26 protein-coding genes (1 of these 26 running past the window's edge) are annotated in these 42,760 nt (G+C 34.4%); 10 read left to right on the top strand and 16 right to left on the bottom strand.

Annotated elements, in window-relative coordinates:
- The 8 genes from IW20_RS07100 to IW20_RS07135 all read right to left on the bottom strand — a co-directional run.
- Positions 1-538 carry the 5' end (the start) of a TonB-dependent receptor gene (locus IW20_RS07100; protein WP_205625902.1) on the bottom strand. 1,919 nt of this gene lie to the left of the window's left edge, so 538 of the gene's 2,457 nt are visible here — the first part of the coding sequence; it begins with the start codon at positions 536-538; the stop codon falls past the left edge of the window.
- 7 nt (positions 539-545) lie between these two features.
- Entirely contained in the window at positions 546-1,889 is a 1,344-nt protein-coding gene (locus tag IW20_RS07105; RefSeq protein WP_035620341.1) for a PKD domain-containing protein, read from the bottom strand.
- A gap of 73 nt (positions 1,890-1,962) precedes the next feature.
- Complete coding sequence (locus IW20_RS07110) at positions 1,963-3,267, bottom strand: IPT/TIG domain-containing protein (RefSeq protein WP_035620344.1); 1,305 nt, start codon at positions 3,265-3,267, stop codon at positions 1,963-1,965.
- Positions 3,268-3,292: 25 nt separating this feature from the next.
- Complete coding sequence (locus IW20_RS07115; protein WP_035620346.1) at positions 3,293-4,129, bottom strand: hypothetical protein; 837 nt, start codon at positions 4,127-4,129, stop codon at positions 3,293-3,295.
- Between the two features lie 16 nt (positions 4,130-4,145).
- Positions 4,146-5,222 carry a hypothetical protein gene (locus IW20_RS07120; protein ID WP_035620349.1) on the bottom strand — a complete coding sequence of 359 codons (1,077 nt, stop codon included), beginning with the start codon at positions 5,220-5,222 and terminating at the stop codon, positions 4,146-4,148.
- 2 nt (positions 5,223-5,224) lie between these two features.
- Positions 5,225-10,591 carry a fibronectin type III domain-containing protein gene (locus tag IW20_RS07125; protein ID WP_035620352.1) on the bottom strand — a complete coding sequence of 1,789 codons (5,367 nt, stop codon included), beginning with the start codon at positions 10,589-10,591 and terminating at the stop codon, positions 5,225-5,227.
- 162 nt (positions 10,592-10,753) lie between these two features.
- Entirely contained in the window at positions 10,754-16,018 is a 5,265-nt protein-coding gene (locus IW20_RS07130) for a T9SS type A sorting domain-containing protein (protein WP_081912445.1), read from the bottom strand.
- Between the two features lie 4 nt (positions 16,019-16,022).
- Positions 16,023-18,089: a fibronectin type III domain-containing protein gene (locus IW20_RS07135; RefSeq protein ID WP_035620359.1), complete on the bottom strand. Its 2,067-nt coding sequence runs from the start codon at positions 18,087-18,089 to the stop codon at positions 16,023-16,025.
- Between the two features lie 532 nt (positions 18,090-18,621).
- Between IW20_RS07135 and IW20_RS07140 the strand changes: the two genes are divergently transcribed.
- Positions 18,622-18,798 carry a histone H1 gene (locus tag IW20_RS07140; RefSeq protein WP_035620362.1) on the top strand — a complete coding sequence of 59 codons (177 nt, stop codon included), beginning with the start codon at positions 18,622-18,624 and terminating at the stop codon, positions 18,796-18,798.
- Between the two features lie 76 nt (positions 18,799-18,874).
- Here the strand turns inward: IW20_RS07140 and IW20_RS07145 are convergent, their stop codons facing one another.
- From IW20_RS07145 to IW20_RS07155, 3 genes are all read right to left on the bottom strand, one after another.
- Positions 18,875-19,144 carry a DUF3781 domain-containing protein gene (locus tag IW20_RS07145; protein WP_051885618.1) on the bottom strand — a complete coding sequence of 90 codons (270 nt, stop codon included), beginning with the start codon at positions 19,142-19,144 and terminating at the stop codon, positions 18,875-18,877.
- A 71-nt stretch (positions 19,145-19,215) separates the two neighbouring features.
- On the bottom strand, positions 19,216-19,800 hold the full coding sequence (locus IW20_RS07150; RefSeq protein ID WP_035620365.1) for a hypothetical protein: 585 nt from the start codon (positions 19,798-19,800) through the stop codon (positions 19,216-19,218).
- Between the two features lie 111 nt (positions 19,801-19,911).
- A complete protein-coding gene (locus IW20_RS07155) occupies positions 19,912-20,325 on the bottom strand; it encodes a helix-turn-helix domain-containing protein (protein WP_165571410.1) in 414 nt (137 codons plus the stop codon).
- A 505-nt stretch (positions 20,326-20,830) separates the two neighbouring features.
- Between IW20_RS07155 and IW20_RS07160 the strand changes: the two genes are divergently transcribed.
- From IW20_RS07160 to IW20_RS07170, 3 genes are all read left to right on the top strand, one after another.
- Positions 20,831-23,761, top strand: coding sequence for a SusC/RagA family TonB-linked outer membrane protein (locus tag IW20_RS07160; protein WP_316930620.1), 2,931 nt, complete (start codon positions 20,831-20,833; stop codon positions 23,759-23,761).
- A gap of 88 nt (positions 23,762-23,849) precedes the next feature.
- Positions 23,850-25,175, top strand: coding sequence for a RagB/SusD family nutrient uptake outer membrane protein (locus tag IW20_RS07165; protein WP_240478465.1), 1,326 nt, complete (start codon positions 23,850-23,852; stop codon positions 25,173-25,175).
- A 201-nt stretch (positions 25,176-25,376) separates the two neighbouring features.
- The gene (locus IW20_RS07170) at positions 25,377-27,866 is read left to right on the top strand and encodes a S9 family peptidase (protein ID WP_165571411.1); all 2,490 of its coding nucleotides are present in this window, start codon (positions 25,377-25,379) and stop codon (positions 27,864-27,866) included.
- Between the two features lie 70 nt (positions 27,867-27,936).
- Here IW20_RS07170 and IW20_RS07175 read toward each other — a convergent pair whose 3' ends face one another.
- The 3 genes from IW20_RS07175 to IW20_RS07185 form a co-directional block, all read right to left on the bottom strand.
- Complete coding sequence (locus tag IW20_RS07175) at positions 27,937-28,221, bottom strand: DUF6520 family protein (RefSeq protein WP_035620374.1); 285 nt, start codon at positions 28,219-28,221, stop codon at positions 27,937-27,939.
- Between the two features lie 93 nt (positions 28,222-28,314).
- Positions 28,315-29,844: a MauE/DoxX family redox-associated membrane protein gene (locus IW20_RS07180; RefSeq protein WP_035620376.1), complete on the bottom strand. Its 1,530-nt coding sequence runs from the start codon at positions 29,842-29,844 to the stop codon at positions 28,315-28,317.
- Positions 29,845-30,130: 286 nt separating this feature from the next.
- Complete coding sequence (locus tag IW20_RS07185; RefSeq protein WP_316930621.1) at positions 30,131-30,421, bottom strand: hypothetical protein; 291 nt, start codon at positions 30,419-30,421, stop codon at positions 30,131-30,133.
- Positions 30,422-31,260: 839 nt separating this feature from the next.
- Between IW20_RS07185 and IW20_RS07190 the strand changes: the two genes are divergently transcribed.
- The 4 genes from IW20_RS07190 to IW20_RS07205 are packed head-to-tail and all read left to right on the top strand — an operon-like array spanning position 31,261 to position 35,940.
- On the top strand, positions 31,261-31,653 hold the full coding sequence (locus IW20_RS07190; protein WP_035620377.1) for a plasmid mobilization protein: 393 nt from the start codon (positions 31,261-31,263) through the stop codon (positions 31,651-31,653).
- Positions 31,638-32,942, top strand: a complete 1,305-nt coding sequence (locus IW20_RS07195) for a relaxase/mobilization nuclease domain-containing protein (RefSeq protein WP_035620378.1) — start codon at positions 31,638-31,640, stop codon at positions 32,940-32,942. The genes IW20_RS07190 and IW20_RS07195 overlap by 16 nt, the downstream gene beginning before the upstream one ends.
- A 17-nt stretch (positions 32,943-32,959) precedes the next feature.
- A complete protein-coding gene (gene mobC / locus IW20_RS07200) occupies positions 32,960-34,942 on the top strand; it encodes a conjugal transfer protein MobC (RefSeq protein WP_035620387.1) in 1,983 nt (660 codons plus the stop codon).
- A 29-nt stretch (positions 34,943-34,971) separates the two neighbouring features.
- Positions 34,972-35,940 (top strand): PDDEXK nuclease domain-containing protein, encoded by a 969-nt coding sequence (locus tag IW20_RS07205; protein ID WP_394363651.1) that lies wholly within the window; start codon positions 34,972-34,974, stop codon positions 35,938-35,940.
- A 39-nt stretch (positions 35,941-35,979) separates the two neighbouring features.
- On the opposite strand, the gene IW20_RS07210 is transcribed toward IW20_RS07205, so the two are convergent.
- Positions 35,980-36,738 (bottom strand): XRE family transcriptional regulator, encoded by a 759-nt coding sequence (locus IW20_RS07210; protein ID WP_035620379.1) that lies wholly within the window; start codon positions 36,736-36,738, stop codon positions 35,980-35,982.
- 89 nt (positions 36,739-36,827) lie between these two features.
- Here IW20_RS07210 and dinB point away from each other — a divergent pair, with 89 nt between their 5' ends.
- Together dinB and IW20_RS07220 are read left to right on the top strand one after the other, a co-directional pair.
- The gene (dinB, locus tag IW20_RS07215) at positions 36,828-38,006 is read left to right on the top strand and encodes a DNA polymerase IV (protein WP_205625903.1); all 1,179 of its coding nucleotides are present in this window, start codon (positions 36,828-36,830) and stop codon (positions 38,004-38,006) included.
- 9 nt (positions 38,007-38,015) lie between these two features.
- On the top strand, positions 38,016-41,069 hold the full coding sequence (locus tag IW20_RS07220) for a DNA polymerase III subunit alpha (protein ID WP_035620380.1): 3,054 nt from the start codon (positions 38,016-38,018) through the stop codon (positions 41,067-41,069).
- A gap of 410 nt (positions 41,070-41,479) precedes the next feature.
- Here IW20_RS07220 and IW20_RS07225 read toward each other — a convergent pair whose 3' ends face one another.
- Positions 41,480-42,238, bottom strand: a complete 759-nt coding sequence (locus IW20_RS07225) for a hypothetical protein (RefSeq protein ID WP_035620381.1) — start codon at positions 42,236-42,238, stop codon at positions 41,480-41,482.
- Positions 42,239-42,760 lie beyond the last annotated feature (522 nt).

The following is a 42,760-nucleotide window of genomic DNA, read 5'->3' on the forward strand; positions in this document are numbered from 1 at the left end:
TTGCACCGTAACCAAAACGCTGATACACTGGAATTCCTCCCATTGCATCTTCTTCTGAAACGGCTTTAAGTAATTGTCCTCCCATTAAAGTGACTTTAAAAGGACTTCTAGGAGTAAGTTCCAGACCAACTCCTTTAAATGGAAAGCCACTTAAGGTATAAGGAGAAAAGGTCATACTTACATTACCTATATAGGCTTTTACCCATTTGTATTTGGGCATAATACTTAATCGGTTAAAATCAAACGGGGCTGTATAGCCCAAATTATTTCCCTGATTGGTAATACTATAAAATAACGGAACACTAAAATTAAAAGCACTAATATTTAAACTCCCTGAAAGCAGATAAGTAAAAGGCTCACGTGCATTTGGCATATTAGAATTATAATACATCATATTGGCATTAATATTACCTGTAACATTAAAATTGGGTTTATAAAAACTCTCTAAATCCACATCCTGGGTATATCCTTTGCCACAAATACAACAGACAAAAACGATACATAACCAAAACAAGATCTTCTTATTCTCTCTCTTCATTTATTGGTTATTGTTTTTGTACTTTGATATCGCATAAAATATAAGAACCTGTTCCGTTCTTTACCATATCTTTAATTTTGATGACTCCTTTTCGTCCGTCTTGTGTTTTAAACAAAATGATTTTTGGATAAGTAAAGCCAAATTGCTGTTCGCCAGCTGCGTTATAATTTATATTTAAAGATTTTATCGGGGTATCATTTACCATAGCGTCAAATTGAGTTTCGGTAAAATTTAAGCCACAATTACACAAATTTTGAGAATTTATAAAAATGGTGCTTTGTGCATTTTTTAATGCTAGAAAACCATAATTATTAACCTGATCCGGCGATATAAATCTGTTATAGGTAAAATTGTTGTTCAAACCCTGAAAAACAATATCAATTAAGCTGCTATTCTCATCGTTGATCTCATTTGCTTTGTATACCTGTCTGGTTATTGTTGAGAACATTGCCCCAATAGTATTGTTGTTATGTGCTGAATTTATTCCCAATTTAACGTTAGTCAAAATACGCAGATTCGTATCTGGCAAAACTGTTATAGTAGATTTAAAGATCTGACTTGTCTTATCATTAATAGCTTCTAGGGTAACTTCATGACTGCCTGCACTTGCGAAGACAACTGTAGGATTCTCTTCAGTTGATGTCGCTGGATTGCCACCTGCAAAAGTCCATTTGTAGTTTGTCGCACTAGTAGATTTATTGGCAAAATGTATCGTAACCGGAGCTTGATAATCATCATCATCAAACTTTGGTTCGTAGGTGAACAAACTCACTAAATACGGAGCAACAGTGATAGTTTTAGTTTGTTTTTGTGACTCAAAACCATTAGAAACGGTTAGAGTAATGATGTGTTCACCAGGAGTTGTAAACACAGCATTTGGAGGTGTTTTCCCTGTGAAACTTGCGGGGATTCCGTCTTGAAAATCCCACTGAAAAGTTAATCCCTCTCCAGGGGTAGTATTCTTTAGAACAACTTCAACCGGAGAATAATTGCTCTTAATAATTTCATGGGTAAACTGAATGTTGATTCCGTCTCTTATAATAACGGTTTTACTAAATTCTTTACGCTCTCCATCTACATTTGATGCTTTGAGTTTTATGGTATACGTTCCTTGTTTATCGTACAATATCTCTCCTGGATTTTTTAAAGATGAAGTACTTGGATTTCCTCCTTCAAAAGTCCATTCGTACGTATCTGCTCCAGTGACTTTATTGTCTATTTTGATAATAACAGGAATTGATTCATCCTCATTTACATACGAAGTCGTAAAATCGCCTTCTACAGTTATAGAAGTTTCCTGATAACACGAAGTAATAACAATAAATAATAGTAAGAGTAAAGTTTTTTTCATTCCATTTATTTTAAAACAGTACAGCTTTTTAGGGCTGTAATGTTTTTATTATACAGTATTCTACAGCTAAATATTACAAATAGCGTTTGATAATCTTATCTGTAGAAAAAGCCCAAACAACATTGTTCTTATATGAAATATTGCGGATAGGTTGGTCGTGTGTGTAGTCAAGAGTCCAAACACTACCACCATTAATTGTTTTATAAATTTTATTATCTAGAATTGCCCAACCTGTGTTTGCATCTTTAAAAGTAAATTTGGTAAATTTTTCTCCGTTATAGACTTGCGACCAAGAATCACCTCCATTAATGGTTTTAAACAACTTAACATCTAATAATGTATTTAGATATTTATTGATTAAAAGAAAACCATTTTCAGAATCAACAAAACAAATTTCTCTAGCGTAATAACCTGCTGGTTCTTTTACAAAAGGATACTCTTTCCAACCGTCTGTTGTGTTGTTTTTGAATAAGATAAAAGGCTGTTTGATATTACCTTGTTCCTTATATCCAATTGCCCAAATATGGTTATTATCAATTTCTGTTGCTTGATAAAGATTGGCTCCATTACCTTCTATTTCGTAAGCTTTAGTAAAATCAACTCCATTTGCTGTTGTAAAAACAACACCACTTTGTGTAATTATTGTTCCATCTTTCATATTATCATCTACATAGATAGAATAAGCAGTTCCTACTTTGTTATCTCCAAAATTGGCAAATTCATCTATACCAAGATATCCACCAACTGCTATTTTAGAAATTCCAAAACCAGTATGACACCATCCTTCATCATTTATAGTTGCATGAAATCCAGCACCAAAACCATTATTTGCCCAATCTGTCCAAGTAATACCTCCATCTAAAGTTCTAGAGAGACGTGCACCACTTTGAGTGTAATATAAAATCTTATCACTTAACATTTGTATACGAGGAATTGCAGAGTCACTTTTTCTATCTATTGGAATAGTAAACCAGCCTGTAGTTGATGGAATTGGTAAAATACCAATGTTGCCATTATAAGTATTTTTTACATCATTAGTTACTATTCTGTTTACAATTGTTAGAACTAATGATGGTAATAGTTTTTCCGTAGCTGGTAGTGTAAATGATATTTCGCTGGCAGTAGCCGAAAGAATTGTTGCGGGTACCCCATCAAATGTTATTTTTATATCACTTACTTTATCCGAAAAATTTTCACCGTAGATACTAACCGTTTCTCCAGTTTCTCCAGCATTTTTAGAATAGGATGTTATTTTTGCTGTTTTTATCACTACAACTGGTGGCTCTTGAGTTGGCGAATCATTTCCTGAATCTGAACTACAACTATTTAGCGTTAAAAAAAGTTGTAATGCAACTACGATTAAAATTCTCTTTTTCATTTTTATTTAATTTCTGTTAACTTAATTATTTGTTATTCTCTAAATATTGACTTCCCAAAGTATATCCATTACCAACAAGGACTCTTACAATATTCATAGCGGTAATATCCTTACTCATTCTATATCCAATTGGATTACCTCTATTGTCAAAAGTGGCTTTAAAAACCTTATTATCAAACGTAATAAGTTCTTGATTTAAAAATTTATCATAGCCTGAAACCATAGCTGATTTAGCAAACCAAGTAGCAATTTTATAATTATCTAAATCCATAACTTCATACATTAACTCTCCATTAGTTGCTGGGGATGTCATTCTTATATAACCAATTCTTTTATCTAAAGGATCAGGGTTTTGCGCTTTTATGCTGTAAATAGTTCCTCCGTCATCAATTGTTAATTGATACTCGTTTACAGCTTTATTTATTTGATCTTTTTCATTTTGAATTCCTAAAAGCTTTTCAGAAACACCTGTTGCTTCTCCATTTATAAATTTTTCCACTGCTTCTGTATTTAAACCATCAATACTTAAATAGTTATGTTCCAGTAAGGCATTAACAACGCTCTTCTCATTATTAAAAGGATTAAACTTGCCATCTGTAAAAGCAATTTCATTGAATTTTCCTGTGGCTTCATTTTTTAGTTGCATGATAGGAATAGCAGGTACTGGTTCTACTTGCTTTAACTCAACAGTAACTGTGTAGCTTTTATCTAAATTTGATATTTTAAAAAGTGGTTTTTTGCCCTCTATATTTCCAATTGTTTTTTCATCCAGCTTTATTTCTCCTTTGGCAATCTTGATTTTTTGTGAGAAACCGCAAATGCTTATTAGCACAATTATTAGGGTCAAAATGTTTTTTTTCATGTGTGATTTTTTATTTCTATTCTCTTTGATAAATCCTTAAATTATTTTCACTATCTAACACTCCCAATTGTTTATTATTGGCCTGTGGTACATCAGTAAAAAACAGATACTTTTTTTCTTCTAATGGAGCATCATACCATATGACTTCAAGTTTTTCTGTATCAAAAATACCAACCGCTCTATTGACGACTTCCCCTTTATTTGAGCCAATAAAATAGAGTTTTTTATCTTCTGAATAGAATGCACTACGATTTATACGCCAGGATTGCTTTGGATTTTCTCCAAAATCTTTTTTTATTTCAATTTTAAAAGTGTCTAAATTCAACTCCCAGTAATATCTATACGATAAACTTTTAATAATTCCATTTTCATTATCTAAGTGAACATCCTTAACTAAAAAATTAAAATTTTCGATAGAATCAGGAACTAAACCCAATTCTTTACAAAGATCAATTTCATGTAACAAATTTCCTTTTTCAATATCAATTCCTATAATTTTTCGATTTGTAACCAGTATCCAAACTATTTTTTTATTAATTCCAATAAACGATATTAATTCTGTTTGCAATTCATCTCCTTCATCATTTATGAAAACCTTTAAACTTGATATTGAGAAGTTCCATAGTTGTCTATTGTCAAGATTACTAAAACCTGAAATATCTTTATCCTTATTAAATCCTATTATTATTCTTTCATCTTGTAATAAAAAATTACAATTATCAAATTTTTCGATCGCTTGTAAAATTTCACCATTATAGATATTAAAGACACCTATTTTCCAATCAAAGCTGTTAGAATTAATATTGTAAGAGTAATCATAACTAGCAAGTACCTTGTCATTGTCAAGAGTAAAAAGATAAGGTGAACAATTTAAGGTATGAATTATTCTATTTTCTAAATTAAGCAATTGATATTCGCCTTGATTATTATGAAAAAATATAATATTATTCTTTTGCCAAAAAGATTGACATTCGATATCATTTATTAAAATTTGACTTTCGTTATTATACAATTTAGAACTTTTACAGTAGTAAAATTTTTTATCATATACTTTAACACTTTTCACAGAGTCAACAATGTTTATTATCTTCATGATTATTGTACACTTATAAATTTGAAAAGAGAATCATCTCCTTTATCAATCCAATTCTTAAATATTAATTTAGCATTCTGCTTTGTTAAATTTGGAAATTCTGACGATTTCCACAATTTATCTTTCCAAGTTGAACTATTCCAGAATTCTTCAAACAGAGCATAATCATCTTTTTTAAAGACTCTCTGAAATTGCTCTTTTACAAATTTTTCGGGGTCAGCTACACCATCATTTAAAAGTTTTGTCTTATTTCCAATATATTGAAAAAGTTCTCCACTTTTTATATATCCTTTTAATTGATTCAAACTGCTTGTCCCTCCAAAAGATTCCCAACTACTTTTTGCGAAACTTTTAAATTCTATTAATTTTGTAACACCATCAAACAATTTTATATCAGCTTCAAATCGTTCTCCACTCAAATAGAAGCTTTCAAACTCTTGTACTTTGTTAGCAAAGGTTGCACCTTTATCTTTTAAATATTGCAACATAAATGCACCTCCATCTGCTTTATTGCTATGTGCGGCCATTTCGGTAAGTAATTTACTGAAACCATTTTTATCTTTATAATTTGTTATAGCAAAATCCAAATCATCAATAATTTCATCAAGATGTTTTATTCCTTTATTTGTTCCTTTTGTAGCACAAGTTCTGCATCTGGCTCCAGCAGCAGCTAATTTGTCATAAATTGTTTGAATTTTACTTAAATTATCCTCTACATATTTAGAATTATTTTTAAGCATTTTTGCTGTTGCTTCAAGAATACTCTCATCTATGCGCATTTGAGGTCTATTTACTATAAATTTCCACGCTTGTACAAGCTTAGTATTATCAATAAAATTCTTAAATAGTAGTGGTGCTTTTTCTAAGTCATCAATAAATAACCTTAGTTGATATACGTCACTAAAAGTATTGCTTTCTAGTAGCTTAACTAATTTTTCTCCATTTTGAGCTGTTTTTCCTAAAGCTGTTAATACTTTCTCCAGTCTTGAAGCATCAACGCCTAAATCAGTAAAACGTTTTAATAATTGCTCGTTTGCTGCTCCAAAAATTTGAGCAGAAATAGTAGCTGGATTTGCAGAACCTACGGATCCTGCTGAACCCATCAGTGTTATACGTTGATTCACTCCATTTACGGGATAGTCAATTCCGTCTGCTCCTGATGCTACTAAACGGTTCACATCTTCGAATGACATTTCTATATTAGGTAATTCAGTATTGTTAACAATTACCTTAACTCTAAAGAGTCCATTTTCTAATTGGGTTACGATATCACTGGTTGCGTTTTTTATCACAACACCAACTTTTCCTGACATTCCTTTTACAAATCTAAACGACATCCCTACATATCTAAATGGGTCTGTAAGTTTATCACACAGCTGTAGCGCTTTAAAAGTTGTTGAAGCTACTTTACTCATTATTCCGGCACCTGCCTCAACATCTCCAACACACATCACAATTATTGGTCCTACAATAGAACCTACAAATTCTGCTCCGACACATGGCTTTTTAGCATCAAATTGTCCAGCGACACCTTCTTTTAGTAAATACCAAACCTTACCAAAACTCAAGCCCTTACCATAAATAAGTATTTCCTTTCCAGTAGCATCTTTTTCAAACATTTCCATTTCTTCTATTTGAGTCAGGAACTTGCTGTTTGCTTCTCTACCTTTACTAGATAATGGTGATACTAATAATTTTGCTAAATCAGGAATTGATTTTACAACATCAATCAACCCATTATACATTCCGCAGAACAAAGCAAATTGTATTTGACTTGGGGTTCCATTTTCAAATACTTTATTAAATTCAGGATAAGCATCTGATAATTTATCTGCAATAACATCCTGAACTACTCCTGACAAAGAAATATAGCTAAATACTGTTGCATAAATGTCATTGTATTCTTTATCATTACAATCATATACAGAAGGCTTTATTTTTAGTTTGCCAACGCCACTACTCAGCATGTCAAACATGTCGTAATAAGCCGTAAAATATCCATCTACAGATTGATAGCCAAGGGCAATCATTTTTTCAAACAACGTTTTTTGCTTCCAATCTAAACTTGACTCCCATGATTTTAAAGCAACTGAAATATTTTCATCAAAACTACTTCCCGAGATGATTTGTTTAACTCTAATTTTGCCTTCATTGCTATATTCTAACCAAAATACTATCTCATCAGCCTTTATTTCTTCCTTTACATTATCTACATAGAAACTATTATCCTTATATACAACTCTGTTTGTTTTTTCTGATTCTGAAGTTAAAAGTATATGACCTTTTATCTTATGTGCTTGTCCAGTTATCCAGTTTTTAGAATTTCCAGACATTAGTGCTTCTAACTTATCTAAAACTTCTTTTTTAACTTCTCCTTTAATTAAGTTCTTAACAAATAACCCTTGACTATTTCCTGATCCTCCTTTTACCTCAGTCCAATTCTCTGTACTGGCGGCATCACTACACCCAACTAATTGCTTAGTCTTGGAGTTTATATATAGGCTTATAAATTCTTTAAGTGATTTTTTACTTGCTATGTAATCAGAAATTTTGATTGTTACATAGGTTGTTTTTCCACACTCTTGATCTCTATCAAAAAACAAATACAGCCATTTATCTTTAATAGAATTTAAATTTTTAGAAACATCTGTCAAGTCATAATTACTTTCATCATTTACATATTTACCACCTTTCCACCAATATTGTTTTCCTGCTAATATAAATCCAGGAAGTGTCCCCTCATTTGCTGTAGGATCATTATTTGAATATGTATTTTTATCAACTATTGTGCGATCTGTTCCAATAGTAAATATTTTGTAATCAGGACTTACCACATAACCACCAGCAAACTGCCCACTAGCTTGACTCTGAAAAGCATACAACTTAAATGCAGGATCATTAATTTGTTTCCAATCCTGATGATTTAAGATAGTTCCTGAACTATAATCCATTAAGAAATCGGTACCAGATTCTGAAGTCTTGTACTGCTCAAAAGGGTGTTCTAATTTAAAGATTCCATGACCTAATTCATGTGCAGGTGTTTTATCATTTGCTGAATTAAACACATATCCAAATTGTCCATTGAGTCTCATGTAACCTTGAATATTAGCACTTGAAGCTTTATCGGTTATAAACAACACATAACTATTAGCTGTACCTTGATACAACGCATTAATTTTTTGTTGCTCTGAGCTATAGGTCGATGTAAGTGTATTCTTTTCAGTCTGAATTTTATCGACAGTATCCGGAACTACACTATCAATTTTTAATCGGTCTTCTTTAGTGAAATTAATTTTCACCCCAACTTTATTATAAATTGCCTGCGTATTGGAAATAATTGCATCGAGCTTACTTTGCGAAATCGCGTAAGTAGGCACCAGCGCCACATTTACTTCTTTAGGAGAAATATGTACGAGCATAAAAGCCCCAATAACCTTCCATTTATTACCTTGTTTGATGGTGGCTAGTATTTCTTCTTCGGCATAACTCAGGTTTCCTTTTACCGTTAGTACAAAGACATTATCATTTCTTGTAAAGTTGATTTTGGCACCATTTTGGGTTTTAAAAACAATACTATCTGCTTTTACATTTGCATCAGTAATATTAACTGTAGCCAATAGAGTATCCGTATCACCATTTAAAACTGCTTTATAAGGCAAAGCAACGTCACCTACTTTTTTGTATAACTTTTGTAAAGCGGTAGCTGCGTTATTTGGCATTACATCAAAAGCATATTTACTTCCGTTTCCTGAAAAAGCAATCGAAATTCCTTTGGCAGTAAATGCTGTGGCCTGACCACTTTTATCTACACCATCGGTATTCTCGGGAGTTGGTTTTCCTCCCGCTGCGGGCTCTGTAGGTTGGTTACTTCCATTACCATCTTTGTCTACAGTATAAGTATTTCCTTTACTATCCGTAATTACAGTATCTTTCCCTCCTGGAATGGTTACTTGTTGTCCATCGTTACCATTTACAACAATATCTCCATTGGGATTAATAATAATGTCTTTGATCTCAAACGGAACAGTTTCTTCTATCTGCCCACCCTGACCTTCACCTGTGAAATCTTCTACATCGGTAACGTTTTTCCATTCGGGATTATAACTCGTTTCAACGATACCACTAATTAACTGATAATCGGTATTAACTACGATATTGTTAAATTCAACAGCAATTTTAGTATCTTTTAGATAAGGCACAATAATATAACCTCTCCCGGAGTAAGGACTATTCTCTCCTTTGAGTTCAAGAATAGTTACCGGAAAATCTCCAGCTTTAAATGTTTCGCTTTGGATTAAATTGGTAAGCGGTTTTTGATTCTGAATATTAATTTGGGGTATGATACCACAATTATAAGCAGGAACACCACTAGTTTCTGTTGGTGTTGTAAATGTACTGATTCCGGAATAGGTAAACGACTGAACACCATCAGTTGCAGGATCACAACTTGAACCAACTCTAAACTGATAGGTTAAACCTGGTTCTAAATTGGTGATTAAACTTTGCGTGTTTAAACTATTTGTCGAAAACCATTGCGCATTACGAACATTTTGTTTTTTATATTGTACCTGATAACGGGTGTGTTCAGGTACTCCTTCCCATGTGATTTTTACACTTTTAGAACTTTGAGATTCGCTTAACAAAAAGGTGGGAGCAGCACAGGAAGCAGTATATTTAAAAGAATAAATTTCACTATATCCATCATTTTTAAACACGGCGTTCTCTGAAAGTCCTGTCGTCGAAATTGCTCTTACGCGCCATGCATAACGCATTCCCGGTGTAAGAATAGGCATGCTTAAATTGTACAACAAAGCAGTTCCAAAAAGAGTTTCCTCATATAAAAGGGGAGACATCTGAAATGCAAACTGTGGATCTAGTGTAGGATCAATAAGCCTTTTTAATTCGAACTTATAGGAGATGTTAGTCGCATTCATCTGGCGCGGAGTCCAGGTAAACATAATATTCGGGAAATCGCTTGAAGCTATTTGCTCATTTTTCTGAGGCGTATTTAAAAGTGGTGGATCATTTAAAATCAAATATAGACTCGCACAGCTTTTTTGCGAAATTCTTTGATTAGTCATATAATCAAACATTTCAAAACAAAAACTATACATACCTTCTGGTAATCCGTTGGCATATTGTAAAGCTGTAATTCCTTGCAGGTTTTCTAACCTAAATAAGGCTCCAATATCAGTATTGGTTAAGGTCTGCAATTCGCCTCCATTGATAAAAATGGGGCGTTGTCCTACCATATAATCGTTGGTTTGTATATTGAGTCCGTTACCTTGTATGTACAATTTTAGACGCACCTGTCGTTGCGATATAGAGATATCGGTAGGGTTGATTAACAGACGCATTTTAGTATCCATACTGGTAGCGTAATCCGATAGTTTGATACTGTACGGGCTATTAAAAACAGGTGTTAACTGGACAGGGAAAAGTTGAGCGTATACATCCCCCCACCCCCCGAAGGGGGAGCACTGGATGAGTAAAATAAGTAAAAATATGTTTTTGAAAAAGTTCTTCATTTTCTAATAGATGATAATTTTTTTAACAAGTGTTTGTTGTTCTGTTTCAAGCACCAAAATATACATTCCAGACGGCAATGAAGTATTAAAATCGACTTCGTACTTTTTCTTTCCTGAATCTTTTTTCTGCGTGGTAAATTCTCCCGTAGTTGAAAACAGCCTTAAATTTATAGTACTATTATTCTCTAAAGTCACAATTGCTTTAAAGTTTCCGTTACTCGGATTAGGTGTTACAATAAAATCAATGATAAACTTAGAACCAGTAGCTGCATTAGGAAGCGTACTTCTTTTTTCTACTGTAATGTTTTTATTGTATGTGGCAAAGCAGTCTCCCTGTGTTTGTTGTAAACCTATTGTATAAATACCAGTAGCATCAAATTTAAGTGTAATATATTTTTCTTTTTGCTCTACAATGCTAACACCCTTAGGTAGTATCCAGTGGGTACTTTCTCCAAAAGGATTACTAGTATTTACCAAAATAACTTCTTCATCTGAGTATGCCTGAGAGCTGAGTAAAAACTCAGAACTGATTACCACCTGATTTGTTTTTATTATAATTTCGTCCTCTCCAATACAACCTAAAGCTGAAGTTACTTTTACAGTATAAGTTCCAGCTTTGGTTAAACTTACTTTTGCCTGATTTGATGTAAATCCATTTGTAGAACTCCAACTGTATTGTGCTTTATCATCTAATATTGTAGCATCTAGATCTAATACCTGATCGTTGCATAAAGTTCTGTCTTTTCCTAAATCAACCACAATTGGGTTTGGATCTTTTAAAATAAACTTCTTTTTGTAAACACAACAATCAGTGCAGGAAATAGTTACTTCATAATTTCCAGCTACCAGATTGTTTAGATCTTTGGTAGTAGCTCCTGTGTTCCATAAAAAACTATACGGTAAATTTCCACCTGTAACATTTAGTTCGATTGAACCATCATTACCACTATAACAAGTTGGATTTTTTACTGTTTCGGTAGTGAATATCCCTTTCGGATCACCTACAAAAATGCTCCCCTGAACAACACAGCCTTTTGCGTCGGTTGCAATTACAAAGTAGTTGTTTGTTGTGATATTTTCAATTCTTGCCGTCGTTTCACCATTTGTCCACTCATAGGTATAAGGCGGAGTTCCACCGGAAACGTGTGCTTCTGCCCAACCATCATCTCCATTGTTACAACTAGCATTCCCTTTCGTAAAAGCCAGATTTAGTTTTGCTGGTTCCGGCATATATTGAGTAACATCTACTTCTTTTACTAAAACATTATTGACATACGTTCCGAGTTTTATTCCGTTGGCATCTTCAATATTTAATGCATATGTTCCATCAGATAAGTTTTCGGCAGTTTCATCCTGATCGTTCCAAATGGTCCATGAACCATCCTTTTGCTGTTTCTTCCAGGTATAAAAATAGGGTAGTGCGTTATTTTTATCCGCCTTTAACTGAATTCCTCCCTTAACATGAGCCACTAAAATTCCATCCTGCGATTCATCTCTTTGGTTATCTTGTGGATTCGCATCGGTCTCGTTTCCAAATTCATTACTTACATTACACGAAATAGTACGAACTACTTCAAAAGTAACTTCAAGCGGATCCGGATCATCTAAAGCTGTAATTGAATTTGCCACCGTACAACTTATTTTATTTGTTGCAGCGTTATAATTAGCATCACGAACTGTTAGACTATAGGTTTCCTCAGGAAGCCCGTTTAGAGAGATCGTATAAACGCCATTACTAAAGCTCGTTGAGGTTGTAGTTTGTGTTATTCCTTTACTGTTTTTCCATTCAAACCAATAAGAGTTGTCTGAGGAAATTGTTCCACCTGTAACTTCCACTACAATTTTTCCATTGGTCGCTTTATAAAAAGTAGGATTAAAAACTTCTGTATATTTTATGGACAAGGGAGCTGCAGGTTGCAAGACAGTGACACTTTCCTGTGTTGTACATCCTTTAGCATCTGTAATAAACACCCAGTATTCGCCAGCTTTTAGAATAGTATTTTTATCAATATCTACTTCATTAGACCATTTATAATCATATGGAGGCGTTCCTCCCACGACATTTGCTGTAGCCCAACCGTCATTTCCGTCATTGCAAAAAACATTTCCATGCGTTATAGTCACAGATAATTTTGGAGGCTCCTGCATTAATTGTGTTACATCAATTTCCTGTGTGAGCACATTGTTGACATAAGTCCCTAACATGATTCCGTTTCTGTCTTTTATATTTAAAGCATAATTTCCATGAGAAAGGTTTGTAGCAGTTTCATCTGTAATGTTAGGCAAAGCTACCCAGGAACCATCTGCCTGTTGTTTTTTCCAATAAAAATAATACGGTAATCCATTGTTTGCAGAGGACGCCAGTGGAGTTCCTCCAGTTACATGAGCGACTAAAATACCATCTTGCGACTCATCACGCTGACCATCTTTAGGTGTCGTATCTTTATCATTGCCAAACTCATTACTTGTATTACAAGAAATAGTACGAACAATTTCAAAAAGAACTTTTAAAGGATCGGGTTCCGTCAATGCTACTTTTGACTCTAATATGGAACAATTAATAATTTGATTTGTACTCTCGCTATAATTTTTATCCTTAATCGTTAAAAAATAATTATCGGCAGGAACACCATTTAGAGTAATAGTATAAAATCCATCTTTTAATTCGGCAGTTGTAGTTTGTAGTACTCCTGTGGAGTTTTTCCATTGATAATAATATGATTTATCATCATTTGGTGTTCCTCCTGTTATCTTAGCTACAATTCTTCCGTTGGTGGCTCCTGAAAAAGTAGGAGTAAAAATTTCTATATACTCAATTGCGACAGGGAATTCAGGTTCACTTATTGCAATACTCCCTTTAGTAAAACAACCTTTTGCATCAATAACTTCAACAGTATAGGTACCTGCAGTTAAATGAGATATTTTATTAACGTCAATAATTCCTTCATCTGTATTGTACCAGGTATAGGTATAAGGACTGGATCCTCCTGTAACATTCGCTTGAGCCCAGCCATTATTGCCTACGTGACAAGAAACATTTCCAGAATTAAATGATAATTCCAATTTGGTAGGTTCTACCATTTCTTTTGTTGTTGGAATTGCTGTTACTAAATCGGTAGTATTATAAATTCCTTGTACTATGCCGTTAGCATCAATAATATTTAATGAATAGTTTCCTTGCGAAAGATTCTCAGCTGTTGCTGTTTTATGTTCTGACAATTCCTCCCATAACCCAGTTATAGTATTATATTTTGACCAAATAAAGGTATAGGGTAAACCATTATTTGCTGTTCCCGTAAATTGAATACCGCCGCTTACTGTTGCTTTTAAAATTCCGTCTGAGAATTTATTTACATCTGATTCTGAATTTTCAGTGTTACAAGAAATAGGTTGTGTTTCTTGTAAAGTAATTTTAATTTTTTCGGGCTGCGTTAATATTTGAGAGGACTCGATAATAGAACAGCCTTCTTTATTTATGGCGTTATTGTAATTTTTATCTTTTACAGTTAGTTTGTATTCTCCTTCAGGAGCATTTTCCAATGTAATATTGTATGTATTATCGGCAGAATTATATTGAGCTGTTGCAGGCATAACAACACCAATACTATTTTTCCATTCAAAACTATAGGATTTGTCATCATTAATAGTCCCACCAGATATGGCAGCAACTAATTTTCCGTTGGCCGCTCCGTAAAAAGTTGGATTATTTTTGAGGGTGTAGTTTATGTATACAGCATTCGCAGGTTGCTCGATTGTGACTGACTTTGATAATTCGGCTCCTAATTCAATTTTCCCATCAACCACTTTCTGAATTTTGGCAACACAGCCATTCATGTCTTTCACATTTATAGCATAACCAATAGATAGACCAGAAATGGGATATAAACCATTTATAGTATGAGTATTACTATTGGTATTGCTAAAAGGAATCCATGTGGTCCCATTGTCAACGGAATATTGATATCCTTTTCCTGTTCCACCTGATGCATTTATGGTTATTGTTCCGTCTTTACCGCCGTTGCATTTAACATTTGTTTTTGATAAATTAAAATCGACGGGACTAGGTGAACCAATTGTAAAATAAGTTTTGATTTCTGTCGGTACTCTTGTATTATAGCCATCATAAAATCCAATCAACTGAAACTCATAGTTACCTCGGGGCAAATTGTTTCTAGTCATAAATTTATCTCCATCCATAACGACAGTTCCATTTACGTCTACAGGTGTACCAGTATCTGCATTAATTAAAGTGTAATTTAATTTCTCCTGTGGTAATAGTGATTTATCAAATTGTATTTTCACACTACCATCCTTGCTTTCTAAATCATAGCAGCTTACATTAGCAGGAAGCGCAGATATTACTACAGGTGAGGTCTTTAAATATGTAAAAGGAATCTCGTTTGAATTCCAACTTTGGTGTGTTTTTTCTAATTCATCAGTATATGCTTCATTATAATGTGTAGTATAATTAGTAGCACAATTTTGAATACATTTAATCCAATTAGTAATTGGAAAACTTGGGCGACACTTACTGGTACATTCATTAACTTTGTAATACGCTTCTCTACGAGCATATCCTTTAGCCAGTTCACTTCCTGCATTACAATTCATATTTACCCAAACGTAAATAATTTTACCAAAATCCTCAGCTTTTAAAAAATCTTCACCCTTTATGTTTAGAACAGGCTTATTATTAAAAGCTGCCGGAATGTCTTTTTCAGGTCCGCTACCTACTCTAAACTTCCAATTGTAATAATTTGGAGTCAAATTATCGGGAAGTTCAATTTTCAAAACTCCAGTATCCCCCAAATATTGAGGCTCCGCTGGTTTATTAATAACAACAACAGGTTTAACGGTGACTGTTAATTCACGCAAATCACTTCCTGCATCAGCTTGATAAGATGAGAAACAAGTATTGGTAATCCTCACATTATCATAATTTCGGTTTGGTCCGCCATTACAACCAAAAGTAGTTTCCCAACGAACTATTTTATGGAACTCTAAATTAACAATAGGATTATTTTTAGTAAAAGTTTCTTCATGATCTACTGGTTGATAAATTTTTCTTCCTTGAAACAGATTAGAATGATTCCCATCCTGATAAGTTGCTCTGATATAAATTAATCCATCAATATCTCCGCATCCGTCACTATCTCTACTTTGATAACCTACAACATTTAACTTATATTTGGTGTCCCCAACTAAATTAATCTGTCCATATCCAAATACAGAAACCAATAAAATTAACAATAAGTAAAACTTCTTCATAGGCTTAATATATAACTGTTAGGGTTTCGACTTTTGAAGGGCTATCATTTTCTAAATTAGGAATTAAATGATATTCATATTCCGAGTTTATATTTAAATTTTTATCTTCTATAGTAAAAACAGTACCATTTAATTCTTTCCATAATGTTGGCGGCGTACCTTTTACATTTTTATAAATACTCAAACTGATTACTTTGTCCTTACTTTTATTATAATTCCATGTCAGGACTATTTTTTTACTCTCTCGATCAGGCAGTCCTTGCAAAAATGTAATTATTTTTACAGGTGTAAAATCCAAAATTTGTACCGTTATTATAGAATGATCTAATGATGACCACAGATTGCTTTTGTCCCTCGCGAGAATAGCGTATTGATATGTTTTTTTGTTCTCTATCCTGTCATCTGTATATTCCTGAATGGTATCATTTATTTGTTTAATCTCCAGCCACTTTTCCTGTCCTTTTTCTCTCCTTCTTAGACTATATCCTACTACATCTTCACTATAACTGCGTATCCATTTTAGATGTACTTTACCATCTTTATTGTCGTAATCTTTAAAAATAGGTGCAGCAGGTGGAATTTTATCAGGTTTATCTAAAATTAAAATATCGGATGGTTCTGAAATATTAAATCTCATATCCTCCGCAGCAATTCTATAATACACTTTATTATTTGTCATTTTCAGACTCACACTATCTTTGTAATCATTGCCTACATAGGACTTATGATAAATGTCTACAAATTCTTCACCAGTAGTATTGGCTTTTAAAATTCGGTATCCACGTAAATCTTTTTCCTGATTTGGTTTCCATTTCAATCGAACTACTCCAAGACTATCAATTACACCTTCAAGTCCTATCGGCTTTGCCGGTGGTATAGAATCTACAGGCTGAACCAACATACTCTGAGATGTTAAGCGCTGATTATTCTTACCCACAACAGATATGGTAAAATAATTAGATGGAAATAAATTATCTTTATAATTGAGTTTTCTTTCCGATGTAGGAATCATTTTAGAAACTACTTTATAGGGACCTTTATCATTATCCGCTAGGTTAATTTCATAGCCCTGAATGAAACCTTCTGAGGCTGCAGGAAACTCCCATTCCAAATTAACTTCATTGGAGTTTACAATATTATAATCCACAAGTCTTGCAGCGGTAACGATAGCATCCACTCCAGTTGCAGTAATTGGTTTCGTTAATTCTCCTTTTTCTCCAAATGAAGTTATACCGTATAATCTATATTGATATGTTTTATCGTTTATACTAAGCGTATCAATATAATACATGGTTTTAGATGGATGCTCGTCTTTATCATTCAGGTTAACTAAAGGTGTAGTGGCTATTGGAGTATAATTAATTCCATCAGAAGATTTTTCGACCATATAAGACGTATAGATTCTCTTGAAGGTTTCGTAATCCCAGGAAAGCAGTACTTTTTTATCATCTGGAATCGCAATAAAATCTGTTGGAGGGGGTAAAACAGTAAAGTCTTTTAAACCTATCATATAAGAAGATTTTTTAACCTTTGGGCTTTCAAAAACACTTACCTGATAAGCATAGACTTCATCCTTTTTTACGTTGTTGTCTACAAATCCCCAACCCGCTTTTACAGCACCAGTAAAACTCATATCGGCTGCATATAAAGCAAAAGTATACCGTTGGTCCAGTTCATCAGCCATACTTACTATTTTAGCAAGTTCGCCTTCTTTGGCACCAGTTATTTCAAAACTTTCTCCATATATCGATTGCGCTATAATCGCCGCATTATTATCTTTTTGTGCTAAGTCAAGCCATGAATCCAAAGGTTCAGGAAGAAGTGGTTTTGGCGTAAGTACTATTTTTTCGGGTTTAGGCAAAACATTCCCGTCTCGTAGTACTGTAGTTCTGGTAATTACAAATCCTTTTTTATTTGCTTTTTGCCATTCTATTGGAGAATTAATAGCCCAACGGATCAAAATCTTATCTTTTTGAGCTCTGGCATTGACCATGACAGTAGCCTCTTTACTTTGACTATAACCTAATGAACACGTAATAATTAATAAGAAAAGTAATTTTATCTTCAACATTCTATGGGTTTATTTAAAAAGCTACAAAACTAACTTTTTAATATTTAATTAATAATATTTTACGCCAAAAATTGCCCGAAATAGAAAGGTTTTGAAGCCTTTGGATAGAGAAAAATTTCTGTTTAGCAAAGTCGATTATTGAATTTACTTTTCTATTCTAAAATTTCAATAAATTGGATTTTTGTTGATGTAAAAAAAATCAGACAAATGTATATGGCTTTTTAGCCCTTTGCAATACCCACTTTTAGTGATTTTTGCGAATTTGATATTTTAACGTGGTAAATTTGGATAACTTTCTTTTATTCAGTATTATATAATATACAAACCCAATAATTATATATTTTAAAAATTACACGAAGATAGCTTTGAATTTTAAAGTAAATCCCCATAATAAGCCATATTAATGCCATAATAAGGTTTTGTGATAGATGATTGAGTTAATTAGTATAAATAGCATATAATTTAAACTTAAATTATTTCAATATATTAAACAAACCATTAGTTTTGCTGCCTTAATTTAATATAAAATATAATGAAAGATTTAGTATCAAAAATCAATGCAGAATTTGAAATATTCAAAACAGAATCTGAGTCACTAATTGAGAAAGGTGTTAAAGCAGCTGGTACTAGAGCTCGTAAATCAAGTTTAGAACTTGAGAAACTATTCAAAGAATTTAGAAAAGTTTCCGTAGAAGCTGCAAAAAAATAATTTGATTAAAATAAATAAACCCTACTTAGATTATTTAAGTGGGGTTGCTTTTTTTGGTTTCCCTTTTTTTAGGTAATTATTTTTTAACTTTAGTAAGTTGGTCAACTGTTATAATTCTGTATGTGTATGAGTTTACCGTAATTCTAATGTCATTTTCAGTATTTGAAACGTAGTAGTTTTTGCCATTTTTATGAAAGTAATCTTCTTGAGTTTCTTTTATGATATCAAAAAGCATTGTTTCAATTTCAGATTTTGAAAAATTACTATTTAGTTTTTTGTTTATTCTGTCATAAACTAGCTCAGTGTAACAAAGGTTATTCAAAATTGCAGTTTTACTTATAATCATTTTGTTATTTGATTTTTAGTTATAGATTTAGTATAATTAATTTTACTAAATCGTACTATTGTGTTGCACCCTTAAAGCTTGTATTTTTCATTAACTTTTTCTGAGTATTTTTTCAAGTGGACTAATATCAAGTCTATTTCTTTTCTAGTTTTATTCTGGGTTTCAAATAGCAGCTCTGTTGTTAACCTGTATCCTTCTGTGTTTTCCTTGATATTAATTCCTAAAAGTGTTCTTTGATTTCCCCAAAAGATATTATGCAAAGCTGCAATATTTAAGATGTTATCATAGTAATCTGGAAATCTTGAAAGTACAATGCTTTTTAAACGAATTAATTTTTCTAATTCGTTTTCATATATAGTATCAGATTCTTCAGGTGTTAATTTTTTTGTGGATTCAATTAAACTTTTTGTTAATGATATATTGTGTTCAAAGTAGCTTAACAATTGATGAATCTCTTCAACAGTTTTCATTAAATATTCTCTGTAGTTTTTAGCTTCTTCAAACTCTCTATTTTCTATTGCAGTTTTCAGATCGTTTTTATATTTCAAAGTATCCCTCTTGGTTTGAGATTTATTATTAAAAAATGTTGTTATGATGGGAATTGCTGCCCCAGTCACTAATAGCAGTATAAAGTGATTTATATCGGACAAATCCATATTAATAGTTTTTTTGTAGAAATAATTTGAAGGTAAATTGTACTAGCCTACAGTATATTGAATAAGAAGAAAATACTTACATATTTTTCCTGCTAAAATTCAAATTAGTTATTATACTAAACCGCGTTTGAATGCCAGAATATCCGAATCTTTTAAAGAATCAAATATTTTCTCAAAATCACTAAGTGAAGACCCCATAGCTTTTAAAATGAGAATTAGCGTTGAAGAACTTGGGATTGATTTTGCATTGAAAGTATCTGAAACGGTAGCTTTACGAATATCAGCAGCCGTAGCTATATCATTATAGCTTTGTGGAACAGCGTCTTTACCTTTGCTTTGCAAAAGCTTGCGTAGACTAATTGTAATCCTGAATTTTATATTTTCTTCTAAAGCTTTTTTCACAAATGCAATTAACGATAACTTAAATAAAATATCGGTACGGTTTGTAGTACCGATATTTTTTATTATATTTGACTTGATTACTAACAAATTAGTATTCATTTTATTAAATTTGCGATTCTTCATATAAAATATTTGAAGCATTCGCTTTGAATCTTGCATTAAAAAACTGGAAATTTTTAAGCGCGCAGGGTGATAAGTGTAAATGCTCACGCCATATTATATTGGCGTGGGCTCACTTATATGCGCGCGGGTCGTTCCAGTACCTTTAATGCATAATAAGTCGAGAACTACCCACGCCTTTATTATTTATTGGTTAATCTTCTACTTTTATTCTTAGCGCACTTCATTCTTTCATGGTTTCGCAATTATTTATTATCTAACAAATAAACTTGCATGCCTATGATTCAACAAAAGTGGTAGTCGATACCATAACTCCACCTAACTTAACACATAAAAAATGGCCCTCTACTTCGTCACCAAACTAGTATAGAGGACCGTAGCAAACAAAACAAACGTTTTACTTAACTAACCCAATATTATGAATAATTATTCATTTTACAAGGGTAGTAAGGCTCTTTATTGCCTGATTTTTTTCGGGTGTTTCTTGTCTTTTACCCCTGTTTTAGCAATGAGTTCCCTGCGGCAACTGCAGTCCAACTCCCAACAAAATCTGGTACATGGTACCATTACTGATGGTACTAATCCTCTACCTGGCGTGACCATTGCCCTAAAGAACAAAACTAATTCGGGCACGATTTCTGATTACAACGGGCAGTATAATATCGCTGCTGCTGTTTCAGATACTTTAATAGTTTCCTTTATTGGTTTCAAAACGGCCCTGGTCCCCATAAAAGGACGGCAAACCATAAACATAGCTTTAGAGTACGATACCATGGCACTGCAAGAAGTCCGAATCAACGCAGGCTACTATACAGTAAAGGAAAGCGAGCGTACGGGCAGTATTTCCAGAATCACTGCCAAAGACATCGAAACCCAACCTGTAACGAATGTTCTAGCCACTTTACAAGGACGTATGGCTGGTGTAAATGTAACCCAAACCACAGGAGTTCCTGGTGGAGGATTCGAAATCCAGATACGAGGACAAAACAGCATACGCCCCGAAGGAAATAATCCTCTATATATTATAGATGGTGTACCCTATGCCTCAGATCCTATTGGTTACAACCAAACTTCCACAATCTTTCCTACTGTAACGAGTCCATTAAACAGTATCAATCCAGATGCAATAGAAAGTATTGAAATACTCAAAGATGCAGACGCAACGGCTATTTATGGTTCACGTGGAGCCAATGGTGTAGTGCTCATTACTACTAAAAAGGGAAAGGAGGGAAAAACAAAGTTTACCCTTACTGCATCATCTGGTGCTGGAACAGTAACCAAATTCATGAAACTTATGGATACCAAGCAGTATCTTGCCATGCGTCGTCAGGCATTTGTTAATGATAAGATTGCTACGTATCCTTCCAACGCATACGACATCAATGGAACATGGGATCAAAATAGGCACACCGATTGGCAAAAGGAACTTATTGGAGGTACGGCTGTCATTACTGATTTACAAGGAACAATCACAGGTGGTTCACAGTATACCCAATTTCTCTTCAGCGGGAATTATAATACCCAATCTACAGTATTTCCTGGTAACTTTTTGTATAAAAAAGGAGGTTCTCAATTCAGTCTTAACCATCAGTCAGTAGATGGCAAATTTCTTTTGGTATTGTCATTAGGTTATACTGCACAAAATAACAACCAGCCCGCTAGTGATCTTACCAATGATTCTCGTTCTATTGTTCCCAATGCCCCATCGCTCTATGATATAGCTGGGAATCTCAATTGGGAGAACGGAACATGGGACAATCCACTAAGGAACTTGCCAGCTGAATTTAAATTCAAAACCAAAGACTTACTTGCAAATACGATTTTGTCATATGAAATTATACCTGATTTGGTGGTTAAAAGTAGTTTTGGTTATACCGATTTGAATCATGTGGAGAGTCGTACCAATCCTTCTACTGTTTACAATCCCTCTTTGGGATACACCAGCGCCAATTCAAGTTTATTTCTTAACAACACCAATAGGAATTCATGGATTATTGAACCACAGATTAATTGGGAAAAGAAATTTGGTGGAGGTAAATTTGGAATTCTCTTAGGAGGAACTTTCCAACAACAGACGACTTCCAAATTATTCCAGTCTGGAACTGGGTTTAGTTCCAATAGTCTAATCAATGACCTTGCATCGGCTGCTACTAAGCAAGTGCTTCTAAGTGATGAAACCATTTATAAATACCAAGCTTTTTTTGGTAGAATCAATTACAATTGGCACGACCGTTACATCGTAAACCTAACTGCAAGACGTGATGGGTCGAGTCGTTTTGGTCCAGGGAATCGATATGCAAATTTTGGAGCAGTTGGTGTTGCTTGGTTATTTTCCAATGAAAACTTTTTAAAAAACAATTCCTGGTTTAGCTTCGGGAAGCTTCGTGGTAGTTATGGAACGACAGGAAGTGATCAAATTGGGGACTATCAATTTTTGAACACTTACAACTCCTCAGGAATTAATTATCAGAATATTATAGGACTACAGCCCACTCGTTTATTTAATCCTGGCTTTGGATGGGAAGTCAATAAAAAAATGGAAGTTGCTTTAGAACTAGGTTTTTTAGCAGACAGATTTTTTGTCACTAGTGCTTGGTATCAAAACCGCTCTTCAAATCAACTTGTTGGTATTCCTCTTCCAGGAACTACAGGTTTTACTCTACTTCAAGCTAATCTGGATGCAACGGTAGAAAATACAGGATTAGAGTTTACACTGCGGACGGTTAATTTTTCTACCGCGCATTTTAATTGGATCACTAGTCTTAACTTGAGTATTTCTCGCAATGAACTTGTTAGTTTTCCTAATTTAAAAAGTTCGACCTATAGAAATACATACCGTATCGGAGAACCACTAAATATTCAATTAGGGTACAAATACATTGGACTTGATCCCATAACAGGGGTATATCAGTTTCAAGACCAAAATAATGATGGAGTACTGTCCTCTCCCGATGATAGGCAAACTGTAATGAATCTTAATCCCGATTATTTTGGAGGATTGCAAAATCAATTGCGTTATAAACACTGGAAACTGGATTTTCTTTTCCAATTTGTAAAACAACTCAATAGAAGTTATAGCGGGATTCCTGGATTGATGTATAATCAACCAGAAAGAATAATCAATAGTTGGCAACAAACAGGAGATTTGGGACCTTATCAACTCTATACTGCAGGATATAATGCTGCTGCTATGACCGCTCAATCACGCTATACGACAAGTGATGCTTCTATAGTAGACGCTTCGTACGTACGACTTAAAACAGTTGCAATAAGCTATGACATTCCTTTAAATTTAAAAACGGTACAATGCACGGTAACCTTACAAGGACAAAATCTCTTGACTTTTACTCCTTATAAAGATGGAGATCCTGAATTTAAGAGCAGTGGTTATCTTCCTCCTTTAAAAGTTATTACCGCCGGAATTCAACTAACTTTTTAACCTATAACGTATGAAAACGATATCTAAAAAAAAGAACAAGTACTGGAGTATAGTTAAAAAAATATTTTTTTTAAACTTTGTCTTCTCCATGCCAGCCTGCGACTCCTTTCTAGAGGTAGATCTTCCAAAATCACAGCTTACCAATACAACAGTATTTCAGGATTATACCACTGCCAATGCAGCAATGGCAGATGTCTACGCTAAAATTAGAGATAAAGGACTTCTCACAGGAACCCAATTTGGACTTTCAAACCAATTAGGGAACTATACCGATGAACTTACTTTTTATGGAACTCCAACAAGTGCTACTTCGGGATTTTACACCAATGTAATTTTGCCTTCCAATAGCACAGTAACACTATTTTGGAATAACTCATACAATCAAATTTATGCTGCTAATGCAGTATTGGAAGGAGTTCGGTCATCAACGTTCAGTACACAAGAAAAGGTACAACTAGAGGGAGAGGCACTCTTTGTACGCGCATTACTTCATTTTTATTTGTTACAACTCTTTGGAGACATTCCATATATCCAAACTACGGATTTCAGAGCTAATAGTATCATAACGAAGACGCCAAGTGATCAGGTCTATGAACATATTATAACTGATTTAAAAACGGCAGAAGGCTTACTGTTACCTTCTTATCCCAATATAGAAAGAATACGTCCAAATTCTTTTGTAGCAAAGGCTCTTTTAGCAAGGGTTTATCTCTATAGAGGTGCGTGGGAGGATGCCAACAAAATGGCTACAGCATTATTAGAAAACAATTCATTATATGTTTTCGAAAATACGCTCAGTAAGGTGTTCTTAAAAAATTCCACAGAGACTATTTGGCAATTTATGCCTTCCGTTGCAGGGAAAAATACAGACGAGGGTGTTCTTTTTATTTTTACTTCAGGACCACCGACACTAGTATCGCTAAGTGAATTACTTATGAATTCTTTTACAGCAACCGATTTACGTAAAACTACATGGACTACTATGGTAAGTAAAGGAACTTTAACATGGTACTATGCTTCTAAATACAAAGAACCCAAAGTATCTTCTACTTCAAAGGAATATTCTATAGTGTTACGTCTGACTGAGCAATATCTTATACGAGCTGAAGCCAGGGCAGTACTAGGGAATCTTATCGGAGCCAAAGAAGATTTGAATAAAATAAGAAAACGTGCAGGACTCTCAGATACAGTAGCAAACACAAAAGAAGAAATACTAACAGCAATACTCGAAGAAAGAAGAAAAGAGTTTTTTACAGAATATGGGCATCGCTTTTTTGATCTCAAACGTATGGGGAAACTTGATACTGTTTTGTCCATAAAACCCGGTTGGAACACAACAGATGGTCTTTTGCCTATTCCAGAGAATGAACTTACGCTCAATCCAAATCTCAAACCTCAAAACCCTGGTTATTAAATTTTAAAACGAGTTATAAAACCAAATACTAAAATGAAAATATTATCCAAAATAACCTCAACATTGCCATGGCGAAAGCCATCCTTTTTTTTAGTTTTTATTTTGCAATTAGTCGCCTGCTCTCTCTGGGGGCAGGTAGTGCAAAAAAAGACCTTAACAGTAGAGGATTACCCAAAGTGGGGGCAATTAATTTTTGACAAAATGAGTGAAAATGGGCAATGGGTTAATTATACCATGTCCTATGAAAATGGTCTTGACACCTTATTTGTTAAAAATACCAAAACATTAAAAGCATATGCTTTCCCCTTAGCAGATCGAGGAGCTTTTATCACCTCAGATTGGTTTATCTACCAAACAACGAAGAAAATTCATCTGGTAAATTTGAAAACAGGCAAACAAGAAACAGTACTTAATGCCACCCGGTATATGTATTCTTCGGCTGCAAAGCAACTCTTGATTTTAACAACGGAAAAAGGAAAAGGAAACACGTTAATTATTCGCGAACCAGATGGAACTGGTGAGGAGCGTCTTGCTGGAGTAGATGAATTCGTAATGGATCCGACAAAACAAATAGTTCTCTACACAACAACAGTTGGTCATAAGCATAGTGTTTGTCTTTTGGAACTTTTGCATGAAAACCGAAAAACACTACTACATACTGGTTCAAATCATTTTACTAATTTGGTATGGCATACAAAAGGAAAAACCCTAGCCTTTATGGAGTGTCCTAGCGAATCCAGCCCAAAAAACACTATTTTTTATTATAGCCTGTCTGATAAAAAAGTATACAATTCCAGTCCTGAGATTCAACAAGCCTTTTTGGGTGATTCTCTTTTTATTCCTGCCTTACCAGCAATAAATTATAAACTTAAAATTTCAGATGACATGCAAAAAGTGTTTTTTACTTTAAAGGGAATAGGAAAATCAAGAGATACTCTAAAAGATTCTGATGTACAACTATGGAATGGAAATGCCAAATGGATTTATCCAAGAGAAGAAAAAAAAGAAAATCAAAAAGAAAAGACTTATCTCGGATTATGGGATCCACTTGAAAATCACTTCCTGCTCATTTCTAATGATACCTTGTCAGAGTTTATGTTAACGGGAGATCAGAAGTATGCGGTACTATCTAATAAACGGCAATATGAGCCACAATATGATTATGATGGGCCTCGGGATTACTATCTAGTTGATTTATCTACTAGCAAAAGTGAGTTGCTTTTGAAGAAGCACTCAGGTAGTAATCGACGTACTATTGTATCTCCAACAGGAAAATACATCTCCTATTTTAAACAAGGAAATTGGTGGATCTATGATATTATAAAGAAGACCCATACCAATATTACTAAAAACATTGGACAATCTTTTTTAAATAACGAAGGTGAATACTCAAATGAAGGACTATATTCAACTATAGGCTGGACGCCAAGGGATAATGAAATTTTGCTATTTGATAAATATGACCTCTGGACAATTAAACCAGATGGATCATCTGCTCGTAGGCTGACCCATGGCAGGGAAACCCAAACTAGCTTTCGATTGGCAGGATATTCTAATAGACCCACAACAGAAATAAATTATAATGGAAGAATTCATGAAATTATAGATCTCAATAAAGGATTATTGTTAGAAAGTACCAACGAACAAAAACATTCGGGCTATTATAGATGGACGACTAAATCCATTGAAAAGATTGTATATTCTACAAATTCTCAATTGAATCAACTCACGTTGTCCACTAAAAATGATGTATTTGTATATAGCGAACAACGTTATAATCTTCCTCCACGATTGATGATGGAAACCCGTGCTGATAAAACACCCAAAGTAATAGTACAAAGTAATCCCCAACATCAACATTTTAATTGGGGAAAAGCAGAATTGATTACATATAAAAATGCTAAAGGGCAATCATTACAAGCTATTTTATATTATCCAGCGGAATATACCAATAAAAAGAAATATCCTATGATTGTTAATATTTATGAAAAATTCTCTGATAGACTCCATAGGTATATTAACCCTTCTCAGTTCAAAGATGTTGGATTTAATATTTCTACTTTTACATCACAAGGTTATTTTGTGCTCTTACCTGATATTTCATATGAAATTGGCAATGTTGGATTATCAGCAGCAGATTGTGTTATTTCAGCAACAAATGAAGTAATTGTTCAAGGACATGTTTTACCTAATAAAATAGGTCTCATTGGCCATTCTTTTGGAGGATATGAAACGGATTTTATAATCACACAAACCAAGCTTTTTACCGCTGCTGTTGCAGGTGCAGCTGCAACTGATTTAACTAGTTATTATCTTACGGTTGGAAATACAGGGAGACCCGAAATGTGGCGTTTTGAGAATCAACAATGGCGTATGGGAAAATCACTTTTTGAAGACAAAGTTGGCTACGATAGAAATTCACCGATAGTTCATGTAAACAACATTACAACTCCATTGCTTTCTTGGACAGGTGGTGATGATAGACAAGTGAATTGGAATCAGAGTATTGAATTTTATTTAGCATTATGGCGTCTTAAAAAACAACATATTATGTTACTGTATCCTAAAGAAGAACATACACTTAGTGAAAGGAAAAATCAAAAAGATCTTTCTATTCGATTGCATGAGTGGTTTGATTATTATTTAAAAGATATGCCACCAGCATTATGGATTAAGGTTGGACTTAAATAATAATTTAGTATAAATGGTAATGCAGTTCTATAAAGAACTGCATTACATTTTTAGAAAGATATTCTAAAAATTAATCAGGACGGAACAACGTTATAGGACAGCTGGTTTCTCCCTCATTTAACCCATACGCTTGAGGTCCATTATCATAAAAAAGACGGCAAAGTTCATCGCCTTCATCAACACAATCCACTTCCATACCACAAGGATCTTCAGGTATAGCGACAAAGCCTGTTATTGGATCTGGATCATCGGTGATTTTTGCATCACTTTGCATTGATGTGGTCAGAAATGCACCAGAAATGGCCAGTACAAAAACTGCAGCTGGCATCATTTTTTTTAAAATTATTGCTTTCATAATAGTAAAATTTATGGTTAATAGTGATCTACTTTTTTCTACAGGTGTTCGATCTAGTTCCTGATACTTAGCGCTAGTATATCATTTCATGTATCAGAGACTTTTTCCCGCTACACGTTTTATTTCGTTTTTTAGTATCTCATTCAATTGATAAACTACCAATTTAGTATCAATAAGGACATATACATGGGTTGGGGTAACAAGAAAGTTGCGAAGCTTTTTACCATCAATTCCATATATATGGAAACTAAATAAATAAGCTTTCTTGTTTAAATCATAAACATCAATTACAGAGGCTTGTTTCCAAACTTCTTTTTGTTCGTAACGACCCGGAACGTTAGAATTTACAAAAAGTAAATGTCCGAAAACGCTGCTGCATGCGTTAACAGTCAGCGTTGGTTTTGCCATTGTTTGTTCCGTTTTTTCTTTGAGGTAGGCTACTTTTATTTGCGCACGTGATACGGTATCAATTGTATTACCACGATAATCTAATGTCCCATTTTCATCAGCTACTATATACTCATTTCGATAACTATAGAGATAGACGATTCTTTTCATTTCTTCACTATAATGTAACATTCCATCCGTATCAAAAACGCCATCGATTTGCTTTTGTAATAATTCTGGTGCCATGCTGATTTTTGATTGACTCCCAGCGGTAAATACACCAAGAATGTTATTGCTATTAGTCTTACTAATTCCTCTAAAGGCAATAGTGCTACTATCTATAGGGACGGCGGTACCAAAATAAGGAGGTCTAGGTTCTTGTAATTTGGCCTTCCAATTGGTAATCCTGCCACTAAATATGGCAGGAGCGCTGCCATCAATTATATAGAAAAAAGGTGGACGAACTGACATTCTAACGGATTTGAAAGAAAAACTGTCGCGATTAAATGTCGCTCGTATCTTTTGTTGCTGTAGTTTGTTGTCAATAGATAATAAATACATTGGAACCGTATAATTTCCAAGATATAATTTGCCATTACCAGCTCCTGCAAAATAATACGAATTGTACTTTAAATCTAAAGTATGAGTGAGTGTAATCGGATGATGTGGGTAACGACGAATAAAAGGATTTTGATGGTGTATGATTTCTTCCGAAGTAAGAAATAAAATGATGACTGCAACACAGCTCAATAAGAAAGTCAAAACTAACTGAATGGGATAGGAGAGAAGCCTTGTGCTTTTTTTTCCAGAGTTACTTTGAGGATGATTGAGCCAAAGTGCTAAGCCCGCTATTAAAACAAAGAAGATGTTAAATAACAGGTGTTCCTGCCAACTCATTTTCTCTAGAATTCCGCCACAAGAACAAGGGAGAAAAGAGCTGTAATTGAGCATGATAAAAATATAAGCAGTAAACATAGTCATCAAACAAAATCCAGCGTAAAGTCCCTTAATGCGGGTGCTTGGAAATAGCAGTAATATTGCAATTACAAATTCTCCGATAAGTACTGCCCAGGAAATCCAATCTGCAAAAGCACTTAGTAATGGAGATTGCCCTAGTTCTACCTTGAAGTTTTCAAAATCAAGTCCTTTGTTCATGGCAGCATAAACCAATAAAAAAACATAAAGGAGACAGGTTATGTCAAGAATTATATTTTTACTTTTTGTATTCAATTTCATATTATCTAATCTTTAGGTTGATACACTTATAAAGTGTGAAATTCTATAAACTCAAATAATAGAGAGCATTTAGATAACACTTTCAATTATTTAGATTTGGAGCAAAACAAAATTACAACAGTCTGTTTGTTAGATTGTTATTAAAAACAAGCCAAAATTTCTCAATAACATTCATTTTTAGTTAAAGTTTGAAAAACTGCATTAGGAGCTTCTATTTATTAATAAAAAAGTGCCAAATAAACCTCTATTTGTTTATTTGGCACACAACTACTTTCCCTCCTTTTTATTACTTTCCAGTTTCGCTCAATGTTTTTAGTTTTTCACTGAGTTCGATAAGTCCAGCCTTTTGCAAACATTCATCTCCAAAGAGTTTTAATTCTTCAAGATTTGCTTCTGGAATACTGGTCATAAGAAGCGATAGTTTATCATCACCTTTGGTCGATAATCCGCGTTCAATAACATGGTTTAATAATAAAACATTTTTTCGTGAAATTTTCAAATCAATCTTCACTACATCATTCATACCAGGGATACTGAGCACAGTATCAAGAACCTTGGCCACATCATTTGGTGTCATAATCTTCACGTTTTTAATTAATAATTTATTCTATAAAGATAGAAAGTTGCTTGTGAGTTTTGATAGGCAAAATTTACCTATGATAGGTAGAATCCACAGCACTTGTCTAATTTTGTATCTGATATAAAGGCAAAATATTAAAACGTATGATAGGATTTTAGGCAAATAAAGCTCAATAATTTGCTTTGAATTTGATATAAAGTATGCTAATTAAAGTAGGTTTTAAAACGATTTTCAAGAGTGAGAAATTCAAAAAGAAGATACGTGTCAAAAGATTGGTCATCTTAAATTAAGAAGATTTTAGGATGTGATTTTCTTTAAGTATTTAGTGACGCCTATTACCTTATAAATGAACAACTAAAAACCTTCTTTAAAAAGTCAGGATTTTGTTGTTTTTAAAATTGATTTATTGCTTTGAAAGAGCACCACTTTTTAGGGAAGTTGGTAAGTAAATTCAGTTTTGTACTTATCTCGTAGCAATGGTTTTAAATTATATGCGATGTGCACTTTCTTTGATTACAGAAAATGGTAATAATATATCCTTCTATAATATGTTCTTGAGATTTTAGGAGGTTACAATGACTGTTATTATAATTAAATTAAATTAAATCTCAAGATTAATATACCGCAGATTATAAAAAGGAAAAATAGTTTTGAAAATTTTAGAAAAATAGAGATATCTCAAGAGTATTTAAAACAGCAGGAGGATTGCCACGTTCCTGCAATCGGCAAGATGTCCTGTTGTTAAACAACAGCTTCTTGCTGCTCTACACTCGGGACTCGTTAGCAGTGATACTGAAAGGATAAAAAGAGTTTGATAATAATGAAAAAGAGAGATGATGAAACGAGAAAATTCAAACAGAACACGCATTGTCGGGGTACGGTTTACGTCCGAAGAGTATGCGAAAATTGAGAAAAAATGGAAAGCTAGTACTTGTCGTAAGTTAAGCGACTACATTCGCAGGCACCTATTTGACAAATCTATAAACACCACTTATAGGAATCAGTCATTGGATGATTTGACTTATGAAATGATGCAATTGTTTAAGCAATTAAATGGCATTGGAAATAACTATAATCAGGCGGTAAAAAAACTACATACCCTAAATCAAATTCCGGAATTTAAAGTATGGATTATAAGTGCTGAACTCGATAAAAAAAAGCTTTTTGATAAGATGGATGAAATCAAACTATACATCCAGAAAATCTCGGAAAGATGGTTGCGATCATAAAAACAGGACATTCGATACACAAGGTTTTCTATTACAATGAAAACAAAGTAAAAGAAAATGTTGCAGAATGTATAGGTGCTGGAAATTACCCGATTGATGTGGATAAAATGGGACTTACTATAAAACTGAATCGTTTTTTGAAACAGTTGGAATTAAATGAAAATGTAAAACGAAACAGTGTACATATTTCAATCAACTTTGATCCGTCAGAAAATCATTCTAAGGAAAAATTAATGGCTATTGCTGATTCATATATGGAAAAGATAGGTTTTGGTGAACAGCCTTATTTGGTATATCAGCATCACGATTCCGGGCATGCGCACATCCATCTGGTTTCCATAAATGTCCAGAGAGATGGTACACGAATAGACATGCAGAATATTGGTAAAAACCGCTCTGAACCGGCAAGAAAAGAAATCGAAGAACTCTTTGAACTTGTTAAAGCACAAGGGAATAAAAACAGTCCCGATTTTCAGCTCAAGCCAATCATCTCAGGAAAGATTCAATACGGGCGAACCGAATCAAAAAAGGCAATTACCAATGTACTCAATCAGGTGATTTCATCTTATAAATATACCAGTCTTCCAGAACTCAATGCAGTGCTCAAACAATACAATGTTTTAGCAGACCCAGGCAATGAAGATTCAAGAATGTTTAAGGCAAAAGGATTAATGTACCGGATACTGGATGATACTGGAAAACCAATTGGAGTCCCCATAAAAGCCAGTCTCTTTTACAACAAGCCGACCCTAAAGTTTTTAGAAGAAAAATTTGCATCCAATACTACAAATGATGTCTCAGATATAAGAAGGGTAAAAAACGCTATTGATATGGCTTTTTTAAGAACAGAAATATCACTTACGAAATTAGTTAACCTGCTGGAAAAAGAGGGTATCAATACTGTTTTTAGAAAAAATTCTGAAGGATTACTTTATGGAATTACCTACGTAGACCATACAACAAAATGTGTTTTTAATGGTAGTACACTCGGTAAACAATACAGCGCCAAATCGATACAGGAACGTTGCGCCTCTAGTAATCAGGTAGAGGAAAACAGGGCAAGTTTAAAGAGTGAAAAATTACACACAGTCACATTTGAAGCACCTAAATCGGAAATTATGGTAACACTTTTTGGGATTGATTTAAGAGATAACAAATATCTAGGATCCAGCACTATAATGTCGCAATTAGCAGAGATACTCATGCAATCCGAACAGACAGCTAATTACCTTCCCTACGAGCTGAGAAACAAAAAGAAAAAAAGAAGAGGACAGTCTAATAATCGATAAAATTTGAAATTATGGCTATGCAGACAGGAGAGAACGAGCAGGCACTGAGAAAGATCTTGGATATGACAAGACTTATTAGTATCGTTATTTTAGGAATCCATTTTTATTATTACTGCTATGGTGCATTTGGAAAGTGGCATTTGGTTAGCGGATTCAGTGATAAAATCATGGGTAATATTTACTATACAGGATTGTTCAGTAATTTCCATAAGTCCAAGCTCTTTGCATTGGGGTTTTTAATAATCTCACTAATTGGAGTTAAAGGACGAAAAGAGGAGAAACTAAATTACAAAACAGCTTTTGTTTATATAATTACGGGGATTCTGATTTACTTCATAAGTTATTTTTCATTATACCTGAAAATAGAATTAATGCTGGCAGCAATTGCCTATATGACCATCACTTCAAGCGGTTTTCTTCTGATGCTCACTGGTGGTACACTATTATCACGTATTGTAAAAAATAGGCTTAACAGCAAAGATATTTTTAATACCGAAAATGAAACTTTCCCCCAGGAAGAAAGACTCTTGGAAAATGAGTATTCCATCAACCTTCCAGCCCGATATCATTTAAAGGATAAGATAAGAGACAGCTGGATAAACATCATTAATCCGTTTCGAGGGTTATTGGTTTCGGGTACTCCTGGCTCCGGGAAATCCTATTTTGTCATACGCCATGTGATTACCCAGCACATCCGTAAAAAATTCACCATGTTCGTCTATGATTTCAAGTTTGATGATCTGACCAGAATTGTTTATAATACTTGGCTTAAATACAGACACCTCTATTCAGTATTACCGCAGTTTTATGTTATTAATTTTGATGATCTGACAAGAAGCAACCGATGTAATCCATTAGACCCTTCAGCGATGAGTGATATTACGGATGCTTCCGAATCAGCACGTACTATTCTGTTGGGACTCAATAGGGAATGGATAAAAAGACAGGGAGATTTTTTTGTAGAATCGCCGATTAATTTTCTCTCGGCCATAATATGGTATTTAAAAAAATATAAAGACGGCGAATTCTGTACCCTTCCTCACGTAATTGAACTCATGCAGGAGGATTATGATAGTCTCTTTACCTTACTTAGAACTGAAAAAGAAATTGAAGTGCTTATTAATCCCTTTGTAAATGCCTATCTTAATAATGTCATGGACCAATTGGAGGGCCAAATCGCATCAGCAAAAATTGCGATGGCAAGGCTTTCCTCCCCGCAATTGTATTATGTTTTATCAGGTAATGATTTCACATTGGACATCAATAATCCGGATGAGCCTAAGATTGTATGCATGGGTAATAATCCGCAGAAAATCCAAATATATGGAGCTGTATTATCACTATACGTAAACCGATTGGTTAAACAAGTGAACCAAAAAAACAAACAGAAAAGCAGTCTGATATTTGATGAGTTTCCAACCATCTACCTTAACAATATGGACAGTTTGATTGCCACAGCCAGAAGTAATAAAGTAGCAACTTGTTTGGGGATTCAGGACTTTAGTCAGCTGCGTAAAGACTATGGACGAGAACAGGCTGACGTCATTATGAATATTGTTGGAAATGTAGTCAGCGGACAAGTTACAGGTGATACAGCTAAACAATTATCCGAACGTTTTGGAAAAATTATGCAGGACAGAGAAAGCCTTTCAATCAATAGTGGAGATACTTCTATAAGCCGTTCCAAACAATTGGAATCCGCAGTGCCTCCATCCAAAATTTCCGGACTTAGTTCCGGTGAGTTCGTGGGGATGGTAGCCGATGACCCTGATTGTAAAATTGAGCTCAAAACATTTCATTCTGAAATTCTAAATGACCATGAAGCATTAAAAAGAGAACAGGATAACTATGTCGATATTCCTATTATCCGTAAAGTTGATAATGCAATGGTACAGCGTAATTATTTGCAAATAAAAAAGGACATTAAGGACATTATTCATTCAGAAAAAGAAAGGCTATTAAATGATTATGAGCTAAGGCATTTGATAATTAAGAAGTGATAAAAAACAACAATTTAAATGAAGAAATAATGATACAAGAACAATTTACGGTGATTATCCAATTAATAAAACAATCCAGATCAAAAGCTATTGCTGCTGTTAATACTGAAATGATTAATCTGTATTGGAATATTGGACAGTACATTCACAATCGTATCGAAACAGCCGAGTGGGGGAAATCAGTCGTAAAAGAATTGGCTGATTTTTTACAAAGAAGTGAGCCTGGTTTAAAAGGATTTTCGGATGCGAATCTTTGGCGTATGAGACAGTTTTATGAGATTTATAAGGATACACCAAAACTCGCACCACTGGTGCGAGAAATTAACTGGTCCAATAATTTGATTATCTTTTCAAGATGTAAAACAGAGGAAGAACGGGAGTTTTATCTAAGTTTTTCCAAAAGAGAAAACTATAGTAAAAGAGAACTCGAACGCCAGATTTCATCCAGCCTTTTTGAAAGAACAATGATTGGGAATTCAAAACTCGCACCAGTGGTGCGAGAAATACATCCTGAGGTTAATAATACGTTCAAAGACAGTTATATTTTTGATTTTTTAAACCTTCCTGAATCTTATAGCGAGAATGAATTACAGCAGGGACTTATTAAACAAATGAAAAATTTCATTCTGGAACTAGGTAAAGATTTTATCTTCATCGACCAGGAATACAAATTACAGGTAGGTAATAGTGATTTTTATATTGATCTATTATTCTACCACAGAGGATTACAATGTCTGGTCGCTTTTGAACTCAAAGCCGATAAGTTCAGACCGGAACATTTAGGACAATTGAACTTTTATCTGGAAGCACTAGATCGTGACGTAAAGAAACCACATGAAAATCCAAGTATTGGAATATTGTTATGTACGGATAAAGACAGTAAGGTTGTCGAGTATGCACTCAATAGAAGTTTATCCTCAACGATGGTTGCTGAATATAGAATTCAGCTTCCTAATAAGCAATTGTTAAAGCAAAAACTAAAGGAATTATTGGAATAGAAATAACTTGATTCTTGATTTAATCAGGTTTTGTAGTAATTAATTTTTCAACTCTTTAATTTCTCGTTTCATTTCCAAAAGTATGTCTTTTAGACTTGAAAAATCGGATGTTTCTTGTTTCTGGTCGCTTTTACCAATACTACATTCATACTCCCAAATTTCCAGAATATCAGAAGCTTTGACTTCATAGGCAGGATAAAAATGGTTATCCGATTCTAAAACAAGCGTATTTTTTTTGTTCTTATTGAGTCTTTTATAGACCATACCCTCACTTTTGGTGATGATGATATAGGTCTTGCCATCCATTACTTCACCCAATTTGTCAATGTAACGTCCTACGATAATCGAACCATCTTCATGTGGTGGCATCGAGTCGCCTTCCACAGGAAACCCCCTGTGTTTTCCATGTTTTAAAAAAGGCAGAGAGATTTGTTGCAGACTTTCGATATATTCGGGATCGGCATACCCATTCAAATACCCAGCCTTTGCAGTTTGGGTGACAACCTCAACATAATTTTCTCCTGTTTGATCAACGGTAATTGGTAGCAGTAATCTGTTATTTTCCAATTTAAGCAAATCATCCATCGGTATTTTTCGAACATCTACCGAGAGTAGCAAATCGATACTGATTTGATAATAGTGCGCTATTTTCTTTAGTATTTCATAGGGAGCTTCAGAAGTTCCATCTTCGTATTTGGCGTAGCGTCCCCGGGTAATAAAAAGACTCTCAGCGACTTTTTCCTGTGAAATTTTCTTTTTTGCCCTAAGGTTTCTGATGTTGTCGGAAAATAAAGACATGTTAATTTTTGTTACAATTTGTAGCAACAAAGATAAGTGTTTTTGTTATAATCTGTACTAATTTTGTTCCGTATAAAAGGAAGAAGATTATGGGAAGGTCAATTGTACATATTGATATGAATACGTTTTTTGTATCCTGCGAAAGGTTAACCAATTCAGAATTGAATGGAGTACCATTGATTATTGGAGGAGGGGACAGGGGAGTGGTAGCTTCTTGTTCTTATGAGGCGCGTACTTTTGGAGTGCGCTCGGCTATGCCCATCAAGATGGCACTTCGACTTTGCCCACAGGCAAAAGTGATGAAAGGAGACATGGAATTGTACTCCACTTTATCACATACCATTACCGAAATAATTCAGGAGAAAGCGCCCATAGTGGAGAAAGCCAGTATTGATGAATTTTATCTGGATATAACGGGTATGGACAAATTCTATGGGAGTTACAAGTGGACCAATGAACTGGCACAAACCATTACCAAAGAAACAGGACTACCGCTGACTTTTGCTTTATCAGTGAACAAAACGGTTTCGAAAATAGGAACTGGAGAGGGAAAACAAAAACAGAATTTGGAGATTCCAGAGCATATGGTACAACCCTTTTTAAATCCTTTATCCATTCAGAAAATCCCGATGGTAGGAGATAAGACCTTTCAATTACTTTCAAGAATTGGGATACGAACCATTCAAACACTCTCTGAAATGCCATCAGAAGTCTTACAGCAAATGATTGGGAAAAACGGAACTGAACTATGGAAGAAAGCCAATGGTATAGATAACAATCCCGTAGAACCCTATACAGAAAGAAAATCCATATCAACGGAACATACCTTCTCGCAAGATACTATTGACATAGCCAAACTTAAACGCATACTCGTTGGGATGGTAGAAAAACTCGCCTTTCAATTACGTTCAGAACAGTGGCTCACCTCGACTGTAGTTATTAAAATTAGGTATGCCAATTTTGATACAGAGACCAAACAATGCCGTATAGCCTATACCTCAGCCGATCATACCCTGACCAGGAGTGTTACCGAGTTATTCGATAAATTATACCAGCGTCGTATGCGACTAAGATTAATAGGAATACGTTTTAGTGGTCTTGTTCGGGGAACGTATCAAATCAATCTCTTTGAAGATACCGAAGAAATGTTAGCGTTATATCAGGCAATGGACAAAATGAAAAGCCGCTACGGATTTGATGCCGTCATGCGGTGTGCAGGTGCCTCGTTCAAACCCAACAACAAAGCAGCAATTTTAAAACGTAAATAATAAGACATCATGTACCTCAATTGTCATTCTTTCCATTCCCTGCGTTATGGGACTATTCCCCTGGTAGATTTGGTACAGCAAGCTGTGGCATGTAGCGTAAAAGCGATGGCACTTACGGATATCAACACCGTAACTGGGATTTATGATTTTATCACAGCATGTAATGCGGTTGCGATTAAACCACTTGTTGGAATTGAATTCAGATGTAATCATAAACTGCGTTATATTGGACTAGCCAAAAATAGTGAAGGTCTGGGGGAGATGAACCGTTTTCTGACCAAGCATAATTTTGAGGATGCTTCTTTACCAATAGAAGCGCCTGAATTCAAATCGGTTTTTATAATCTATTCCTTGGAGAACGCCCCAGATTCTTTGAAAGAAAATGAATACATTGGTATTCGCCCCGAAGAACTTCCAAAACTATTCAGTTCTCATTGGAAAAATAGAGTTGATAAAATGGTCATTTCTCAGCCCGTAACCTTTCGGATTAAAAAAGAATTCAACCTGCATAAAATATTGCGGGCTATTGATACCAATGTTATCCTGTCCAGGCTTAGTGAGAGTGATTATTGCAGTACTTCCGATGTAATGGTACCTCTTGAGGACTTGCTTATCCAGTTCACGGACTATCCACAGATTATTTTAAACACTCAAAAAATAATAGACGAGTGTAATTTTGAATTTGATTTCAAAACACCCAAAAATAAAAAATACTATACCAATAGTAGAAGCAGCGATATGGCTTTGCTGACAACCCTTGCGCAGCAAGGACTAGTGTGGAGGTACGGAACGACTAACTTACAGGCAAAAGCGCGGGTGGAAAAGGAGCTGCGTGTGATTGAAGAATTAGAGTTCAGTGGTTATTTTTTAATCACATGGGATATTATCCGCTATAGCAACAGCTGTGGTTTTCTGCATATAGGGCGGGGGAGTGGTGCAAACAGTATTGTGAGTTATTGCCTTGGCATTACAGATATATGTCCCATAGAATTGGATTTATATTTTGAACGGTTCCTGAATCTGAATCGTAAAAGTCCACCAGATTTTGATATTGACTGGTCGTGGAAAGAACGCAATACAATCCTTGAATATATTTTCAATCGCTATGGCGCAGACCATGTGGCTTTTTGTGGAACCAATGTAGAGTTCAAATACCGATCGATATTCAGGGAAGTCGGAAAAGTATTCGGACTCCCTAAAGAAGAACTCGATATGCTCGCTAAAAATCCAATGGCTTCGCATGATGGGAATTCAGTAGTAAGATATGTGCAGGAATATGGCATGATGCTCGAAAAATACCCCAACCAGCGCAGTATGCATTCCTGCGGGATATTAATCTCCGAAGAACCTCTTACCAATTATACGGTGCTCGAAATGCCTCCCAAAGGCTTTCCTATTGTACTCTTTGATATGCATATCGCCGAGGATATTGGTTTTGAAAAATTTGATATTCTAAGCCAGAGAGGTATTGGTCACATTGATGATAGCGTGAAACTCATCCAAAAGAACCGTGGTATTAAAGTAGATATTAGGGACACGGCATTATCCAAAGATGAAGTGTTGTGCAATACGTATTTGGCCACAGGCAAGACCATTGGTTGCTTTTATATTGAAAGTCCAGCTATGCGAGGACTATTGCGCCGTCTGAATTGTGACAATTATAAAATACTCGTAGCGGCTTCCTCCATCATTCGCCCTGGTGTGGCACAGTCTGGAATGATGAAAGAGTATATTTTTCGCCATAACAATCCCGATAAGTTCGAATATTTTCATGAGGTTTTCAAAGAACAATTGGGCGAGACCTATGGTATCATGGTGTATCAGGAGGACGTAATTAAGATTGCCTTGTACTATGGCGGGCTTCCAGCCGCTGACGGAGATATTCTGCGTCGCGCTATGAGCGGTAAGGGGCGTTCTAAAGCAGCTTTACAAAAAGTAAAGGATAATTTCTTTGCTTCTTGCCTGCAAAAAGGACATTCTGTAAAATTAAGCGAAGAAATATACCGACAGATTGAATCCTTTGCAGGATACTCTTTCTGTAAAGCGCATTCGGCATCCTATGCAGTGGAAAGTTACCAAAGTCTTTATTTGAAAGTACATTACCCTGTCGAATTCATGGTAGCGGTTATTAATAATCAAGGAGGTTTTTACAGGACCGAAGTATATATTCATGAGGCTCGTATGTCTGGAGCAGTGATACATAACCCATGCGTCAATAAAAGTGAATACGAAGCAACACTATACGGAGTTGATGTTTATCTCGGGTTGATGCATTTAGAGGGTTTAGAAACTAAACTAGCGCATCTTATTATATCTGATCGGGAGGATAGGGGGGACTTTAAATCATTGGAAGATTTTATCAATCGTATTCCAATTGGAATTGAAGGCATTCAGATTTTGATTTTTATTGGTGCTTTTCGTTTTACAGGAAAAACAAAAAATCAATTGCTGGTAATAGCCCGATTGATATTAGTGAATTTTAAGCCTGAAAATAGAAACCTCATGCTACTTCAGGAGCCAGTCAAAGAATATAAGCTACCTGTACTCGAACGCTCTGCTTATGAAGATGCCTTTGATGAAATCGAACTACTTAGTTTTCCAGTATCATGTACTCCTTTCGATCTTTTACAAACTCCATACAGAGGGGCTGTGATGGCAAAGGATTTAGTGAGTCATCACAAGAAAACAGTAAAAATGCTCGCTTATCTTATTTCCAGAAAACATGTGCCTACCAAAAGAGGTACCATGTATTTTGGCACTTGGATTGATACAGAAGGGGAGTATTTCGATACAGCCCATTTCTCAGATAGCCTTGAAAGATATCCTTTCCAAGGTGGTGGTTGTTATCTATTATTAGGAAATGTTGCTGTAGAGTATCATTTTCCAACGGTAACGGTAACAAAAATGGCAAAGATGCCATTCATACCCGATCCGCGATATTCAAATACGAGTGACAGACAATTCAAAGCACACGAGCATATACGAGAAGATGTGAGTATGACACATCGTGCTCCTTATCCTTCAGAATCTGAAATTAATTTACCTAGGCAAAAGATGGTTTAAATTTAAAACGGTTGATAGTTAAGGTATTATCTGAAGCAGATATGTTAAAGTCAAACAGAAATAAGTATAAACTTGAATTTGCGTATTAATTTATTGTATTTTCGTACAAAAAAATAAAATGATTTAATAAGGTCACACTACTAAATTTTGAGGAACAAAATGGTTTAATTAAAAATTCAAGTTCCGTATGGATAGCTGTTGATATTGTTTTAAGTAAAGTAGAATTAGTCATAATTTCCAAATACCATTGTTATTGAAGACCAGCTTACTTATAGGCTGGTTTTCTTTTTTAAGACATAGAGAGTGTTAATATGGAAACTGCTATATTTATCAGAATTTGGTTTCAAAGCAAAAAAATAGGCTGTTCATCGAACAGCCTATTTTTTTTGTGAGGTTAAGAGTTTTTTATACTAGTAAGTATATTCGAACGTTTCACCACCACTAACTTGTTTTGTCAAAAAGTTATTGCCATCATATGTGTTTACGTAAGTAGTTGTTCCTACGTTCTCTCCATTTTTTGTTTCTGTTATTTTAGTGAAATTATTAGGTGTATTTACGTCTTTATCAAAAATTCCTGCATCCAATAACAAAGTATATCCTAAAATATTTTTAAAAGGATTATTTTTTGTATCATACTCAACTACATTGATATAATTATTAAATACAACTTTAGTGATGTTTCCTCTGGCATCTAAAGTAAATACACTTGATGATTCTTGTGTTTCTACTAGTGTGGTAGGATGAATCATAACTGTAACAGTTGAAATTGTTCCATCAGCATTGTAAGTATAGCTTTTCTTTAGGCTTTCAGAATCTGCTGATGCAGGAACCTCAATATAAGACTTCAGTTTATTGTTTTCGTAAGTGAAATTTGTAGTTGTTTTTAATACACCACCTTCAAAAGACTCTGCTTTGGTAATTACATTTCCTGTATATGAAAAGGTTGTTTTATCACCACCACTGTAGGTAAGACTTTCAATTTTGTTCCCTTGATAAGCATAGGTAACAGTCGAATTCTCTTGTGGAGAAAGTGCAGAAGTGTATTTTTCGGTTTTAGGGAAAATTGTATTCTCGACATTAGAATTATCACCACCATTGTCATCATCAGAACTAGAACAAGAAGTTAGTACTAAACTGATAGCACTAAATAAAAATAAAACTTTTTTCATTACGATTGTATTTATGATTTTTGCAAAAATATAATAAATTTCGTATAAAAAAAATGATTTTCATACTATTACTGCAATTTGCTGATTATCATATTATTTAGTTTTTTAGAAAGGTCAATTTTTCGTAAAAATAACAGCAAACTAGTTTTCTAAAAATGGAATAAAAATTCCTTACTCAGGATATGAATTTTTGGAAAGCATTCCATAGGTTATTCTAGCGTCAATTTTTAATTCTAATCTGTAGGAACTGCCCGCAAACTTTCCTTAACTCATTATCATTTATTGATTTTACATATGATAAGATATATGATATTCTATTAAAAGTCCATTAAGAAATTTTACTTAAAGCTTTCACTCGAAACGGACTAAAAGGGCAGCCAAGATAGTGCCCGTCGTATGCTGCATGCGCATAATGGCTGCGCCACCCTTCGGGACTTATAGCACTCCGCATCCGTTAACCGGTCACTTGATTCTTGCTTTCTTTTTTCCCGTTTTTTCTTTTGAAAACAATTTTTTATAGGG

This window comes from Flavobacterium hydatis (assembly GCF_000737695.1).
In the GTDB taxonomy this organism is placed as follows: Bacteria; Bacteroidota; Bacteroidia; order Flavobacteriales; family Flavobacteriaceae; genus Flavobacterium; species Flavobacterium hydatis.

Bases quoted from the DNA above. Each gene is read 5' to 3' on its own strand.
- IW20_RS07185 (WP_316930621.1), bottom strand. From the start codon at position 30,421: ATGACACCAAATGATGTGGCCAAGGTTCTTGATACTGTGCTCAGTATC.
- IW20_RS07175 (WP_035620374.1), bottom strand. From the start codon at position 28,221: ATGAAAGCAATAATTTTAAAAAAAATGATGCCAGCTGCAGTTTTTGTA.
- IW20_RS07170 (WP_165571411.1), top strand. From the start codon at position 25,377: ATGAGTGAAAATGGGCAATGGGTTAATTATACCATGTCCTATGAAAAT.
- IW20_RS07140 (WP_035620362.1), top strand. From the start codon at position 18,622: ATGAAAGATTTAGTATCAAAAATCAATGCAGAATTTGAAATATTCAAA.
- IW20_RS07105 (WP_035620341.1), bottom strand. From the start codon at position 1,889: ATGAAAAAAACTTTACTCTTACTATTATTTATTGTTATTACTTCGTGT.
- IW20_RS07125 (WP_035620352.1), bottom strand. From the start codon at position 10,591: ATGGATACTAAAATGCGTCTGTTAATCAACCCTACCGATATCTCTATA.
- IW20_RS07180 (WP_035620376.1), bottom strand. From the start codon at position 29,844: ATGAAATTGAATACAAAAAGTAAAAATATAATTCTTGACATAACCTGT.
- IW20_RS07225 (WP_035620381.1), bottom strand. From the start codon at position 42,238: ATGAAAAAAGTTTTATTTTTATTTAGTGCTATCAGTTTAGTACTAACT.
- IW20_RS07155 (WP_165571410.1), bottom strand. From the start codon at position 20,325: ATGAAGAATCGCAAATTTAATAAAATGAATACTAATTTGTTAGTAATC.
- IW20_RS07190 (WP_035620377.1), top strand. From the start codon at position 31,261: ATGAAACGAGAAAATTCAAACAGAACACGCATTGTCGGGGTACGGTTT.
- IW20_RS07120 (WP_035620349.1), bottom strand. From the start codon at position 5,222: ATGAAGATAATAAACATTGTTGACTCTGTGAAAAGTGTTAAAGTATAT.
- IW20_RS07195 (WP_035620378.1), top strand. From the start codon at position 31,638: ATGGTTGCGATCATAAAAACAGGACATTCGATACACAAGGTTTTCTAT.
- IW20_RS07135 (WP_035620359.1), bottom strand. From the start codon at position 18,089: ATGTTGAAGATAAAATTACTTTTCTTATTAATTATTACGTGTTCATTA.
- IW20_RS07150 (WP_035620365.1), bottom strand. From the start codon at position 19,800: ATGGATTTGTCCGATATAAATCACTTTATACTGCTATTAGTGACTGGG.
- IW20_RS07160 (WP_316930620.1), top strand. From the start codon at position 20,831: ATGAGTTCCCTGCGGCAACTGCAGTCCAACTCCCAACAAAATCTGGTA.
- IW20_RS07220 (WP_035620380.1), top strand. From the start codon at position 38,016: ATGTACCTCAATTGTCATTCTTTCCATTCCCTGCGTTATGGGACTATT.
- IW20_RS07115 (WP_035620346.1), bottom strand. From the start codon at position 4,129: ATGAAAAAAAACATTTTGACCCTAATAATTGTGCTAATAAGCATTTGC.
- IW20_RS07205 (WP_394363651.1), top strand. From the start codon at position 34,972: ATGATACAAGAACAATTTACGGTGATTATCCAATTAATAAAACAATCC.
- IW20_RS07165 (WP_240478465.1), top strand. From the start codon at position 23,850: ATGCCAGCCTGCGACTCCTTTCTAGAGGTAGATCTTCCAAAATCACAG.
- IW20_RS07110 (WP_035620344.1), bottom strand. From the start codon at position 3,267: ATGAAAAAGAGAATTTTAATCGTAGTTGCATTACAACTTTTTTTAACG.
- mobC (WP_035620387.1), top strand. From the start codon at position 32,960: ATGCAGACAGGAGAGAACGAGCAGGCACTGAGAAAGATCTTGGATATG.
- IW20_RS07130 (WP_081912445.1), bottom strand. From the start codon at position 16,018: ATGAAGAAGTTTTACTTATTGTTAATTTTATTGGTTTCTGTATTTGGA.
- dinB (WP_205625903.1), top strand. From the start codon at position 36,828: ATGGGAAGGTCAATTGTACATATTGATATGAATACGTTTTTTGTATCC.
- IW20_RS07210 (WP_035620379.1), bottom strand. From the start codon at position 36,738: ATGTCTTTATTTTCCGACAACATCAGAAACCTTAGGGCAAAAAAGAAA.
- IW20_RS07145 (WP_051885618.1), bottom strand. From the start codon at position 19,144: ATGATTATAAGTAAAACTGCAATTTTGAATAACCTTTGTTACACTGAG.